The sequence below is a fragment of the Streptomyces sp. MUSC 14 genome, assembly GCF_001866675.1.
GTDB lineage: Bacteria > Actinomycetota > Actinomycetes > Streptomycetales > Streptomycetaceae > Streptomyces.
In genome coordinates, this window is the sequence record NZ_MLYN01000089.1 from 1 (window position 1) to 57,671 (window position 57,671).

45 protein-coding genes and 2 pseudogenes (1 of these 47 running past the window's edge) are annotated in these 57,671 nt (G+C 74.0%); 25 read left to right on the forward strand and 22 right to left on the reverse strand.

The window, feature by feature from the left end:
• Positions 1-162: 162 nt before the first annotated feature.
• Together BIV25_RS42265 and BIV25_RS42270 are read left to right on the forward strand one after the other, a co-directional pair.
• Entirely contained in the window at positions 163-1,746 is a 1,584-nt protein-coding gene (locus tag BIV25_RS42265) for an alkaline phosphatase (protein ID WP_071377900.1), read from the forward strand.
• A gap of 197 nt (positions 1,747-1,943) precedes the next feature.
• The gene (locus BIV25_RS42270; RefSeq protein ID WP_177235624.1) at positions 1,944-3,374 is read left to right on the forward strand and encodes a GNAT family N-acetyltransferase; all 1,431 of its coding nucleotides are present in this window, start codon (positions 1,944-1,946) and stop codon (positions 3,372-3,374) included.
• A 29-nt stretch (positions 3,375-3,403) separates the two neighbouring features.
• Here BIV25_RS42270 and BIV25_RS42275 read toward each other — a convergent pair whose 3' ends face one another.
• Positions 3,404-4,624, reverse strand: coding sequence for a PLP-dependent aspartate aminotransferase family protein (locus BIV25_RS42275; RefSeq protein ID WP_071378010.1), 1,221 nt, complete (start codon positions 4,622-4,624; stop codon positions 3,404-3,406).
• Between the two features lie 60 nt (positions 4,625-4,684).
• Between BIV25_RS42275 and BIV25_RS42280 the strand changes: the two genes are divergently transcribed.
• The 6 genes from BIV25_RS42280 to BIV25_RS42305 all read left to right on the forward strand — a co-directional run bounded on the left by BIV25_RS42280 (position 4,685) and on the right by BIV25_RS42305 (position 10,785).
• A complete protein-coding gene (locus BIV25_RS42280) occupies positions 4,685-5,170 on the forward strand; it encodes an Lrp/AsnC family transcriptional regulator (RefSeq protein ID WP_071377901.1) in 486 nt (161 codons plus the stop codon).
• 52 nt (positions 5,171-5,222) lie between these two features.
• Positions 5,223-6,914, forward strand: coding sequence for a DUF885 domain-containing protein (locus tag BIV25_RS42285; protein ID WP_071377902.1), 1,692 nt, complete (start codon positions 5,223-5,225; stop codon positions 6,912-6,914).
• 213 nt (positions 6,915-7,127) lie between these two features.
• Positions 7,128-7,793, forward strand: coding sequence for a hypothetical protein (locus tag BIV25_RS42290; protein WP_071377903.1), 666 nt, complete (start codon positions 7,128-7,130; stop codon positions 7,791-7,793).
• A gap of 86 nt (positions 7,794-7,879) precedes the next feature.
• Positions 7,880-8,137 (forward strand): ferredoxin, encoded by a 258-nt coding sequence (locus BIV25_RS42295; protein ID WP_071377904.1) that lies wholly within the window; start codon positions 7,880-7,882, stop codon positions 8,135-8,137.
• Positions 8,127-9,518 (forward strand): NAD(P)/FAD-dependent oxidoreductase, encoded by a 1,392-nt coding sequence (locus BIV25_RS42300; protein WP_071377905.1) that lies wholly within the window; start codon positions 8,127-8,129, stop codon positions 9,516-9,518. The genes BIV25_RS42295 and BIV25_RS42300 overlap by 11 nt, the downstream gene beginning before the upstream one ends.
• A 34-nt stretch (positions 9,519-9,552) precedes the next feature.
• Complete coding sequence (locus BIV25_RS42305; RefSeq protein ID WP_071377906.1) at positions 9,553-10,785, forward strand: cytochrome P450; 1,233 nt, start codon at positions 9,553-9,555, stop codon at positions 10,783-10,785.
• A 28-nt stretch (positions 10,786-10,813) separates the two neighbouring features.
• On the opposite strand, the gene BIV25_RS42310 is transcribed toward BIV25_RS42305, so the two are convergent.
• Positions 10,814-11,329: an immunity 21 family protein gene (locus tag BIV25_RS42310; protein ID WP_071377907.1), complete on the reverse strand. Its 516-nt coding sequence runs from the start codon at positions 11,327-11,329 to the stop codon at positions 10,814-10,816.
• A gap of 26 nt (positions 11,330-11,355) precedes the next feature.
• Positions 11,356-11,841, reverse strand: coding sequence for a rhodanese-like domain-containing protein (locus BIV25_RS42315; RefSeq protein ID WP_071377908.1), 486 nt, complete (start codon positions 11,839-11,841; stop codon positions 11,356-11,358).
• Between the two features lie 94 nt (positions 11,842-11,935).
• On the opposite strand from BIV25_RS42315, the gene BIV25_RS42320 reads away from it, so the two are divergent.
• Positions 11,936-12,382 carry an Lrp/AsnC family transcriptional regulator gene (locus tag BIV25_RS42320; protein ID WP_071377909.1) on the forward strand — a complete coding sequence of 149 codons (447 nt, stop codon included), beginning with the start codon at positions 11,936-11,938 and terminating at the stop codon, positions 12,380-12,382.
• Between the two features lie 50 nt (positions 12,383-12,432).
• Here BIV25_RS42320 and BIV25_RS42325 read toward each other — a convergent pair whose 3' ends face one another.
• The 3 genes from BIV25_RS42325 to BIV25_RS42335 are packed head-to-tail and all read right to left on the reverse strand — an operon-like array spanning position 12,433 to position 17,439.
• Complete coding sequence (locus tag BIV25_RS42325; RefSeq protein WP_071377910.1) at positions 12,433-13,239, reverse strand: SAM-dependent methyltransferase; 807 nt, start codon at positions 13,237-13,239, stop codon at positions 12,433-12,435.
• 43 nt (positions 13,240-13,282) lie between these two features.
• Positions 13,283-16,279 (reverse strand): AAA family ATPase, encoded by a 2,997-nt coding sequence (locus tag BIV25_RS42330; protein ID WP_071377911.1) that lies wholly within the window; start codon positions 16,277-16,279, stop codon positions 13,283-13,285.
• Positions 16,276-17,439, reverse strand: a complete 1,164-nt coding sequence (locus tag BIV25_RS42335; protein ID WP_071377912.1) for an exonuclease SbcCD subunit D — start codon at positions 17,437-17,439, stop codon at positions 16,276-16,278. Before BIV25_RS42335 ends, BIV25_RS42330 begins: the two co-directional genes overlap by 4 nt.
• Before the next feature lie 255 nt (positions 17,440-17,694).
• Between BIV25_RS42335 and BIV25_RS42340 the strand changes: the two genes are divergently transcribed.
• From BIV25_RS42340 to BIV25_RS42380, 9 genes are all read left to right on the forward strand, one after another.
• A complete protein-coding gene (locus BIV25_RS42340; protein ID WP_071377913.1) occupies positions 17,695-18,093 on the forward strand; it encodes a hypothetical protein in 399 nt (132 codons plus the stop codon).
• A 181-nt stretch (positions 18,094-18,274) separates the two neighbouring features.
• Positions 18,275-20,617 carry a hypothetical protein gene (locus BIV25_RS42345; protein WP_177235625.1) on the forward strand — a complete coding sequence of 781 codons (2,343 nt, stop codon included), beginning with the start codon at positions 18,275-18,277 and terminating at the stop codon, positions 20,615-20,617.
• 52 nt (positions 20,618-20,669) lie between these two features.
• A complete protein-coding gene (locus tag BIV25_RS51810) occupies positions 20,670-22,148 on the forward strand; it encodes a hypothetical protein (RefSeq protein ID WP_071377914.1) in 1,479 nt (492 codons plus the stop codon).
• The gene (locus BIV25_RS42355; protein ID WP_256257137.1) at positions 22,145-23,377 is read left to right on the forward strand and encodes a PP2C family serine/threonine-protein phosphatase; all 1,233 of its coding nucleotides are present in this window, start codon (positions 22,145-22,147) and stop codon (positions 23,375-23,377) included. Before BIV25_RS51810 ends, BIV25_RS42355 begins: the two co-directional genes overlap by 4 nt.
• A complete protein-coding gene (locus tag BIV25_RS42360; RefSeq protein ID WP_071377915.1) occupies positions 23,374-24,606 on the forward strand; it encodes a lipopolysaccharide kinase InaA family protein in 1,233 nt (410 codons plus the stop codon). The genes BIV25_RS42355 and BIV25_RS42360 overlap by 4 nt, the downstream gene beginning before the upstream one ends.
• Before the next feature lie 54 nt (positions 24,607-24,660).
• Positions 24,661-25,365 (forward strand): vWA domain-containing protein, encoded by a 705-nt coding sequence (locus BIV25_RS42365; RefSeq protein ID WP_071377916.1) that lies wholly within the window; start codon positions 24,661-24,663, stop codon positions 25,363-25,365.
• A 2-nt stretch (positions 25,366-25,367) separates the two neighbouring features.
• Positions 25,368-25,787: a hypothetical protein gene (locus BIV25_RS42370; RefSeq protein ID WP_071377917.1), complete on the forward strand. Its 420-nt coding sequence runs from the start codon at positions 25,368-25,370 to the stop codon at positions 25,785-25,787.
• A 372-nt stretch (positions 25,788-26,159) separates the two neighbouring features.
• Complete coding sequence (locus tag BIV25_RS42375) at positions 26,160-26,456, forward strand: hypothetical protein (RefSeq protein WP_143076801.1); 297 nt, start codon at positions 26,160-26,162, stop codon at positions 26,454-26,456.
• A 160-nt stretch (positions 26,457-26,616) separates the two neighbouring features.
• The gene (locus tag BIV25_RS42380; RefSeq protein ID WP_071377919.1) at positions 26,617-27,006 is read left to right on the forward strand and encodes a hypothetical protein; all 390 of its coding nucleotides are present in this window, start codon (positions 26,617-26,619) and stop codon (positions 27,004-27,006) included.
• Position 27,007: 1 nt separating this feature from the next.
• Here the strand turns inward: BIV25_RS42380 and BIV25_RS42385 are convergent, their stop codons facing one another.
• From BIV25_RS42385 to BIV25_RS42395, 3 genes are all read right to left on the reverse strand, one after another.
• A complete protein-coding gene (locus BIV25_RS42385) occupies positions 27,008-27,634 on the reverse strand; it encodes a YigZ family protein (protein ID WP_071377920.1) in 627 nt (208 codons plus the stop codon).
• Between the two features lie 66 nt (positions 27,635-27,700).
• Positions 27,701-28,249, reverse strand: a complete 549-nt coding sequence (locus BIV25_RS42390; protein WP_071377921.1) for a histidine phosphatase family protein — start codon at positions 28,247-28,249, stop codon at positions 27,701-27,703.
• Positions 28,246-29,031 (reverse strand): hypothetical protein, encoded by a 786-nt coding sequence (locus BIV25_RS42395; protein WP_256257138.1) that lies wholly within the window; start codon positions 29,029-29,031, stop codon positions 28,246-28,248. Before BIV25_RS42395 ends, BIV25_RS42390 begins: the two co-directional genes overlap by 4 nt.
• 104 nt (positions 29,032-29,135) lie before the next feature.
• Here BIV25_RS42395 and BIV25_RS42400 point away from each other — a divergent pair, with 104 nt between their 5' ends.
• The 3 genes from BIV25_RS42400 (at position 29,136) to BIV25_RS42410 (ending at position 32,751) form a co-directional block, all read left to right on the forward strand.
• Entirely contained in the window at positions 29,136-29,594 is a 459-nt protein-coding gene (locus BIV25_RS42400) for a CoA-binding protein (RefSeq protein WP_071377922.1), read from the forward strand.
• Between the two features lie 214 nt (positions 29,595-29,808).
• A complete protein-coding gene (locus BIV25_RS42405) occupies positions 29,809-31,446 on the forward strand; it encodes an APC family permease (RefSeq protein ID WP_071377923.1) in 1,638 nt (545 codons plus the stop codon).
• Between the two features lie 141 nt (positions 31,447-31,587).
• Complete coding sequence (locus tag BIV25_RS42410; RefSeq protein WP_256257144.1) at positions 31,588-32,751, forward strand: 4-hydroxybenzoate 3-monooxygenase; 1,164 nt, start codon at positions 31,588-31,590, stop codon at positions 32,749-32,751.
• Here the strand turns inward: BIV25_RS42410 and BIV25_RS42415 are convergent.
• Positions 32,745-33,098, reverse strand: a complete 354-nt coding sequence (locus BIV25_RS42415; RefSeq protein WP_071377924.1) for a metalloregulator ArsR/SmtB family transcription factor — start codon at positions 33,096-33,098, stop codon at positions 32,745-32,747. The two genes, BIV25_RS42410 and BIV25_RS42415, sit on opposite strands and share 7 nt — an antisense overlap.
• A gap of 62 nt (positions 33,099-33,160) precedes the next feature.
• Here BIV25_RS42415 and BIV25_RS42420 point away from each other — a divergent pair, with 62 nt between their 5' ends.
• Entirely contained in the window at positions 33,161-34,228 is a 1,068-nt protein-coding gene (locus BIV25_RS42420; RefSeq protein WP_071377925.1) for a cation diffusion facilitator family transporter, read from the forward strand.
• Positions 34,229-34,251: 23 nt separating this feature from the next.
• Here BIV25_RS42420 and BIV25_RS42425 read toward each other — a convergent pair whose 3' ends face one another.
• Together BIV25_RS42425 and BIV25_RS42430 are read right to left on the reverse strand one after the other, a co-directional pair.
• Positions 34,252-34,809, reverse strand: coding sequence for a YbaK/EbsC family protein (locus BIV25_RS42425; RefSeq protein WP_071377926.1), 558 nt, complete (start codon positions 34,807-34,809; stop codon positions 34,252-34,254).
• A 34-nt stretch (positions 34,810-34,843) separates the two neighbouring features.
• Entirely contained in the window at positions 34,844-35,416 is a 573-nt protein-coding gene (locus tag BIV25_RS42430) for a helix-turn-helix domain-containing protein (RefSeq protein WP_071377927.1), read from the reverse strand.
• A gap of 109 nt (positions 35,417-35,525) precedes the next feature.
• Here BIV25_RS42430 and BIV25_RS42435 point away from each other — a divergent pair.
• Positions 35,526-36,382: pseudogene (locus BIV25_RS42435) on the forward strand (EamA family transporter).
• Between the two features lie 361 nt (positions 36,383-36,743).
• Here BIV25_RS42435 and BIV25_RS42440 read toward each other — a convergent pair.
• On the reverse strand, positions 36,744-37,508 hold the full coding sequence (locus tag BIV25_RS42440; protein ID WP_071377928.1) for an acyltransferase: 765 nt from the start codon (positions 37,506-37,508) through the stop codon (positions 36,744-36,746).
• A gap of 108 nt (positions 37,509-37,616) precedes the next feature.
• Between BIV25_RS42440 and BIV25_RS42445 the strand changes: the two genes are divergently transcribed.
• Positions 37,617-38,150: a gamma carbonic anhydrase family protein gene (locus tag BIV25_RS42445; RefSeq protein WP_071377929.1), complete on the forward strand. Its 534-nt coding sequence runs from the start codon at positions 37,617-37,619 to the stop codon at positions 38,148-38,150.
• Between the two features lie 31 nt (positions 38,151-38,181).
• Here the strand turns inward: BIV25_RS42445 and BIV25_RS42450 are convergent, their stop codons facing one another.
• Entirely contained in the window at positions 38,182-38,829 is a 648-nt protein-coding gene (locus tag BIV25_RS42450; RefSeq protein WP_071377930.1) for a DedA family protein, read from the reverse strand.
• A gap of 271 nt (positions 38,830-39,100) precedes the next feature.
• Here BIV25_RS42450 and BIV25_RS42455 point away from each other — a divergent pair, with 271 nt between their 5' ends.
• On the forward strand, positions 39,101-40,168 hold the full coding sequence (locus BIV25_RS42455; RefSeq protein WP_071377931.1) for a lysylphosphatidylglycerol synthase transmembrane domain-containing protein: 1,068 nt from the start codon (positions 39,101-39,103) through the stop codon (positions 40,166-40,168).
• A gap of 18 nt (positions 40,169-40,186) precedes the next feature.
• Here the strand turns inward: BIV25_RS42455 and BIV25_RS42460 are convergent, their stop codons facing one another.
• The 8 genes and pseudogenes from BIV25_RS42460 to BIV25_RS42495 form a co-directional block, all read right to left on the reverse strand.
• Positions 40,187-41,224 (reverse strand): class I SAM-dependent methyltransferase, encoded by a 1,038-nt coding sequence (locus BIV25_RS42460; protein WP_071378014.1) that lies wholly within the window; start codon positions 41,222-41,224, stop codon positions 40,187-40,189.
• A 110-nt stretch (positions 41,225-41,334) separates the two neighbouring features.
• Positions 41,335-42,543: a glycosyltransferase gene (locus BIV25_RS42465; protein WP_071377932.1), complete on the reverse strand. Its 1,209-nt coding sequence runs from the start codon at positions 42,541-42,543 to the stop codon at positions 41,335-41,337.
• Complete coding sequence (locus BIV25_RS42470) at positions 42,540-43,340, reverse strand: alpha/beta fold hydrolase (RefSeq protein ID WP_071377933.1); 801 nt, start codon at positions 43,338-43,340, stop codon at positions 42,540-42,542. The genes BIV25_RS42465 and BIV25_RS42470 overlap by 4 nt, the downstream gene beginning before the upstream one ends.
• Positions 43,341-43,343: 3 nt before the next feature.
• Positions 43,344-43,682 (reverse strand): acyl carrier protein, encoded by a 339-nt coding sequence (locus BIV25_RS42475; protein ID WP_071377934.1) that lies wholly within the window; start codon positions 43,680-43,682, stop codon positions 43,344-43,346.
• Positions 43,683-43,688: 6 nt separating this feature from the next.
• Positions 43,689-48,476 (reverse strand): type I polyketide synthase, encoded by a 4,788-nt coding sequence (locus BIV25_RS42480; protein ID WP_071377935.1) that lies wholly within the window; start codon positions 48,474-48,476, stop codon positions 43,689-43,691.
• Position 48,477: 1 nt separating this feature from the next.
• Entirely contained in the window at positions 48,478-54,468 is a 5,991-nt protein-coding gene (locus BIV25_RS42485; RefSeq protein WP_371273139.1) for an SDR family NAD(P)-dependent oxidoreductase, read from the reverse strand.
• A gap of 1,143 nt (positions 54,469-55,611) precedes the next feature.
• Positions 55,612-56,178: pseudogene (locus BIV25_RS52160) on the reverse strand (hypothetical protein); the annotation flags it as partial.
• Positions 56,179-56,677: 499 nt separating this feature from the next.
• Positions 56,678-57,671, reverse strand: partial view of an RICIN domain-containing protein gene (locus tag BIV25_RS42495; RefSeq protein WP_071377937.1) — the 3' portion only. Its footprint extends 947 nt past the window's final position; the window shows 994 of its 1,941 coding nt (coding positions 948-1,941); its start codon lies off the right edge, out of view; the stop codon is at positions 56,678-56,680.

Consider the following 57,671-nt stretch of genomic DNA (forward strand, 5'->3'; position numbering starts at 1 on the left):
CCGCGTCATCCTGGACGGCAGCCACTGACCGGAATCGTGGTGCCGGCGCATCCGAACCCCCGGCCCCCGGCGGGTTGTTCACCTCGGGTTCGCGTGCGTGCCGCGACGACCCCGTAGCTGTGGCTGTGCACACTGGCCGGATCAGCCCCTGGAGGCACAGCCATGCCCCACCGTCCGTTCCCCGGCCGCCGCAGCGTGCTGCGCGGCTCGCTCGCCGCGTCGGCGGCCCTGACCCTGCCCGTCGGCCTCGGCGCGGCCCCGGCGTTCGCCCGTTCCGGCCGCCCGCGGGCGGGCTGGGGCGTGCAGGCGGGCGACGTGATGGCGAACTCCGGCCTGGTGTGGGTGCGTTCGGACCGGTCGGCCCGGATGATCGTGGAGACGGCCGCCACCGAGTCGTTCCGCGATCCGCGCCGCTGGCGGGGCCCGCTGCTGGGCTCCGGCACCGACTTCACCGGCACCACGCGGCTGCACGGCCTGCCCGCGGGTGAGCAGGTCCACTACCGCGTGCTGCTCGCCGACCCCGACGACCCGCGCCGTACCGGCGAGCCGGTGACCGGAACCTTCCGCACGGCGCCCGCCGGGCGCCGCCGCGGCGTGAGGTTCGTCTGGTCGGGCGACCTCGCCGGACAGGGCTGGGGCATCAACGAGTCCATCGGCGGCTACCGCATCTTCGACGCCATGGCCAGGACGGACCCGGACTTCTTCCTGTGCAGCGGCGACAACATCTACGCCGACGGTCCGATCGCGGCCACCGCACCCCTGCCCGACGGCAGCGTGTACCGCAGCCTCACCACCGAGGAGAAGTCGCACGTCGCGACCACCCTGGCCGACTACCGGGGCAACTTCCGCTACAACCTGCTGGACGACGCGCTGCGCCGGTTCAACGCCCAGGTGCCGAACATCGTCCAGTGGGACGACCACGAGGTGCGCAACAACTGGTACCCGGGCGAGGTCATCGGCACCGGCACCCCCTACCCGGCCGGCACCCGGCTCGACGACCTGGCGCGGCGCTCGCGGCAGGCGTTCTCCGAGTACTTCCCGATCTCCACGATCAGCGGCCGCCCCGACGGCCGGATCTACCGCGTCGTCCGCCACGGCCCGCTGCTCGACGTGTTCGTGCTCGACATGCGCACCTACCGCAACGCCAACTCCCCCGACGACCGGACCACGGATCCGGTGGGCATCCTCGGCCGCGAGCAGCTGGAGTGGCTCAAGCGGGAGCTGGCGAAGTCCCGCGCGGTGTGGAAGGTGATCGCCAACGACATGCCGCTCGGGCTGGTCGTGCCGGACCCGGTCGAGGGCCTGCCGAACTTCGAGGCGGTCGCACAGGGCGACCCGGGCGCGCCGCTGGGCCGCGAGCTGCAGATCGCCGAGCTGCTGCGGTTCATCAAGCACCGGCGGATCACCGGCACGGTGTGGCTGACGGCTGACGTGCACCACACCTCCGCCCAGCACTACGACCCCTCGCGGGCCGCGTTCAAGGACTTCGAGCCGTTCTGGGAGTTCGTCTCCGGCCCGCTCAACGCCGGCGCGTTCCCGGCCAACGACCTCGACGGGACGTTCGGCCCGGACCGGGTGTTCGTCAAGGCGCCGCCGACCGCGAACGTGTCACCGGCCGAGGGCTACCAGTTCTTCGGCGAGGTGGACATCGACGGCGGCAGCGGCGAACTGACGGTCCGGCTGCGGGAGTACGACGGCACCGTGCTGTTCACCAGGACGCTCCAGCCGGGCCGGGTCGGCCAGTAGGCAGCGGCGGGTACGCTTCCTCTCACACCGTGCCGCGCTACGGCGTCATCCCCCGGAGCGCGGCAGGGTCCCGCCGCGCCCGGGTCTGGCCGGCGATTCGGGATCGTAGAAATCTGGACAAACGTCGCGGAGCATGCTTTACCCATCGGTCACAAAGCGTTCGTGATCACGCAACACCCTTCCTTCACAGTGGGTGCATGACTCCAGAGATGTCCGATGTGACCCGCACGAAGCACGGACGCCCCGTGCACCACTGGCGCCGCGACGTCGTCGAACTCGCCGCGCTGTTCACCGCCGTCGCGGTCGCCGACGGGGTGGCGAACCTGATCGGGCACGGCCCCGACGGTCCCGCCCTGCTGGTGATCTCGGCGGCGCTCCTCGCCGCGACGGCCGGCTTCCACACCTGGTGGGCACGGCGCCACGGCCACGCACCGCCGGCCGACGATACCGGCACCCGGCCCACCGCCCAGGCGCGGCCGGCCGGGCCCGCCGAGCAGCCCGGCACGGCGACGGACGAGCCGGCCGGCGTCGCCGCGCTGTGGCGGATGCGGACGACCGTGCAGGACGAGCCGGGCTCGCTGGCGGCCCTGTGCACGGCGCTCGCCGGACAGCGCGTCGACATCCTCAGCCTCCAGACGCATCCGCTGGCCGACGGCACCGTGGACGAGTTCCTGCTGCGGGCGCCGGGCGGCCTGGAGGCGGCCGCGATCACCCGGGCCGTCGCGCTGGCCGGGGGCGTGTCCACCTGGATCGAGCGGGCCGACGCCCACGACCTGGTCGACGCCCCCACCCGGGTGCTCGGGCTCGCCGCGCGCACCGCGCTGGACGCCGCCGAACTGCCGCTAGCGCTGCGGCAGTTGCTGGGCCGCTGCACCATCCGTTCGCTGCCCGGCAAGCCGGTCGGCGGGGGGCGTGGGCCGCAGCCGGTGCCGGTCGAGGGCGTACTGGAGGACACCGTGATGCGGCTGCGGGCACCCGAGGGCGGGGTGCTCACCGTCGAGCGGCCGTATCTGCCGTTCACGCCGACCGAGTTCGCGCGGGCCCGGGCACTGGTGGAGCTGGACAACCGGCTCGGCCCGCGCATCCCGCGCGGCGAGGACGTGCTGACGCTGCCCGCGGGCGACGACATCACCGTCCGCCGCGCCGACACCGGTGACCTGGCAGAGGCCAGGGCGATGCACGAGCGGTGCTCGCCGCGCACCCTCGGCCTGCGCTACCACGGCCCGGTCGGCGACGCCGACCGCTATCTGAACCACCTGCTCAGCCCGCGCTTCGGGCGCACCCTGGCCGCGCAGACCGCGTCCGGCCGCATCGTCGGCCTCGGCCATCTGCTGTGGGACGGCGACGAGACCGAGGTCGCGCTGCTGATCGAGGACGACTGGCAGCAGCGCGGCATCGGCGCCGAACTGCTCGGCCGGCTGGTGGCGATGGCCGAGGAGGCCCGCTGCGCGAGCGTGTACGCCGTGACGCAGGCCTCCAACACCGGCATGGTCGCGGCGATGCGCGGCCTCGGGCTCCCCCTGGACTACCAGATCGAGGAGGGCACCCTGGTGATCACCGCGCGGCTGGCCGCGACCCGCGCGGTCTCCTCCCACGACGCCCGTACGGCGCGCACCCGGCTCACCTGAGTCCGCCGCCGAATCCGCCGCGCCGGCGCTCAGCCGCGACGAAGACGTCCGGCGGCGACCGGCTCACCGGCGCCCACCGGGGTTTCCGGCGCGGCCCCGAGGGCCTGGTCCAGGTCCGCCCACAGGTCGTCCACGTCCTCCAGGCCCACCGACAGCCGCAGCAGCCGGTCGCTCACCCCCGCCCCGCGCCGGTCGTCGGCGTCAACGATGCGGTGGCTGATGGACGCGGGGTGCTGGATGAGCGTGTCGACACTGCCGAGGCTGACCGCCGGGGTGACGAGCCGGACCCGGGAGATGACCTCGTGCGGGTCGCCGTACACCTCGAAGGCGATCATGGCGCCGCCGAGGCGCGGGTAGTGGACGCGGGCCACCCGCGGGTCGACGGTGAGCCGGCGGACCAGTTCGGCGGCGTTCGCGGCGGCGGCCCGTACGCGCACCGGGAGCGTGGACAGTCCCCGGAGCAGGAGATATCCCGCGAGGGGATGCAGGACGCCGCCGGTGGCGAACCGTATCTGCCGCAGCCGGCCCGCGAACTCCTCGTCGCAGGCGACCACTCCGGCCAGCACGTCCCCGTGGCCGCCCAGGTACTTGGTGGCGCTGTGCAGCACCAGCCGGGCGCCCTGCTCGGCCGGGCGTTGCAGGACGGGCGTGGCGAAGGTGTTGTCGGCGAGCAGCGGCACCGAGCCGCAGGCGTGGGCGACGGCCCGCAGGTCGAGCTCGGCGAGGGTCGGGTTGGCCGGGGACTCCACCAGCACCAGACCGGTGTCCGGGCGCAGCGCGTCGGTGATCCCGGCCGGGTCGGTCCAGGTGACCTCCGTACCGAGGAGCCCGGCGGTCAGCAGATGGTCGCTGCACCCGTACAGCGGCCGTACGGCGACGACGTGCCGCAGGCCCATGGCTGACCGGGCGAGGAGGACGGCGCTGAGCGCGGCCATGCCGCTGGCGAAGGCGACCGCGGACTCGGTGCCCTCCAGGCGGGCCAGCGCGGTCTCGAAACGGGCGACCGTCGGATTGCCGAGCCGGCCGTAGACGGGCGGCCCGGCCGGGTCGGCGCCGTCGGCCGCGAACGCGTCGATACGGGCGGCCTCGGCACGGCTGTCGTACGACGGGTAGGTGGTGGACAGGTCGATCGGCGGGGCGTGCAGGCCCTGGCGGGCGAGATCGTCGCGGCCGGCGTGCACGGCCTCGGTGGCAAGGGCTCTGGTCGCGGTGCGTACGCCGTCGTAGGCACCGGTGCTCGCTGTGTCCATGGCCGGAAGGGTGAACATCGAACGGTTTCCAGGGATCGGCCACCGTGCTACGTTCGGCCAATGGCCGAATCTGTCGTACTGGATCCGGTGGACCTCCATCTGCTGCGGCTCCTGCAGAACGACGCCCGGACCACCTACCGCGACCTCGCCGAGCAGGTGGGCGTCGCGCCGTCGACCTGCCTGGACCGGGTGACCCGGCTGCGCCGCTCGGGTGTGATCCTCGGGCATCGGCTGCGGCTGGATCCGGCCAAGCTGGGGCGCGGGCTCCAGGCGCTGCTGTCCGTGCAGGTACGACCGCACCGGCGGGAGCTGGTGGGGCCCTTCGTGGAGCGGATCCGGGCGCTGCCGGAGGCCCGGTCGGTGTTCCATCTGACCGGGCCGGACGACTATCTGGTGCATGTGGCCGTCGCGGACATGGCAGATCTTCAGCGGCTGGTGCTCGACGAGTTCACGGCGCATCGGGAAGTGGCCCGGGTGGAGACCCGGTTGATCTTCCAGCAGTGGGAGTGCGGGCCGCTGCTGCCGCCCGGCCATGCCCACAGCTGAATCCCCCGAACCCGGGTGACGCGGAGATCGCCGTCGTACGAGGATGGGCGGCATGTCTGAGACCAAGAGCCCGTTGCCCCGTCAGGTGGCCGACGCGTATGTGGACGACCTCATCGCCCTCGACCCGGTCACCGGTACCTATCTCGGTGTGAAGGAGAGTTCGACCCGGCTGCCCGACTACTCGCCGGCCGGCCAGGAGGCTCTCGCCCGGCTGTCGCGGGCGACCCTCGCCCGGCTCGACGAGGCGGAGCGGCAGCCCGGCGCGGACAGTGACGTGGAGCGCCGCTGCGGGCGGCTGCTGCGAGAACGGCTGACCGCCGAACTCGCGGTCCACGAAGCGGACGAACACCTGCGCGCGGTCGGCAACATGCACACCCCCGGGCACGCGGTACGGGACGTGTTCACGGTGACGCCGCAGCAGACGGAGGAGGACTGGGCGGCGATCGCCGAGCGGCTGCGCGCGGTGCCCGGTGCGCTCGCGGGCTACCGGGAGTCGATCCGGCTGGGCCTGGACCGCAAGCTGTTCGCGGCCCCCCGGCCGACGGCGACGTACATCGGGCAGCTGACCGAGTGGACGGACACCGACGGCTCGGGCCGCGGCTGGTTCGAGGACTTCGCCGCCGCCGGGCCGGACGCGCTGCGCGCCGACCTGGACGAGGCGGCCCGCGCCGCGACCGCCGCCCTGGCGGAGCTGCGGGACTGGCTGCGGGACGTGTACGCCCCGGCGATCGAGGGCGCCCCGGACACCGTGGGCCGCGAGCGCTACGCCCGCTGGTCCCGCTCCTTCAACGGCACCGACCTGGACCTCGACGAAGCGTACGGGTACGGCTGGGCGGAGTTCCACCGGCTGCTCGGCGAGATGAGGCGGGAGGCGGAGAAGATCCTGCCCGGTGCCGAGACACCGTGGGTGGCGCTCGCCCACGTGGACGAGCACGGCCGGCACATCGAGGGTGTCGAGGAGGTCCGGGAGTGGCTCCAGGGCCTCATGGACCAGGCCGTCGCGGACCTGGACGGCACCCACTTCGAACTCGCCGAGCGGGTGCGCCGGGTGGAGTCGCGCATCGCGCCGCCCGGCGGTGCCGCGGCGCCGTACTACACGGCCCCGTCGGAGGACTTCTCACGTCCGGGCCGCACCTGGCTGCCGACCATGGGCCAGACCCGCTTCCCGGTCTACGACCTCGTCTCGACCTGGTACCACGAGGGCGTTCCCGGCCATCACCTCCAGCTCGCGCAGTGGGCGCACGTGGCGGAGAACCTCTCCCGCTACCAGGCCACGGTGGGCATCGTCAGCGCCAACGCGGAGGGCTGGGCGCTGTACGCGGAGCGGCTGATGGACGAACTGGGCTATCTGAAGGGCCCGGAGGAGCGGATCGGCTATCTGGACGCGCAGATGATGCGCGCGGTCCGGGTGATCGTGGACATCGGCATGCACCTGGAGCTGGAGATTCCGGCGGACTCGCCGTTCCACCCCGGTGAGCGCTGGACGCCGGAACTGGCGCAGGAGTTCTTCCGTGCCCACAGCAGCCGGCCGGCGGACTTCGTGGAGAGCGAGGTGACCCGGTATCTCACGATTCCGGGCCAGGCCATCGGCTACAAGCTCGGTGAGCGGGCCTGGCTGCTGGGCCGGGAGAAGGCGCGCGAGCGGCACGGCGACGCCTTCGACCTGAAGGCCTGGCACATGGCGGCGCTGTCGCAGGGTTCGCTCGGCCTGGACGACCTGGTGGACGAACTCGCCCGGCTCTGACGTCCCGCCGCCTCAAGGGAGTTGAACGGGGCGGACCTCCTGGCCGGCGAACGCGTCGGCCGGGGGGGCCGGGTGAGGTGCCCTGCCCGGTGCCGTCGGCTCCCGCGCCGGCACCGCTGTCCGCCGTCCGGCCCTGCCCCGCTGGCGGGCGGGGGCGGCGGGCTGCTGGCTGGTGGCGGAAGCGATGACGCCGGCGGCGAGGAGGCGGGGTGCGTGGCGGGGAGTCATGAAGCGGGGGCGGCGGAGGAGGCGCTGCGGACGCCGCGGGCCGCCGGGCTGGCCGGCGTCGTGTTCGCGCTGCTGCTGGCGGCGGTCATCGTGCTCGTACGCCTGGGCATCCCGGAAGGGGCGCACGTGGTCACCGCCCGGGGGTTCACCGACTCCGGACGGCGTGGCGCGCTGCGGACGGCCCTCACGCTGGTGCCGTTCGCCGGGATCTTCTTCCTGTGGTTCATCGGAGCCGTACGGGCGCACGTCGGCACGGCGGAGGACAAGTTCCTCGCGACCGTCTTCCTGGGCAGCGGGCTGGTCTTCACCGCCGCGCTGTTCGGCGCCGCCGCTGCCGCCCGTGCCGTCCTCGACATCGCGCATCCGGGCGGCACGGCACCGCCGCCGGCCTCCTGGGACTTCGGCCGCCACTTCGCCTATCTCCTGCTGATGGAGTACGCCATGCGGATGGCGGCCGTCTTCGTGTCCTCGCTGTCGGTGCTCGGCCACCGCCTCGGCGTGCTGCCCCGCCCGCTCACGCTGCTGGGCTTCCTCACCGCTGTGACCCTGCTCCTCGCCGCCTCCAACGTGCCCTGGGCGGAGCTGGTGTTCCCCGCGTGGTCGCTGGTGCTCAGCGGCTACATCCTGGTCGTGGGCGGTCGCGGCCGTTGACCCGGACGGTGGTGCCGGCGAGCGGAGTGCGTGCGTGTCTCGCATGCTGGCGAGCGGGACATGACCACGGGAAGAGCGGAGCGTCGATGAGGCTCGTCGTCGATCTCAACAAATGCCAGGGGTACGCCCAGTGCGCGTTCCTCGCGCCGGACGTCTTCGCCATGCACGGCGAGGAGTCGCTGATCTACAACCCGCACGCGCCGGAGGAACAGCGCGAGCGGCTGGCCCGCGCGGTCGCCGCCTGCCCGGTGCAGGCGATCACGGCCGACGGGCTGGAGGACTTCACGGGTGAGCCGGGGGCAGCTCCCCGCCAGGAGACGCCGGAGGCGTCCGATGGCCGGTGACCACCTGGACCGGCTGCGGCGCGAGGGCCGGATCGTCATCGTGGGCGCCTCCCTGGCGGGCCTGCGGGCGGCGGAGACGCTGCGCGCCGAGGGCTTCACCGGCGAACTGACCCTGATCGGCGACGAGCCGTACGAGCCGTACGACCGGCCGCCGCTGTCGAAGTCCGTCCTGCTGGGCATGGCGTCCCCGCGCCGCACCGAGCTGCCGCACCGCCGGGAGATCGACGCCAAGTGGCGGCTCGGTGTCGCGGCGACCGGGCTGGATCTGACGGCGAAGCGGGTCAGGCTGGCCGACGGGGACGAGGTGCCGTACGACCGGCTGCTCATCGCGACCGGGGTGCGTGCCCGACCCTGGCTGAAGGAGGACGAGGCCCGGCTCGGCGGCGTCTGTCTGCTGCGGACCCGGGACGACGCGGCCGATCTGGTCCAGCGGCTGGACGCGGCACCGCGCCGGGTGTTCGTCATCGGTGCCGGGTTCGCCGGTTCGGAGGTCGCCTCGGCGTGCCGGGAGAAGGGCATCCCGGTCACCGTGGCGGAGCGCGCCGGGGCGCCGCTGGTGGGCGCGCTCGGCGGAGTGATCGGCGCGGTCGCCGCCGACCTCCAGACCGAGAACGGCGTGGACCTGCGCACCCATGTCACGGTGACCGGGCTGGAGGGCGACTCGGTCGGCCGGGTGCGGGCCGTCCATCTGTCCGACGAGAGTGTCGTCGAGGCGGACGTGGTCGTGGTCTCGCTGGGCTCGCAGCGCAACACCGAGTGGCTGACCGGGTCGGGGCTGGGCGCGGGTCCCCGGGGCATCGCGTGCGACGCGGGCTGCCGGGCCTTCGACTTCCGGGGCATCGTCACGGACGACGTCTTCGTGGCGGGCGACGTGGCGCGTTCACCGCACGCGCTGTTCGGCTACCAGTTCCTGTCGCTGGAGCACTGGGGCAACGCCGTCGCGCAGGCGGAGACCGCCGCGCACAACATGATCTGCCACGGCGCCGACCGCCGCCCGCACCTGTGGATGCCGGCGTTCTGGTCGTCGATGTTCGGCGTGAACATCAAGTCGGTCGGCGTGCCGCCCATGGGCGACCAGCTCATGATCACGCAGGGTTCGCTGGCCGAGCGCCGGTTCGTCGGCGTGTACGGCTACCAGGGCCGCGTCATCGCCGCCGTGGCCTTCGACAACGCCCGTTGGCTGGAGTTCTACGCCCGGCAGATCGAGCGGGGCGCCCCCTTCCCGGTGGAGTACCCGACGATGGACCGGCGGCCCGAGAACCGGCAGCCGGTGGCGGCCGACTTCCCCGATCCGTCCCTGCCGACCCACGGCCCCACGGTGACGCTCAGCGGCTACTCGCCGGCCGACCAGCAGCTGGTCTTCCACCCCGCCCGCCACTGACGGCCGCCCGGCCCGACGCTCCGAGGAACGAGTCATGCCGAAAGCCCCGCTGTTCCGCCAGATCACCGACTTCGCCAACCGCGCCGACCCGTACCCGCTGTACGAGGAGCTGCGCCGGACACCGGTGCTGCACGAGGAGGACGACGGCCCCTACGTCATCAGCTCGTACTGGGACATCGAGGCCCTGCTGCACGATCCGCGGATCAGCTCCGACGCCGGCAATCTGGCCGCCGCCGGAGCCGACGAGCTGAGTCAGTCGGACGAGACGGGCGGGCTGCCGCCGTCGTTCATCCGGCTCGACCCGCCCGAGCACGACCGGCTGCGGCGCATCGCCAACCGGGGCTTCGGCCCGCCGCACCGGCCGCGCCGGATCGAGGGAATGCGCGGTGAGCTGGAGGAGATCGTCGCCGGTCTGCTCGACGGCTTCGGCGACGCCCGGCAGGTCGACCTGGTGGACCAGTTCGCCTACCCGTTCCCGGTGACGGTGATCTGCCGGCTGCTGGGCGTGCCCCGCGAGGACGAGCCCAGGTTCCGCGCCTGGGTCGACCCGATCGTCGCCGGCCTGGACCCCGACTCCCGCACGAGCGCCGACTCCGCGCGTGCCGCGCAGGAGGCACGGTTGCAGCTCGGCATGTACCTGTCCGGGCTGGTCGAGCAGCGCACCAGGGATCCGCGCGACGACCTGCTGTCCGACCTGGTCAACAGCCGTGGTCCGGACGGCTCCCTGACGATGATGGAGGTGCTGGCCACCGCGGTGCTGCTGCTGATCGCCGGGCATGAGACGACGGTCAACCTCATCACCAACGGCATGCTGACCCTGCTGCGGTACCCGGACGTCCTGCGGCGCCTCGCCCGGGACCCGGGGCTGTCGGTGCGGATCGTGGAGGAACTGCTGCGCTACGAGCCGCCGGTGCAGATCGTGCCGCAGCGCACCTGCATCGCCGACATCGAGGTGCGCGGGGTGATCATCCCGAAGGGCTCGCGCATCTGGCTGGTGCTGGCCGCGGGCAACCGCGACCCCGAGCGGTTCAAGGACCCCGACCGGTTCGACCCGGACCGTGAGGACATCCAGCATCTCGGCTTCGGCAGCGGCATCCACAGCTGCTTCGGCGCCCCGCTGGCGCGTCTGGAGGCCCAGATCGCCCTGGCCGCGCTGGCCCGGCGGCTGGAGAATCCCCGCCTGGTGGCGGACCCGCCGCCGTACCGGCAGAACGCGGTCCTGCGCGGTCCGCGCCATCTGGAGATCGCCTTCGACGGGCTGAACTGACCACCGGGATCCCGTGCGCGGGGCCGGGTCAGCGTCCGAGGCGGCTGAGGCTGACCAGCCCCACCCAGGTCTCCGGGCCCGACTGGGCGCAGGCGGCCCGCACCGCGTACGTGCCCGCCTCCAGCGGCACCCGGAGGTGTTCGATCCGGCCGGCGGCGCGGCCCGGCCAGGCCGAGTCGAACAGCAGCACCGGGCCGGGCACCCGCCAGTGCACCTCGCTGCCCCACACCGCCGAGTCGAGGGCGGCCGGGACACCGGCGAGCAGTTCGTCCTCGGAGTGGGCGGCGGACCACCGTACGAAGGCGGCGTGCTCCGGCAGGAAGGAGGTCGATGCGGGTTCCTCACCGAACACGAGGGCGGCGCTGTCCCCGACGGGCAGCAGGCCGACGTGCCCGTCGACCTCGCACGCCCGGTCGTAGTCCGTGGCCAGGTCCTCGTTGTCGGCGCCCGCCCAGAACGGAAGTACCGTCTCGGGCACGGCTATCAGAGGGCCGCCGGCCGACTCCACCCACTCCAGCACGCCTGGATCCGCGTATCGAGCCATGGCCCCAGAACCTACACGGGCCGGCGTCAGCAGCCGCACTCGCCTTCGACCGGCGCGGTCAGCAGATCGGGATCGCGGCGGGCCGGCCCCCGCCAGGTGTCGTACGCGAAGCCCTCACGCGCCCAGTACTCGAAGCCACCGAGCAACTCCTTCACCCGATAACCGAGTTCGGCGAGGGCGAGGGCGGCGCGGGTGGCACCGTTGCAGCCGGGGCCCCAGCAGTACGTCACCACGGGTACGGACAGGTCGAGGAGTTGCCCGGCCTGTTCGGGGATGAGGGCGGTGGGCAAGTGGACGGCGCCGGGGATGTGGCCCTGGTCCCAGGACTCGGTCGAGCGGGAGTCCACGACGACGAACCCGGGGTCGCCCCCGGCCGCCAGCGCCGCGGCCACGTCGGAGACGTCGGCGTGGAAGGCGAGGCTCGCCCGGAAGTGGGCGGCCGCCTCGGCGGGTGCCGCGGGGGCCACGCGCAGGACGGGGTTCACGGAGGCCGGTGAGGAGTGGGTGATCATGGCTGAGAATTTACGGCCGTACGCCCGGCCGCTGAAGGGGCGATCCACGGCCCCACCCTTGCTGAGCCGGGGATTTCCCTGCTATCCATCCGGGATGACCGTGTATTCCCCGGACGCCACCGACTGGCTCATCCTTGAGGTCCTCCAGCGCGCGGGCCGGGCCAGCTACGCCGAGCTCGCGCGCGCCGTCTCGATGTCGCCGAGCGCCGTCACCGAACGCGTACGGCGGCTGGAGGAGGCCGGCGTGATCCAGGGGTACGCGGCGGTCGTGGACCCCGAGCGGCTGGGGCTGCCGATCCTCGCGTTCGTACGGCTGCGCTATCCGAACGGCCACTACAAGCCGTTCCACGACCTGGTGGCCGTCACGCCCGAGATCCTGGAGGCGCACCATGTGACGGGCGACGACTGCTTCGTGATCAAGGTCGCCGCCCGCTCCATGTCCCATCTGGAGGAGATCTCCGGGAAGATCGGCGCGCTGGGCTCGGTGACCACCAGCGTCGTGTACTCCTCCCCGCTCCCCCGGCGCGCGCTCGGCCGCTGACCCGAACGGGGTGTGCGGGACCGCGGCGTGCGGGACTACGACCTGCGGGACTACGGCTTGCACGCTACGCCGCCGAAGTTGTCGACTTCAGCCGGTACTTCGGCCGGTACTCCGGCGCCGCTCGGCGCGGGACGCCACCGGGACGTCGAGACCAGGCCGGGCTCCAGCATCTCCAGGCCGTCGAAGAAACGGGCGAGCTGGTCGGGGCTGCGGTTGACGCGAGGGTTGTCGCTCGCCTCGTTCCACTGGTCCACCATGGCGCGCTGCTGCTCGGGGTGGACGACCTCGGTGCTGTCGCAGAACACGAGATGGCTGCCGGACGGCAGGGCGTCGAGCAGCCGCTGCACGATGCCGTAGACGGAGTCGTCGGTGACATGCGCGGCGATGCCGAGCAGGATCAGGGCCACCGGCTGGGTGAAGTCCAGCGTCCTGGCGGCCTGTTCGAGGATGCCGTCCGGGTCCCGCAGATCCGCGTCGATGTAGTCCGTCGCGCCCTCGGGCGTGCTGGTGAGCAGCGCCTCGGCGTGCACGAGGACGACCGGGTCGTGGTCGACGTAGACGATCCGCGCCTCGGGCAGCAGGCGCTGCGCGACCTCGTGCGTGTTGTCCGCGGTGGGCAGGCCGGTCCCCACGTCCAGGAACTGGCGGATGCCGGCCTCCCGGACGAGGTACTCCACGGCCCGGACGAGAAACGCCCGCTGCGCCCGCGCGGTGTCGCGGATCCCCGGGTTGGCCGCGGCGATCTGATCACCCACCTGCCGGTCGATCTCGTAGCAGTCCTTGCCGCCCAGCCAGTAGTTCCAGATACGGGCGGAGTGCGGCGCGCTGCTGTTGACAGACGGGCGTTCGACGGACATGTGGGCTCCCCGAGTCGGCTGGTGGTCACGCACAACCTAGCCCTCACACCCCCCGCTGCCGCAGCGTCGACCCCGTTCTCCCCTTCACGAGCTCCAGCTGGGCGTGGATGCGGCGCCGCAGGTCGGGGACGTGGCTGACGATGCCCACGCTCCGGTCCCGCTCCCGGAGTGAGTCCAGGACGTCCAGCACCTCGTCCAGAGTCTGGTCGTCGAGGCTGCCGAAGCCCTCGTCGATGAAGAGGGTGTCGAGCCGTACACCGCCTGCCTCGTCCGTGACGACGTCCGCGAGGCCGAGGGCGAGGGCGAGCGAGGCGAAGAAGGTCTCGCCGCCGGAGAGGGTGGCCGTGTCGCGCTCGCGGCCGGTCCAGGCGTCGACCACGTGCAGCCCGAGCCCGCTGCGCCCGCGGCCGGAGCGGTCGTCGGAGTGGACCAGGGTGTAGCGGCCGGACGACATGCGGTGCAGGCGCGCGGTCGCGGCGGCGGCGACCTGCTCCAGGCGGGCCGCCAGGACGTACGACTCCAGGCGCATCTTGCGCTCGTTGTCGGCGGAGGTGCCCGCGGTGAGGGCGGCGAGGCGGGCGACCCGGTCGTACTCCTCGCGCAGCGGGGCGAGTTGCCGTACGGCCTCGGTGGCGCGGGCGGACAGGCGGTCCAGCTCGGTGCGGCAGTGGGCGGCCGCGTCGCGCGCGGAGGCGGCGGTGCGCAGGCGGCGCTCCGCCTCGGCCGCGGTGCGCTCGGCCGTGGTGAGGTCGGCGGGCGGCCGCTGGGCGGCGGCCGCGGTGTCGCCCTCGGCCAGCACGGCCCGTACGGCCGCCTCCTCCGACTGCCAGGCGTCCAGCCGGTGTTGCAGCTCGCGGTGGGCGGCGGGGTCGAGGAGGGCGGCGGCCGCGGCCTGCGGGGTGTCGAAGCCGGCCCGGTAGGCGGCGTCGGAGAGGCGGGCGTCGGCGTCCTTCAGTCGCTGGGCGGCGTCCTCGGCGATGCGCGTGGCGTCGGCGGCGTCACCGAGCAGGGCGACGCGCCGCTCCAGCTGGGCGGCGCGCGCGGCCACACTGTCCGCGTCACCGCGCGCCCGCGTCAACTCCGTTTCGATCTGGACCTGTTCGCGCTCCAGGGTCTCGCGCCGGGTGAGCCGGGACGCGGTTCGCACGGCGGCCTGCTGACGGTCGGTGAGGCGCTGCTCGCGCTCACGCTCGGCGCGGCGCAGCTCCTCGTGGGCGGTGTGCAGCACGGAGGCCTCACTGCGGGCGCGAGCGTACTCCTCCGCCAACTCGCCTGCTTGCTCTTCCAGTTGGCCGGTCGGTGTGTCGCCGGCCTCGGCGGTGGCGGCGGCCAGGGCCTCGCGGACGACACCGAGGCGCCGTTCGTCCTCGGCGCGGCACTCGTCGGCCTGCTGGAAGGCCCGCTGTGCCCGCTCCTCGGCCGCGCGGTCGACGTGTCCGGTGATCTTGCGGGCCGGTGCGGGGTGTGCGGTGGCTCCGCAGACGGCGCAGGGCTCGCCGTCGGTGAGGTGGGCGGCCAGCTCGGCGGCGATGCCGCTCAGGCGCTGCTCCTTGACGTCGAGCCAGTGGGCGCGGGCGTCGAGGGCCTGCTGCCCGGAGGCGCGCGCCCGGTGCTGCGCGGCTTCCAGATCGGCGGCCAGCGCGTCCCGGGTGCGGGCCGCGGTGAGCCGCCTGGCCATCGGTTCCCGCTGGACGGCGAGCTGTTCGGCGCGGGTGGCGGCCTCCTGGGCGACGTCCGCGCGGGCCTGGAGCGCGGAGCGTCTCGCGTCCCAGCCGTCGAGCCAGGTCTCGGCCTCGCGCAGCACCTCCTCGTCGGCCCCCTCCTGCCGGTCGAGGCCGCGCCGCTCCTCGGCCAGCTGGACGAGCCGCTGCTCCGCGCGCCGGGCCGCGTCCAGGCCGCCCAGCTCCTCGGCGGCCCGGCGGGCGGCGGCGGTCAGTGCGCTCGCCTCGGCGTCGGCGTACGCCTCGGGGAGCGCCCCGCGCGCGTGCGCCTCGGCCGCCGCGGCCCTGCGATGCTCCTGCTCGGCGGCCTCGCGCAGCTCCAGCGCGGGCGCGACCATGTCCGCCTTGCGGCCCCGCTCCATGCGTTCCTGGGCCTCGCGGTACGCGCCGGAGTGCTGCTGGAGGCGCTCGGCGCGCTGCCGGGCCTCGGCGAACCGGCCCTGGAGGCGGGCGAGTTCGCGTACACCGTCCAGGGCGCGGCGGGCCTCGGTGTGCGCGGACTCGGCGGCACCGAGGCCGAGGTGGGCGATGGTGAGGCGCTCGCGGGCGGCGGCGCGGGCCACGGCGGCGGCAGCGAGCACCTCCTCGGCCAGGCCCGGCTCGCCCGGCGCCAGGTCCGGCAGCTCCATGGCGTCCCCGGCCTGCTGCTGCATGCGGTGGGCGTCGGCGAGCAGTGCGGCGTCGCCCTCGCGCACGCGTGCCTCGGTGGCGCGGCGACGGTCGGCGAGGCGTTTTTCGACGTCGGCGAAGCGCCGGGTGTCGAAGAGCCGGCCGAGCAGCCGGCCGCGGGCCTCGGCGTCGGCGCGCAGGAAGCGGGCGAAGTCGCCCTGGGGCAGCAGCACGACCTGGCAGAACTGTTCACGGCTCATGCCGAGCAGCTGGGTGATCTCCTCGCCGATCTCCTGGTGGGAGCGGCTGCGGTCGCGCCAGGTCCCGGCCGTGGCGTCGTACTCGCGCAGCCAGGTCTGGGCCTTGTCGACCGTGGTGCCGCTGCCGCGCAGTTTGCGGCGCTCCCAGGGCGGCTGCCGGGTGATCTCCAGCCGACGGCCGGCGACGGTGAGGTCGAGGCGGACCTCGGTGCGGGTGCCGGGCTCGGCGTGATCGCTGCGCAGGGTCATGCCCTGGCCGCTTCCGCCCTGGCGGGCGCCGGGGACCGAGCCGTACAGGGCGTAGCAGACGGCGTCCAGGACGGAGGTCTTGCCGGCGCCGGTGGGGCCGTGCAGCAGGAAGAGTCCGGCAGCGGACAGGGCGTCGAAGTCGACGCCGAGGGAGCCGCCGAAGGGCCCGAAGGCGGTGATGTCGAGCCGGTGCAGCCTCACCGGGCCACCTCCCGCTCGGTGTCGTCGGCGCGCACGGCGTCGAACGCCTCGCGCAGCACGCCCAGTTCACGGTCGTCCGGCCGGGCGCCGCGCACATGGGCGACGAAGTCCTCGGCGACCTGCTGGTCACTGCGGCCCGCGAGCCGCCGGGCGTACGACACCCCGGGGTCGTCCGGGGCCCGCTCGGGGGCGAAGACCAGGCTGAGGGTGTGCGGGAAGCGCTCGGTGAGCCGCGCCATGGGATCGGCCGGGCGGACCGGGTCGGTGAGGGTGGCCTCGACCCAGGAGTCCTCGTACCGGCTCAGCTCCGGGTCGGCCAGCAGGTCGTCCAGCGTGCCCCTGACGCGGGCCAGCGGGCGCGGCACCGGGCAGTGGAGGCGCTCGGCGGTGACGGAGCCGTCGGCGCCGAGGTCGATCAGCCACATGCTCTTGCGGTGGTCGGCCTCGGAGAAGGAGTAGGCGAGCGGGGAACCGGAGTAGCGCACGCGCTCGGTCAGGGTCTGGCAGCCGTGCAGATGCCCGAGGGCGACGTAGTCGACGCCGTCGAAGACGCCCGCCGGAATCGCGGCCACCCCGCCGACCGTGATGTCCCGCTCGCTGTCGCTCGCCCGGCCGCCGGTGACGAAGGCGTGGGCGAGGACGACGGAGCGGGTGCCCCGCGCGCGCGTGGCGAGGTCGGCGCGGACGCGGTCCATGGCGGCGCCGAGCACGGCCTCGTGTCCGGCCCGCTCCACGGCGAACTCGTCCTTCACCAGGGCCGGTTCGAGATAGGGCAGCCCGTAGAAGGCGACGTCCCCGTGGGCGTCCGCGAGCAGCACCGGGGTGCCGGCGGCGGCCGGGTCGGTCCGCAGATGGATGCCCGCGCGGTCGATGAGACCCGCGCCGACGCCGAGGCGGCGAGCCGAGTCGTGGTTGCCGGAGATCATCACGGTCGGCACACCGAGGTCCGCGAGACGGTGCAGCGCGTCGTCGAACAGCTCGACCGCGGCGAGCGGGGGGACCGCGCGGTCGTACACGTCACCGGACACGACCACCGCGTCCACGGCGTGCTCACGCACGGTGGTGGCGAGGTGACCGATGAACTCGGCCTGGGCCCCGAGCATGTTCACCCGGTGGAAGGCCCGGCCGAGATGCCAGTCGGACGTGTGCAGGAGTCTCATGATCCCCGAGATTAACGGCCGGGTCTGACATCACGGGCGGTTACTCCCGTCTTCGTCGCTTCACCCTTCTCCTCCCGTATCGGCGAACACCTCGGCCCCGGTGGCCGTTTACGGACCGTGTCCGACGAGGGGCCGGATCGCTCGGCGGCGGTTCAGGTTCGGCGGCTTTCGGCCAATGTGAGAAGAAGCACTCACGGGCCGGTCGGTGTCGCCTAGATTGGCTGCCCTGTCCGTGTGGGATTTCGGGGGAACGCGATGGATCCGGTGACGGCCGTGGCAGCGGCGGGGGTGGCGCTCGTGGTCAAGGGAGCGCTGGAGGCGACGGGGCAGGAGGCCGGCCGCTCGGGCTGGGCCGGCGGGACCCGTCTGATCGAGCGGATCCGTGCGCGGTTCCGGGGCAACGCGGATGCGGAGGGCGCCCTGGACCGGCTCACGGACTCCCCCGACGACGAGAGCGCCCAGCAGACCCTTGAGCGGCAGCTCGCCGCGCACATGCTGCTCGACCCGGACTTCGAGGCGGAGATCCGCCGGATCGTCGACGAGGCCGTCGCCGCGCAGGGCAGCTCCGGGGCCCAGATCAGCGCCGCACTCATCAAGAACGCCCAGGTGTTCAACGGCAAGATCGACGTTCAGGGGAACTGGACGACGTCGTAACGCCGCCACCGCCGCCACCGCCGCCGCACGGGCGGCACGCCCGTCGCCCGGCAGGACGTCCGTCTCCCCCACCCGGTTCACAGGGCGCGGGGCTCGGGCGAGCGTGCCCGGTGCAGGCTCCCTCCACGACGGCCACCGCGCTCGACCACACCGCTGATTCGAAGGCCGAAGAAACCAGATCATGAGCGAGGACAGCGTCTCCGCGGGCCCCCGGTCCCCGGGCGACACCGCGGACCGGCCGGGCGAGCCGCCCCGGACCAAGGACAGGGAACCGGCCAAGCGGGGCTCGGGCACGGAGACAGGTGCGGCGGAGCCCGACAAGGACGACACGGCGCGGGACACCGAACCCCCGCGCGCGGACGCCGAGGAGCACGACGGCCCGGTCAGCGAGAAGGACGCGCTGCGCTCCCTGGTCGAAGGCAGCGGGCACGGTGACGCCGAGCGGTCCGAGGCGCTGCGCGCCGGAGCCATCGCCGACGAGATCGCCCGGCGGCTGAGCGCCGACGCCTCCGGGACCCGCATCGGCACGCTCGCGCTGTTCAACGCGGACGTGAGCTTCGGCGGCGGCTTCCACACCGGCGGCGCCCGAACCGGCGCACCGCCGCCGGGGCGGGTGTCCGTGCTCGCCATGGACGCCACCGACATCGCCGATCACACCGAGTTGTTCGTCGCACCCGAGAACTACAGCGAGACGCTGGACGCCCTGCGCGAGCACCGGGTGCTGGTGCTCACCGCCGCGCCGGGCAGCGGCCGGGAGGCCGTCGCCGTGAACCTGCTGGAGGAAGCGCTGGCCATGGACGGGGGCGGCGGGAGCTGCCACCGGCTGCTGAGACCTGCGGCCGTGCTGGACCCGGGGTGGGAACCACCGGTGAAGAACTCCGGCTATCTGGCGGAACTCGACGACGGGCAAGGCGTCGAGGACGCGTTCGCCTCCGCCTTCCGCGGCGGGCACACCCACGGCACGGCCCGGTGGGCCGCGATCATCGCCGCACTGCGCGCCTCCGGCTGTTTCCTGATCCTCACCGGCGGCCACGACCTTGACGTCCTCTCGGCCGCCCCCGGCAGCGACCAGGTGGCCCGGCACCCGCTCGTCCCCGTCGACCCCGTGGCCGTCGTCGAACGGCGGGTGCTCGGCCACGGCGGGACCCCGGATGCGCAGGCCGATCTGCACCGGCTGCTGGAACACACCGGTGCCATGGCCGCGCTCCGGGAGCAGCCCACGGCCCGCAACGCCGCCCGGCTCGCCTCCGTGATCCGCGCGGACGGCGATGTGGCCGCCGAGGTCGCCCACCTGCGCGACCCGAGCGAACAGGTCCGCGCCTGGTTCAACCGGCACCGCGCACCGGATCCGGTGGCCTTCGCGCTGGCGGCCGCCGTGCTGGAGGAGTGCGGCTATCTCACCGTCGCGGACGCGGCGGTGAAGCTGCGGACGGCCCTCGTCGCACCCGAAGTCGCCCCGCCCGACCTGCGGTTCGGGGACCGGCTCGGCCATGAACAGCAGTGGATCCGGCTCGACGCGCCCGGCGAGGGCGGCTTCGCCGCGCCCCGCGTCCGATTCCGCAACGCGCTGTTGGGGCAGGCCATCCTGACCTACGCCTGGAACCTGCTGGACGGACGCCGCGAGGCCGTGCTCGGCTGGCTGCGCGGCCTGTTGAACCACCGTGACCTCGAGGTGCGGGCCCGGGCCGCGGTCGCGGCCGGCGTGCTGGCGCGGACCGATCCGCAGTACGCGGTGCACCGCTTTCTCACGACGTGGGCGGGCAGCACCTCCTGGCCGCTGCGGCAGGCAGCCGCCACCGCCCTCGGTGTGGCGGGCAGCCGCCCGCAGACGGCGGAGGCGGTGTGGGAACTCCTGCACCAGTGGGCACGCGGCGACGCCTCCGCCCACCAGCGCCGGCTGGCCGGCACGGCAGCGAACGCGGTGGGCGGGCTGCTCGGCCGGGCGGCCCCGGACCGGGCCGTGGCCGTCCTGCGCAGCGCACTGGACCGGGAGGACGACTGGGGCACCCTGCCGTCGGTGGCCTGGGGCGGGGTTCACCTCATCCACCAGGGGCAGACCGAGGCGGTCCTGGACGCCTACCTCGACTGGTCCGCACCGCAGGATCTGTCTCCCATGGTGGTCAAGTCGCTGTCGGCGTTCGTGTTCGCCGTGTCCCAGCCCTACGAGAAGCCGGTTGTCGGCACCGCCGACGACCGCGGCCACGCGCGCGTGCCCGGCGTGCCCGTCCTGCTCGGCGAACTGCCCCGGCACCACGACCGGCTCGTCGAGCTGTGGGCGCGCGCCCTGGCCCGTCGCCCGGTGCAGGACTCCGCGCTGGAGGCCCTGCGCGCCTGGATCGACGACTACGCCGGCAAGAGCCCGGGCTCCCTCGACGCCATCGGCGCGCTGCTGCGGTCCGTCGCCCACCGGCCCGGACGGCACGGTGAGCGGCTCACCTGGTGGCTGGAGAAGTGGGCCCACGACCGCGACAGACCATCGGCGGGCGCCGCGCGTCTGCTTCGCACACTCGACCGCGCCCGGTGAGGCGCAGCGCGCCGGCGCCGTCGGCGACAGCACCCGAAGGAGAGGGGGAGACATGCAGGAACAGACCTACGACCCGGTCCTGAGCAGCGACGACGTACCGAAGTGGCGACTGGTGAACCCGCTGCGGCCGCCGGCTCCCGGCCGGGCCCTGGTCCTCGTCCCGGGCAGCGGCCCCGCACTGACGATCCGCAGCGGCGAGGAGATCCCCTCGGCCCGGTTCGGGTCGTACCGCAGCGTGTTCACCGTCGACATGACCGAGCACCGGCTGATCCTGGACATCCCGCTGCTCAGTCGCGACCCGACGTTCTCGTTCCGCAGCCGTGTGGACCTGGTGTGCCGGGTCGCCGACCCCGCCCAGGTGGTCACGCGCGGCATCCGCGACATGAGCGGCGCACTCTACGGCCATCTGCGCAAGCGGTTGCAGTCGGTCGCCCGCGAGCACGACATCGCCGAGTTCCACGAGACGGAGATGGCGCTCAACGCAGCCCTGGCCCCCTTCGGCGGCGACGACGCGATCCGGCTGCGCAACATACAGATCGAACTCCTCGTCGACGAGGAGGAGATCGCCACCAGCGGGCGCGAGTACCGGGACGTCGTGCGCGAGACCCGGCTGGAGAGCATGCGCCGCAGACGGCACCTGGACATGATCCGCGAGGAGGGCGTCGACGGACTGATCGCCGGGATCATGGAGAAGGAGGGCCCGCGCGCCGCCCTCGCCTGGATCGAGAAGGGGGAGGCGGAGAAACGGGAGGTCCGGCGCGAGGTCATGCGCATGGTCCTGGAGCGCGGCGACGCCGATCGGGAGCCCTTCGAACAGGCGGAGCTCGAACGCGCCGTACTGGAGGAGGTCCTGCGCGACGGCGACGGCCTGTTCGACACAGCCACCCGGCGCGGGCGGTTGCGCGGCAGCCTCGCCCGCGCGCTGGAGCCGGGTGCCGACGACCGCGACGAGGACCGGGCCGGGCGCGGCGGGGAGCGCGAGCCGCTCAAGGGGGAGGTGCTGCGGGACCGGTACGGCGACGACGACGGCCGGTCTCCCGGGCGTGCCCGTCCCCGGGAGGAGGGCACGCCCGGCTCACGGCTGTCCGGCACCGGCAGCCGCCGCCCCCGCCCGGAGCGGCCCGCGGGACCGCCCGAGGACGAACCGCTGCCCGGCGGGCCGGCCCGCTGGACAGGCGAACGGGCGGCCGACGACCGTGCTGCGGAAGCGGACCACGGCGTCGACCGCCGCGCCGGCCACGGTACGGGAGCCGGCCCCCGTGACGACCGCCGCGCCGGCCGCGCCGTCGCGGCCGATCACCACGACGAGCGCCGCACCGGCCTCGGCAGGGAAGCCGACCGGGCTACGGCGGACCGTCCCGCTGTCCGCGGCGCCGGTGGCCGGGGTGCGGGTGAGCGGGCCGGTGCCCGCGCGGACGACGGTGCGGCCCAACGCCGTACGGACGACACCGCGCCCAGGGTGAGCCGCGTGCGCGGGACCGCCAAGAGGGATCGCCCAGACACGTCCGACGACAACGGAGAGCGTCGATGACCGGCCGTCAGGAGCACACCGCGCAGCCCCCGGTGCCGGTCGGGGCGCAGACGGGGCAGGGAACACAGGCCCCCGGCGCGCCGCAGCCCCCGTGCGTCGCCGCGCCGCCGTCCGGCCCCCGGCCCGGACCGGACGGCGCACCGGCCGGCCTGCCGCGGATCTGGTGCGTGGACCACGACCGGATGAGGCTGCTGGCGCTGTCCGTGTGGACCGAGCGGGTGCCGCGGCGCGGCGAGGACGCGGAGCCGTTCGTCGCCTATCACCTGGACAGCGAGCAGGGCATGCTCGCGGTGTTCGACGGATCGGGCGGCGCCGGTGCCGCTCCCGTGTGGCAGGCGTCCGACGGGGAGAGCCGTACCGGCGCCTGGGTGGGCGCGCGGGTGGCCCGGCTGGCCACGGACCACTGGTTCCACGACGTCGCGGCGGAGGGCGAACCGGCCACGCCCACGACCCTGCACACGTATCTCCGGTTCTTCCTCGACCGTGCCCCGCAGCGCCGCAGCAAGATCAGCGGCACCATGCGCCGCCAGCTGCCCACCACCCTCGCGGCCCTGCACTACCGCGTGGTGCGCCCGCAGGGCGAACCGGGGCTGGAACTGCAACCGCTGTGGGCCGGTGACTCGCGCGCGTACGTGCTGCGTCCCGGCGCAGGGCTGCAGGTGCTCACCCGCGATCACACCCGGGAGAGCGATGCCCTGGAACTGCTGCGCACGGACCCGCCGATGACCAATCTGGTGTGCGCGGACCGGGAGTTCGCGGTCGACGGCCGGCGATTGCTGCACCCGCTGCCGTGTGTGCTGGTGACGGCGACCGACGGGTTCTTCGGCTATGTGCACACCCCGGCCGACTTCGAGACCGTGCTGCTCAGTACCCTGCACGACGCGCGCACCGTCGACGAGTGGGCCTATCTCATCCGCCAGGCGGTACAGGCGTACACGGCGGACGACGCCTCGCTGGCCCTCGTGGCTCTCGGCTACCACGGCTTCGAGGATCTGCGCCGGCAGTTCACCACGCGGCTGGACGAGCTGACCGACCGCTATGTCCGCACCCGGCCGCGCGGCCTGGACCGTCTCTCTCCCGCCGCCGGGGCCGGGGCTGGTCCCACGGCCGCGCCGGAGGATCTCGCGGACCTGCCGGCCCGGGTCCGTGCGTGGCAGGACAGCAGCTGGCACGCCTACCGCCCGGGCTACGAGACCCATCTGCCTCCGGCACCCGAGGAGCACGCATGAAGCAGGGCGACGTCATCGGGGGCTACCGCATCATCAGCGAGCCCACGAACGCCAACGGCGGCAAATGCATATGGGCGTTCGCCGAGAAGGCGGGCAGCCAGTACTTCGTCAAGCGGTTCCTGGAGCCCAAGCGGCCCCGTGACGACGCGGCGGACTCGCCGAGCGTACGGATCAGGCGCCAGCTGGCCCGCGAGTTCGAGGACCGGCACCGCACCATCATGGAGCGGCTGCGCCCGGACGCACGCGGCGGCGGCAACCTCGTGCTGGCCACCGACTTCTTCCACGAGGGCAGCACGTACTACAAGGTCACCGAGCGGATCGACACCACCAGCCTGGAGAAGCCGCAGGCCCTGGAGCCCCGCAACAAAATGGTGCTGCTCAAGACGCTGGGCAACAGCCTGAAGCAGTTGCACGACATCGACGTCGTGCACGGCGACCTCAAACCGCTGAACGTCCTGGTGCAGAAGCGGGACGGCGCCGCGTTCCACACAGCGAAGCTGATCGACTTCGACGACTCCTACGTCTCGGGGAAGCCGCCGGAGCCCGACGACATCGCGGGCGACTCGGTGTACGGGGCCCCGGAGTGGCGCCGCTACATGCAGCGCGACGACTCGGTGGGCCCCCAGCATCTGACCTGCGCGGTGGACGTGTTCGCGCTCGGGCTGATGACCCATCTCTACCTGACGGGCGAACTGCCGCACCACGACAGCCGCTACGGCTCCCCGGCGGACGCCGTCAGCGCGGGCGATCACCTCGACCTGGACACCCGGCTGCCGGACGACATGCTCGGCCTGCTGCGCGCCATGACCGCCCGTGCCCCGGGCAGCCGGCCACGCATCGCGACGTTCCTCAAGACGCTGTCCGACCCGAAGGTGTGCACCCTGCAGCACCGCCGCCCGGGGACCGCCAAGGGCAGGTCCCCGGCGGGCACGCCCGCTGCGGCGCCGGGATCCGCGAAACCCTCCGCTCCGGGCGCGCGGACGAGCCGGATCAAGGCCAAGAACCTCACCTCGACCCCGCGCCCCGGTACCGCAACACCTCCGCCGGAGCGGCCCCGCACGTCCGCCGGGTCCGCCGGACCCGCGGCCCCGGCGACTCCCACGACACCGGCACCGCCCACACCACCTGCCGCCCCCGCGACCCCGCCGGCCTCCGACGCCCCGGCGGACCGCACCTCCCGCGTGCGCATCAACCTCGGCGACCGGCGCCCGCGCCCCGGCTCGTCCTGACCCGCTTCGCCGACGACCCGACGCACCCCGCCCGTACCACCCAGGAGAGTCCGTATGAGCAACATCGAGCAGTACCAGGGGAATCTGCAGTACGCCGTCGACATCGTGCTGTGCGTCGACGCGACGGGCAGCATGTTCCCCGTTCTCGACAACGTGAAGTCGAGTGCGCTGCAGTTCCACGACCGGCTCAACGACGTGATGGCGAAGAAGGGCAAGGCGATCAGCCAGTTGCGGCTGAAGGTCATCGCCTTCCGTGACTTCGGTGACGACGCCTCGAACGCCATCCAGCAGACCGGGTTCCTCCGTCTGCCCGAACAGGGCCGGGACTTCGAGGAGTTCGTGCGCGGCATCGACGCCTCCGGCGGCGGCGACATCCCCGAGTCGGGCCTGGAGGCGCTCGCGCTGGCGATCAACTCGCCCTGGGAGCAGGGGCTCGACCGCAGGCGTCACGTCATCGTGATGTTCACCGACGCCCCGGCGCACGCACTGGGCACGCACGCCTCCGTGCAGTCGTATCCGGCGGACATCCCGCGCAGCCTGGACGAGTTGTTCGAGCAGTGGGGTTACGCACGCAGCCAGACCGCCGTGATGGAGCAGTCGGCGAAGCGGCTGGTGCTGTTCGCCCCGGACCAGGCGCCCTGGTCCGATCCGATCGCCGAGGAGTGGGACCTCACGCTGCACTTCGCGTCCAAGGCCGGCCAGGGCCTGGAGGAGTTCGAGATGGACGAGATCATCGAGACGATCGCGAACAGCCTGTGAAGATGGACCTGCCCGGTTTCGAGCTGGACTGTGACGAAGCGGGCTACCTGAACTTCTACTGGCACCACTACGGCCGGTTCAAGTCGAATGTGGGCAACTGCTCCCAGCTGCGGCTGCTGCCCCAGGGCTCGGACGGTCGGTCCCAGTGGGTCTTCACTCTGCGCTTCCCCGAAGCGCCGACGCCGGGGCTCGTGGTGGTACGGGTGGACGTCCCCGCGGACCGGCTCAAGGAGGCGGAGGACTACACCGAGCTGCTGCGGCGGCGCTTCGGCATCCCGGAGCAGGTACCTGACACCACCGAGGAGTCCGGGCTGCGGCGGGTGCCGCTCGACACTCCGGAGTGGCTGAACGCACCCGCCTCCCCCGCGTCGGAGGAGCTGTTCGCCGCAGTGACCGCCCGCATCGACGACGACACGGGCTGACGGCTCGCCCGGACGCATACGAGACGAAGGAGGACAGCACGAGGTGGCGGCATCGGCCAACTGGCGTTGCGCGGACTGCGACACGTTCAACGAACCCGCGGAGACGGCCTGCGCGACCTGTGGCGTGCCCCGTCGGGACACCGCGCCGCGTCCGCGCGGGTCGGCGCCGAGGCCGACCGCGAAACCGGGCCCGGGACCGAAGCCGGAGCCGGGCACGAAACCGGCGTCCGGCGCCAAAGCGGCGGCGAGGAAGCCGGGCTCCGGCGGGGGCGCCGCACGCCCCGCCGCCAAGCGGCCCGGCGGTGCCGGCCGCCCGCCGGGCCCCTGGCGCTGCTCCGAGTGCGACACGAACAACGCCCGTACGGACCTCTCGTGCATCGCGTGCGGCACGGCGTGGAAGGCCGCGCGCAAGAGCACCCCGAAGCCGCCGTCCTCCGGGGACCCGGCCGCCAGGAAGTCGGCGCCCCGCACGACACCGCCCGGGAAGAGCACACCTCGCAGCGCACCTCGCAGCACGCCTCCGTCGTCGACGCCCCGGACCACACCACGCAGCACGTCCTCCTCCCCCTCGGCGCCCCGGAGCGCACCGCGGGCGTCGCGTCCGGGCGCGTCCGGTACGGCTGGCGGGTGGGGCGGCGCGACGCCGGGTCCGTACCGGCCGCACACTGATGACGGCGTCTTCTTCCCGTCGTCCCCCACCGTCGGCTACCGGCCGGCCGCGCCGCATGTCCCGGCCGCTCCGCCGCCCCGTCCGGCGCCGGTCCACACCCCGCCCGCCAGGAAATCCAGGACCGGCGGCTGTCTGAGCGGCTGCATCGGGGTCTTCGTCGTGCTCTTCCTGCTCGGCCTGGCGGCCCGGGGCTGCGACAGCGCGAAGGGGTCCGGCGGTGCGAGCGGCGCCGGCCCGGCACCGACGTGCCCGGACCGGATCGCCGCCGAGCTGCCCGACGGGGACGGTGCCGAGCTGGTCAAGGCGTTCCGCACGAAGAACAAGCAGATCACCCTGTGCCGGACGGCGGCGGGATCGCTCTACTACTACGGCGAGTTCAGCGACGGACGGGAGAAGGGGATCGCCATGCGGGCGAACACGACGAGCAGCGGCTACGAGGCCCGCAACGGGGAGTACCGCTATGTCATCCATGACGGGGTCGTGACGGTGTACGAGTCGGGCCGACAGATCGGCGAGGAACAGCTGACCCCGGAGCCGTCACCGTCCTGACTCACGCGTCTCCGTAGGCCTCTCCGCCCAGTGCGAAGCCCGCCGAGCCGGCCGTCGCATCGGCGAGCCACGCCCGGAAGGCGTCCACGTCGGCGTCCGGGAGCCCGATCTCGATGGCGACGGCCTCGCCGTACCGGACGTCCCGCACCTCCCGCCCCGTGGCGCGCAGGTCGTTCTGGACCTTGCCCGCGCGCTGATGGTCGACGGTGACCGTGGCCAGCCGGAAGCGGCGCCGGGTGAGGGTGCCGAGCGCGTCGAGGGTCTCGCCGACGGCGCCGCCGTAGGCGCGGATCAGTCCACCGGCGCCGAGCTTGACGCCACCGTAGTAGCGGGTGACGACCGCGACGACGTAGCGCATCTCGCGCCGCAGGAGCATCTGGAGCATGGGGACGCCTGCGGTGCCACCCGGTTCGCCGTCGTCGCTGGCCTTCTGCACGGAGGCGTCGGCGCCGATGACATACGCCCAGCAGTTGTGCGTGGCGTCGGCGTGCTCCTTGCGGACGGCGGCGATGAAGTCCTGCGCCTCCTGCTCGGTGGCGGCCGGGGCGAGGGCGCACAGAAAGCGGGAGCGGTTGATCTCGGTCTCGTGCACGCCCGCGTGGGCGAGGGTGCGGTACTCGTCCTGCATCCCGCAAGCCTAAGCGGTGGTGCACGGTGCCGGTCCCGGCGGATCCGCCTTCTCGCCGCTGCCCGGCTACTGCTTCCTGCCGCCGCGCGGCACGGTCACCCAGGTCAGCAGGGCGACACCGGGGGCGAGCCCGGACCAGCCGGTGCCGTGCCAGGTCAGGACGGCGATCGCGGACGTCGGGAACTTGGTCCGCACCCGTTCCAGCGTGTCGTCGAGGCCGTCCCCGGCCAGCTCCAGGACGAGCTCCTCCAGACCGGGGTTGTGCCCCACCAGCAGCAGGGTCTCCACCTGGGACGGCACCTCGCGGACCACCTCCACCAGGTCCGCCGCGTCGGCCGCGTAGAGCCGCCGGTCGTAGCGCACCGGCGGCGGGGTGCCCCACTCGGCGGAGGCCAGCTCCCAGGTGCGGCGGGCGCGTGCGGCCGTGGAGCACAGGGCGAGGTCGGGCAGGCAGTCGGCCTCGGCGAGGGTGCGTCCGGCGGCCGGGGCGTCCTTGAGGCCGCGCGGCGCGAGCGGCCTGCGGTGGTCCTCGACCCCCTCGGGCCAGGCGGACTTGGCGTGCCGCAGCACCACCAGCCGGCGCAGCGGACCCGAGGCGCCCGCCCGCGCGCTCACGCGAGGCTCCCGAGGTCGCGGGCGAGGTCGAGGGCCAGCAGCCGGTCCACGTAGGCGAACGTCTCGAACCGGGCGCCGTCGGGCAGATCCGGGTCGCGCGCCACGTCCCGCAGTACGTCCAGGACGCCGGGCAGGTCGAGATCGTCCTCCCACGCGGAGCGCAGCCGTCCCCGCACCGCCTCCGGCACCGGCCTGGACGGCCGCCGGGCCCAGCCGGCGACGGCCCGCCGCCACTGTGCCAGCCGCCCGGCCGCCGCATCCAGTACCGCGGCGTCCAGCCGAACGGGCTCGCCCCGAGGAACGGACAGCAGGGCGAGCCGCACCGCCTCGGGGTCTTCGAGGAGGGCCGGGAGCGCGGGGTGCCCTTGGCCGTCCGTCTGCCAGTGCACCGGCGCCACCCGCATCACCGGGCCTTCACCGACGGTGGCCGTGGGGTCGGCCGTCACGTGGATCGCCTGGGACGCGCCCAGCCCCGAGGCCAGGTCGCGGCCGTCCTCGAAGGGGCGGATGGCGAGGGCGGTGGCGGCTGCGCGCAGTTCGGCGTGCTGGTGGGGAGAGGTGAGGATCGTCCAGACCGGGGTCCCGCCCAGCTCCAGGGCGCGGACCAGGAGGTCGGCGGTGAGGACCACCCGCAGGGCGGTCGGGTCCAGCCCGGAGGCGTAGGCCTCGATGCGGGTCAGGCCGCGGCGGGCAGGCGCGGCGGGGACGGGCTCACCGGTTCGGTCGTCGAGGATGCGCAGCACAGCGCGAGCGTAGGCGGGCAGAGCGTCGTACGCAGGCATCTTGCTCCGATTCCGGACATGGCGGCGGGTACCGGGGCGGGAATCCGTACCCTGCGCTCCGCTGTTGCCCAGGCGAACTGTTCCCGCGAACCGAGGAGGCGGCCATGGCGGTCGTGCACGGCGACGGCAGCTACGACGGTGACGACCACGGCGGCGATCACGGCGACGAAGCGGTGATCCGCAGGATCCTGACCGGGCTGGGCGACACCTGGGCCGTGGTCGGCCTGTCGAACAACCGGAACCGGGCCGCCTACGGGGTGGCGCAGGTGCTCCAGCGGTTCGGCAAGCGCGTCGTGCCGGTGCACCCGAAGGCGGAGACGGTGCACGGCGAGCGGGGTTACGCCTCCCTCGCCGACATCCCCTTCGACGTGGACGTGGTCGACGTCTTCGTCAACAGCGACCTGGCCGGGGCGGTGGCCGACGAGGCGGTGGCCAAGGGTGCGCGCGGGGTGTGGTTCCAGCTCGGGGTCGTGGACGAGGCCGCCCGCGAGCGGACCCGGGCGGCGGGCGTGGAGATGGTGATGAACCGCTGCCCGGCGATCGAAATTCCCCGCCTCGGCTAGCGAATCTCTCCTTCTACCTACAATTCAACGCTGAATATTGACATTCGCACGAGGCATCTGACCTGTGACAAGTCAGTGACCGAGCGTGGGCCCAAGACACCTAAGATCCCGGGTCAAGATTTGGTTAACGCTCTTTTGACAACACGGAACGCGCCCCTAGCCTGTGGCCTCCTCGCCCGTTAACGCTGCGTATAGATCTGAGAGGCCACTCAACATGGCGAATGTCGACCAGGCTGCACCGGTAGCCACAAGCGACACCGGTGGTCTGCGCCGAGACGTCGGACTGATCGGTCTGATGTGGGCCTCGGTGGGTTCCATCATCGGGTCGGGCTGGCTCTTCGGCGCCGAAAAGGCCGTCGTCGCGGCAGGTCCCGCTGCGATCATCTCGTGGGTGATCGGCGCCGTGGCCATCGTGCTCCTCGCCCTCGTGCACGCCGAGCTCGGCGGCATGTTCCCGGTGGCGGGCGGTACCGCGCGCTACCCGCACTACGCCTTCGGCGGCCTGGCCGGCATGTCCTTCGGCTGGTTCTCCTGGCTCCAGGCCGCGACGGTGGCGCCGATCGAGGTCGAGGCCATGATCGGCTATGCCAAGCACTGGCACTTCGCCGACGGCCTGCAGAACGCCAACGGCACGCTCACGACCAGCGGCATCGTCGTCGCCGTCCTGCTCATGGCGGTCTTCGTCGCGGTCAACTTCCTCGGCGTCCGCATCCTGGCGCACACCAACAGCGCCGCCACCTGGTGGAAGATCGCCGTACCGCTCGCCGCGATCTTCATCATCGCCGTCGGCAACTTCCACCCGGGCAACTTCACCTCTCAGGGCTTCGCGCCGTTCGGCGCCAAGGGCGTCCTCACCGCGATCAGCTCCAGCGGCATCATCTTCGCGCTGCTCGGCTTCGAGCAGGCGATCCAGCTGGCCGGCGAGAGCCGCAACCCGAAGCGTGACCTGCCGCGCGCGACGCTCGGCTCGGTCGCGATCGGCTCCGTGATCTACCTGCTGCTCCAGATCGTGTTCATCGCCGCCCTGCCGCACGCCTCCTTCGCGAAGGGCTGGGCGAACCTGGCCTACGCCGGCATCAGCGGCCCCTGGGCGGGTCTCGCCTCGGTCGTCGGCCTGGGCTGGCTGGCCTGGGTGCTGTACGCCGACGCGATCATCTCCCCCGGCGGCACCGGCCTGATCTACACCACCGCCACCTCCCGCATCTCCTACGGCCTGGCCAAGAACGGCTACGCGCCGAAGCTCTTCGCCAAGACCGACGCGCGCGGTGTGCCGTGGTTCGGCCTCGCGATGTCGTTCGTGACCGGTGTGATCTGCTTCCTGCCGTTCCCGAGCTGGCAGACGCTGGTCGGCTTCATCACCTCGGCGAGCGTGCTGATGTACGCGGGTGCCCCGCTGGCCTACGGCGTCTTCAAGGACCGGCTGCCGAACCACGACCGTCCGTACAAGCTGCCCTTCGGCAACATCATCTCGCCGCTGTCGTTCGTGGTCGCCAACCTGATCATCTTCTGGTCCGGCTGGGACACCCTGTGGCGACTGGGCTTCGCGATCCTCATCGGCTACGTGCTGCTCGGCTCGTACGCCGCCTACGCGATCCGCAAGGGCCTGCCCGACGCTCCCCGGCTGGACTTCAAGGCCGCGCAGTGGCTGGTGCCCTACCTGCTGGGCATCGGCGTGATCTCCTACCTGAGCACCTTCGGCGGCACCGGTGACCTGCCGCTGTGGTGGGACATGCTGGTCGTCACGGTGTTCTCGCTCGTCATCTACTACTGGGCGAAGGCCACGGCCTCCGCGCCCGAGGCGATCGAGCGCAGCATCGAAGAGGTCGTCGTCACGGACGCGCCCGCGCACTGAGCCCGACCCGACCCCGGTGTCCCGTCGGCCGATTCCCGGCTGACGGGACACCGTCATAATGCGGGGGTGATCTCCCCCTCCCCCTCCCCCCACCCCGATCCCGCCCACCCCGCGCGCCGCGAAGCCCGTACGGTCGTCGTCGTGGGCGCCGGTCCCGCCGGGCTCACCGTCGCCAACATCCTGCGGGCCGCATCGGTCGACTGCGTCGTCCTGGAGACCGAGAGCAGGCAGTTCATCGAGACCCGGGCGCGGGCCGGCGTCATCGAGGAATGGGCGGTGCGCGAACTCGGCCGCCGCGGCCTCGCCGGACACCTGCCGCAGCGGGCCGAGCTGCACAGCGCCTGCGAGTTCCGCTTCGCCGGCGAGCGGTACCGATTCCCTTACGCAAATCTGACGAACCATCACCATTACGTCTACCCCCAGCCGTTGCTGGTGACGGACCTGGTGCGCGAGTACGCCGACGCGCGCGGCGGCGACATCCGCTTCGGCGTGCGCGACGTCACGCTGCACGACCTGGACACGGACCGGCCGGCGGTCTCGTACCGCTGTCCGGAGACGGGTGAACGGCGGCTGCTGCGCTGCGACTTCGTCGCGGGGTGCGACGGGGCGCGCGGGGTGACGCGCGACGCGATTCCCGAGCGGCACCGGCGGATCGCCCGGCAGGACGACGGCATCGGCTGGCTGGCGCTGCTCGCCGAGGTCCCGCCGTCGACGGACTGCGTCCTGTTCGGCGTCCATCCGCGGGGCTTCGCCGGGCAGATGCCCCGCAGCCCCGAGGTGACCCGGTTCTACCTGCAGTGCCCGCCGGGCGACGATCCGGAGAACTGGCCGCACGAGCGGGTCTGGACCGAGCTGCGCGAACGGCTGGCCGCGACCGGGGCGCCCCCGCTCACCGAGGGCCGGATCGTCGAGAAGCGGGTGCTGGACATGCACCACTACGTCGTCGAACCCCTCGCCCACGGGCGGCTGTTCCTGGCCGGCGACGCCGGTCACCTGGTCGCGCCGATCGCCGCGAAGGGGATGAACCTCGCCCTGCACGACGCCTTCCTGCTCGGTGACGCGCTCGCCTCGTACGTCACGCGGGGCGACGGCGCCGGCCTGGACGGCTACTCGGCCGCCGCGCTGCGCCGGGTGTGGGACTACCAGGAGTTCTCACAGTGGCTGTCGGACATCTACCACGGTGTCGCGTCCGGTGATCCGTTCCGCGCCGGCACCACGCTGGCCCGGCTGCGCCGGCTGTTCTCCTCGCCCGCGGCGGCGGCCGCCTTCGCCGAGCAGTACCTCGGCACGGCCTCGGCCTACTGAGCCCGTTCGCCGAGGTGGTGGTCGGCGGTCTTCAGCGCCTCGTCCACCAGCCGCCGCAGATGCCCGTGCGCGAGCGAGTAGACCACCCGGCGGCCCTCCTTGCGGGTCCGCACCAGACCCGCGAGCCGCAGCCGGGCCAGGTGCTGGCTGACGGCGGGACGGGCCGCGCCGCATGCCCCGGTGAGCGTCGTGACGTCCGCCTCGCCCGCCGTCAGCGCGTGCAGCAGGGTGAGGCGGGTGCGGTCGCCGAGCAGGGCGAGCAGCTCGGCAGCCAGCGTGAACTGCTCCTCGCCCGGGGTGCGCGGATGCGTATGGTGCGCAGGTGATAGGTGCATGCGTGCGCTCATACGCACATAATGGTCCCGTGGCCGCCCCGCGTCCACTCCCGCACACCGCAAAGGGGACCCACATGAGCGACCGGCACCCTCACCAGCACGCGCACGGGCATGAGCACGGTCGTGAGCACGGGCATGAACACGGCCGCCGCGCCGCCGGTCTCCGGCACCGCCTCGCGCATCTGCTCACCCCGCACTCCCACGAGAGCGCCGACAAGCTGGACTCCGCCCTGGAGTCCTCGGCACGCGGGATGCGGGCGCTGTGGGTGTCGCTGGCCGCGCTCGGGGCGACGGCGCTGACACAGGCCGCCGTGGTGGCCGTGTCCGGTTCGGTGGCGCTGCTCGGGGACACCGTGCACAACGCCGCCGACGCGCTGACCGCCGTCCCGCTCGGCATCGCCTTCGTCCTGGGGCGGCGGGCGGCGACGCGCCGGTTCACCTACGGCTACGGCCGGGCCGAGGATCTGGCGGGGCTGGTGATCGTGCTGACGATCGCCGCGTCGGCGGCCTTCGCCGCGTGGGCGGCCGTCGGCCGGCTGCTCGACCCGCGCCCGGTGACCCATCTCCCGGCCGTCGCGGCGGCCGCCCTGGTCGGCTTCGCCGGCAACGAGTGGGTGGCCCGGTACCGGATCCGGGTGGGCCGCGAGATCGGTTCGGCTGCGCTCGTCGCGGACGGGCTGCACGCGCGCACCGACGGGTTCACCTCGCTGGCCGTGCTGGTGGGCGCGGGCGGCTCCGCACTCGGCCTGCAACTGGCCGACCCCGTCGTGGGGTTGGCGATCACGGGCGCGATCGCGCTGGTGCTGCGGGACGCGGGGCGGGAGGTGTTCCGGCGGATCATGGACGCCGTCGACCCGGCACTGGTGGACCGGGCCGAGGGTGCGGTACGGGCGGTGCCGGGGGTGCGCGAGGTGGGCGAGCTGCGGCTGCGCTGGATCGGCCACCGGCTGCGCGCCGAGCTCGCGGTGGTCGTGGACGGCGAGGCGACGGTGCGACAGGCGCACGCGATCGCCGTCGAGGCCGAACACGCCCTGCTGCACGCCGTACCACGGCTGACGGCCGCCCTGGTGCACGCCGATCCGGCGCCTACGCCGGGCGAGCGCGACCCGCACCTGGCGCTGGCCCACCATCTGACCGCCTGACGGCGGCCTCCGGCAGCCGCGCCTCAGGCGGCCCCGAGGCCCTCCAGCACCACGGCGCCGGGCAGTTCGGCGAGAGCCTTGCCGGGGACCAGCAGCTTGCCACGCCGGCGTCCGCTGCCGACGAGGGCGTACGGCAGGTCGGCGACGGCCGAGTCCACGAGCACCGGCCAGCCGGCGGGCAGACCGACCGGGGTGATGCCGCCGTACTCCATGCCGGTCTCGCCGGTCGCCGTGTCCATCGGGGCGAACGAGGCCTTGCGGGCGCCGAGATGGCGGCGCACGACGCCGTTGACGTCGACCCGGGTGGTGGACAGCACGAGGCACGCGGCGAGGGAGGTCTCGCCGCCGCGCCTGCCCGCGACGACCACGCAGTTCGCCGACTGCTCCAGCAGGTCGCGGCCGTAGTGCTCCACGAACACGGCGGTGTCGGCCCAGCGCGGGTCGGTCTCGACGTAGAGGATCCGGTCGGCGGAGACCGCGCCCCGCCACTGCCGTACGGCGTCGGCGACGGGTGCGATCAGGTCGTCCAGGCAGTCCGGGGCCGGGGTGGCGGTGTCGAAGTCTCCGATGGGTGCGCGCATGGCCGCACGCTAACAGCCCGCGCCGCAGGGCCGTTCAGCGCACGGGCGGCACGGAGACGGCCATGACCATCTCCATCGGCACGCCGCCCTCGTTGCCGTACGTGTGCTGGCTGCTCGCCTCGAACGTGGCGCTCGCGCCGGTCGGGACCAGGTGGGCCACGCCGTCGACGGTGAGGGTCAGTTCGCCGGCGGTGACGTGGACGAGTTCCACGGTGCCCGCCGGATGCGGCTCGGAGGTACTGGACTCGCCCGGCATCAGCCGCCAGTCCCACATCTCGACCGGCCCGGGCGCCTCCGTGCCCGCCAGCAGGCGGTTGTAGCTGCCGGCGTCGGTGTGCCACAGGCGTACGGCCTGGCCGGGGGCGACGATACGGACCTTGGGGCCCTGTTCGTAGTCGAGCAGGGTGGTGATGCTGACGCCGAGCGCGTCGCCGATCTTGACGACGGTGCCGAGGCTGGGGTTCGTCCGGGCCTGCTCGATCTGGATGAGCATGCCGCGGCTGACTCCCGCCCGGGCGGAGAGCACGTCCAGGGTGAAGCCGCGCACCGTACGCCAGTGCTTGACGTTGCGCGCCAGTGACTGGGTCAGCAGGTCGAGATCCGACACATCACGTCCATCGAGAGGAGGGTTCACTATATGGGATGACAGAGTTCATTGCACTGAACTACGGTGGAGTGCACCTGATCATTCAGCAAACTGTACTGCGAGGTCGTCCGTGACAGCATTCCTGGCCCTCACCACCAGTGTCCTGTGGGGCTGGCCGACTTCGGCGGCGGCCTGCTGACCCGGCGTATGCCGGCACTGACGGTCGTCGTGGTCTCCCAGTCCATCGCGGCGGCCGTTCTGGGTGCGATCGTCGTCGCGACGGGCGGCTGGGGGGAGGCCGGACCCCGGCTGTGGTTCGCGTGCGCGGCGGGGCTGGTCGGCCCGGTCGCCCTGCTCTCCTTCTACGAGGCCCTGGCGCTCGGCCCCATGGGAGTCGTCTCGCCGCTCGCCACCCTCAGCGTGGCCGTCCCGGTCGGTGTCGGCCTCGTCCTCGGCGAGCGCCCGGGGCTGCTCCAGGTCGCCGGCATCGCGGTCGCCGTCACCGGCGTCGTCCTCGCGGGCGGGCCCCAGCTGCGCGGTGCGCCGGTCCAGCGGCGGGCGATCCTGCTCACCCTGGTCGCGGCGCTCGGCTTCGGCACGGTCTTCGCCCTGATCACCGAGGCCTCGACCGATGTGACCGGACTCTTCCTCGCCCTGTTCGTGCAGCGGCTGACCAATGTCGCGGTCGGCGGGACCGTGCTCGCGGCCTCCGTCCGCCGGGGCGGCCGCGGGCTGCCGGACGGCCGCTTCCCGTGGGCCTCACTGCCCGCGCTGGCCTTCGTCGGGCTCGCGGACGTGGCGGCCAACGGCACCTACGCGCTCGCCGCCCGCCACGGCCCGGTCACCGTCGCGGCGGTACTGGCCTCGCTGTACCCGGTGGTGACCACACTGGCCGCACGCGGCTTCCTCAGCGAACGGCTCCGCACGATCCAGACAGCGGGCGCGACCCTCGCCCTGCTCGGCACACTCCTGCTGGCAACCGGCTGACCAGCCCGCCCCCCGATCCCGGCCACCGTCTCGCCCCCGCCCTGGGAACACACCCGCCCCTCCACCCCGACGCGGCTCCGACCCCGGCTCGACTCAGCCCTGGATCCCGCCCCTGTCCCCGGCCTCGCCTCTGACCTCACCTCAGCCCCGGCTTCGAATCCCCCCGGCCTCAACTCGCTTCCGGCCGACCTCGGTCCCGCCCCCAGCCGCAACCCGCCCCCGATCCCGACTCCGCCCCGGACCCAGCCCAACTCCCAGCCCCACCCCCGACCTCGCCTCAGGCCCGGCTTCGCCCCGTCGGCCTCGGGCCGGCCCCCGGCCGTAAAGCGCCCCCGGCCCCCGGCGCGGTCCCGGTCGCGCGTCACCCCTCCGTTTCGAGTTCCGCGAGGCGACTCATCGTTTCCTCGTCCAGTTCCGCCAGGGCCCGCAGCTGATCCGGGGTCGTGCCGGCCGGGATCGGGACCGGGGGTGGGGTGCGCAGCGGGGGTTGCCAGCCGTCGGTGGGGGTCCAGCGGCGGACGACGCGGGCCGGGGCTCCGGCCACCACGGCGTGGTCGGGCACCGCGCCGCGCACCACCGCGCCGGCCGCGACGACCACGTTCCGGCCGATCCGCGCGCCCGGCAGGATCACCGCGCCGGTGCCGATCCAGCAGCCCGGGCCGATCTCCACCGGCTCCATCCGCGGCCACTGCCTGCCGATGGGCTCGTGCGGGTCATCGTAGGAGTGGTTGGTGGAGGTGACGTAGACGTACGGGCCGAAGTAGCAGTCGCGGCCGATGGTGACCGTCGTGTCCGCGATGACGTGACTGCCGCGGCCGAGGACGACGCCGTCGCCGATGCGCAGGATCGGGTCGGGGCCGAGGTCCAGGTCCGGCATCAGGCCGGCGGTCAGCGTGACCTGCTCGGCGATGATGCAGTGGGAGCCGAGGTGGATCCAGGGTTCGCCGAAGACGGTGCCGAGCGGGAAGGCGAGGCGGGTCGCTTCGCCGATCGAGCCGAAGCGGAAACCCGCCGGGTGGTCGGCCGTGACGGAACCCGCGCGCTGGATCCAGGCCCAGGCCTGGTGGACGACACGTTGCGCTGCGCGGCGTCGCCGGAATGAGAACGTGTTCTTCCGCTGGGGCACGGGGTTACGTTACTAAGCGGACGCTTTCGGGAAGAGGGCCGCCTGCTGTGATCTTTGCCCCAACCCGTGCCGTACGGTGCGGGGGACGACGACACGAGGAGAACCGTCATGACACAGCAGGCGCTGATCGTGGGCATCGGCGGCCGGGAGCCCCAGGTCGATGCCGAGGCGTTCGTGGCCCCCACGGCCTCCGTGATCGGGGACGTCACGCTGCATGCCGGGGCCAGTGTCTGGTACGGGGCGGTCGTGCGCGGTGACGTCGAGAAGATCACCGTGGGGGCGAGTGCGAACGTGCAGGACAACGTGACGCTGCACGCCGATCCCGGGTTTCCCGTCAGCGTGGGTGAGCGGGTCTCCATCGGGCACAACGCGGTGGTGCACGGGGCGACCGTCGAGGACGACTGTCTCATCGGCATGGGGGCGACCGTGCTCAACGGTGCGGTGATCGGGGCAGGATCACTGGTCGCCGCGCAGGCTCTGGTCCCGCAGGGAATGGTGGTGCCGGCCGGCTCACTGGTGGCAGGGGTGCCGGCCAAGGTGCGGCGGCCGCTCTCCGAGGAGGAGCGGCAGGGCGTGACCCTCAACGGCACGATGTACGCGGACCTGGCGAAGGCCCACAAGGACGTGCATCGCCAGGCCTGACCGGGCATGGCTGGGCACGGTCGGGGCGGTGTCACTCACCGGCGCCGACCGGCTCCGCCTCCTGGCCGTGCTCCTGCTGGGCCTTCTTCGCCTTGCGCTTGACCAGCAGCATCGAGGCCAGGCCGACGAGGACCGCCGCCGCGAGGCCCACGTAGGAGAACTTCTTCAGCCAGCCCTCGGCGACCACGCCCACGTAGTAGATGACGGCGGTCGTGCCGCCCGCCCAGATGATCCCGCCGAGGACGTTGGCGATCAGGAACTTCCAGTACGGCATCTGCAGGACGCCCGCGAGGGGGCCGGCGAAGATGCGCAGCAGGGCGATGAAGCGGCCGACGAAGACGGCCCACATGCCCCACTTCTCGAAGGACCGCTCGGCGGTGGCCACATGGCCCGCGCTGAAGTGTCTCGGGAACTTGCCGCCCAGCCAGGCCAGCAGCGGGCGGCCGCCCTTGCGGCCGATCGCGTAGCCGATGGAGTCGCCGATCACCGCACCGGCGGTCGCGCACGCGCCGAGGACGACGGGGTTGATGCCGGAGTGCTGGGAGGACAGCAGCGCCGCGGAGACCAGGACGATCTCGCCCGGCAGCGGGATGCCCAGGCTCTCGACGCCGATCACCAGGGCCACCATGGCGTAGACGGCGACCGCGGGCACCGAATCGAGCCATTCCTGCACGTGCACCGCGGGTTCCTCCCCTGTCGCCGACCTTTGGCTGCCGGACACCGCATGTAAAGAGCGTCCCAAGGGCAGGTTACCTGGTCGGCGGTGAGCGGTGGTTAAGCACAGAACTTCCCGGCCGTTCCCGGCGCCCCCCGCCGGCACCCTCCCGCCCTCGGCCCTTGGGCTCTCGGACACCCAGGTGTCACACGGGCGGGGAAAGCTCCCGCGGTATCGCCCGACCCGCCTCCCCCAGGTCCCCGCCCGGGACCCGCCGCGGAAGGACGACGTCCCCGTGCCCTCACCGTCCCCGTCCCCGATCCCGCTCTCCCTCCCGCTCCCGCCGCCCCCCGCCCCGGCCGCCCCGCCCGCCGGAGAACTCCCCGATCACCTCGCGGAGGCAGCGCCCGCTCCCCGGCCGCCGTCCTTCCTGGCGGGCCGCTCGGTACGGCTCGCCCTGTGCCTCGCACCGCTGCTGCTGGTGGGCGGCTGGGCAGTGGCCAACCGGCCCGTGGTGTACGAGGGAGTCCGGCGGCTCGTCGCGGCCGATCCCTGGTGGCTGCTGGCCGGGGGCGGTTTCACCTGCCTGAACTGGGTGGCCGCCACGTGTGTCCGGCAGGGCGCGCTGCCCGACCGGGTCCCGGCGTGGCAGTTGCTGGCCTCGCAGTTCGCCGCCGGTGCCGCCAACCACGCGCTGCCCGCCGGGCTCGGCGCCCACGCCGTCACCGTGCGTTTCCTGCGGGCGCGCGGGGTGCCGCTGGAGCGGGCGACCGCCTCGATCGGGCTGTACTCGCTGGCGAAGTCCTCCGCCAAGACGGTCGTGCTGGTGGTCCTGCTCGCGGTGTCGCCGGCCTGGCGGCGCCTCGGCGAACTGGTCCCGGACGGGCGGCTGCTGGTGCCGCTCGCCGCGGTCGCGGGCGGTCTCCTCGCGGTCGCCGGGGTGCTGCTGACCGTCGTACGGCCGTTGCGGCGGCCCGTGACCGGGCTGCTGCGCTCCACCCTCGCCGATGCGCGGGAGGTGCACACGCGGCCCTGCCGGGTGGCCGCACTGTGGGGCGGGGCGGTCGCGATGCCGCTGTTGCAGGGGGCCACCCTCGTCTGTGTCGGGGCCTCGCTCGGGCTGCACATGCCGTGGGAGCAGGTGGTGCTCGCCTACCTCGCGGCCGGTACGGCCGTCGGGGCGGTCCCGGCACCCGGCGGGTTCGCGGTCGACGCGGCGCTGGCCTGGACGCTGATCGCCTTCGGCGCGGCACCGGCCATGGCCACCGCGACCGTCATCGGCTACCGGGTGCTGACCGACTGGGTGCCGCTGGTGCCGGGCGCCCTGATGTTCTCGGCGTTGATCCGCGCCAGGATCCTGTGAGCGTGCGCCGCGTGCCGGTCAGTCGCGGCGGGCCACCAGACGGTAGGCGTTCGCGACGCCAAGACGGTGGGCGAGGGGGCGTACCGCGAAACGGTCGAGGAGCGTGGCGGTGACGAGCGCGGGCACACCCGCGAGCAGCAGGGCGGTGCGCGCGGCGCGGCGCAGGCCGCCGGGCGGTTCGGGCAGCCAGGGTGCGTCCTCGCGGGGCGCCGCGTGGTCGAGGGCCAGCCAGACGGCGGCGAGCAGGTCGACCGGATCGTGCGGTTCGGCGTGCTGCTCCGCGACCACCGTGAAGCCCAGCTCCGCCAGTCGCCGCCGGAGGCCAGCGACGGGTATGAAGTGCAGGTGCTGCGGCTGGAGCCAGGGGAGCCACCAGCGGCCGAGCAGCCGGGCGTAGCGGCTCTCGGGGTCCGGTACCTCGATGAGGAGGTGGCCGCCGGGACGTACGGCCTCGTGGGCGGCGCGCAGTTCGCGGTCGGGGTCGGTGCTGTGCTCCAGGTAGTGGAACATGCTCACGACGTCGTAGCGGGCGGCGAGTTCGGGGGCGAGGGCGGGGAAGGCGCCGCGGTAGGCGTGGTCCACGCGGCCCTCGCGGGCGGCGAGTTCGACGCCCTCGGTGAAGTCGAGTCCGTCGAAGGAGGTGCCGGGCAGGACGGTGCGGGCGGCGGCGCAGAAGTGGCCGTGGCCGGTGCCGACGTCCAGCCAGGTCTTCGGGGCCGGGTCGTACGGCAGCATGGACTCGGCGCGGCCGCGGTACATGGCGGTGCGGCCGCCGAAGGTGCCGCTCATGCGCTGCTCGCCGAGGCCGTCGTAGAAGTCCCGGTAGTAGAACTCCAGTCCCTCCTCGGTCAGTTGGGGGTTCTGGAAGATGTGGCCGCAGTCGGCGCAGCGGTCGAGGGTGAAGCCGCCGGGCTTGTGCTGGAGCAGGTCGGTGGTGTGCAGGCGGGGGGCGAGCCGGACCGAACCGCACCAGGGGCAGTCGGGGCGCGGGGGCGCGAAGAAGCGGTCCGGACCGGCGGTCAGGTCCCGCCGGTAGCCGGGGCGCAGGGCGGCGATGCGCGCCCTCTTCTCACCCTTCTCACCCTTCTCACCCTTCTCGCCCCTCTCGCCCTTCCCGCTCTTGTCACCCTTCCCGCTCTTGTCGCCCTTGTCGCTCTTGTCGTCGGTCATCGGCTCTCCGCTTCGAAGTCTGCGCGGGATGCGCGGTCTGCGAGGTGTTCGAGGTGGGCCGCGGCGGTCCGGGCGCCGCCCGCCGCCCGGAAGGCGGCGCGGATGCGGGTGGCGGAGGTCCGGTGGGCCGGGTCGGTGAGGACGGTGTCGAGGGCCGCGCCCAGCCGGTCCGCGCGGACCCGGCCGAAGCGGACCCGGACGCCGGCCCCCGCGTCCACGACCTGCCCGGCGATCACGGGCTGGTCGTCGCGGATGGGGGCGACGACGAGCGGGACGCCGTGCCACAGCGCCTCGCACACGGTGTTGTGTCCCCCATGGCAGACGACCGCGTCCATCCGTTCCAGCAGCGGGAGTTGGGGCACGGACGAGAAGGCCAGGACGTCCTTGTCGCCGGGCGGCACGGGCAGCACACCGCCGGGATCGGCGATCACCGCCTGCACCCGGTCGGCACGCTCGCGCAGCGCGGTCAGACACTCGGTGAGGAACCGGTCGCCCGCGTCGGCGTTCGCCGTGCCCAGGGTCACCAGAACCTTCGACCGGCCCGGGTCGAGCCGCTGCCAGGGGAAGTCGGGCCCGGCCGGGCGCCCGCCGATCGAGGGGCCGACGTAGTGGATGTGCCGGGCCAACGGCGCCTGGGGGCCGATGAGTTCTGGGGTGCTGAAGATCAGCAGGAGGTGGGGCGAGAAGCGCGGGTCGGCGGTTTTGGCCTGGTCGCCGATCCGGGTCCGCAGCTCGGCCAGGCTCCGGTGCAGCCACTCGGCGACCTTGGGCAGGCCGTCGTACGCGCCGCTGAACTCGGCCGACGTGGTGGCGGAGGTGGCCCACGGCAGCCCGCACCGCTCGGCGACCAGAGCGCCGGCGAAGGCCTGCTGGTCGGCCACGACGACATCCGGGCGGAACTCCCGGACCGCCGCCCCGACACCCGGCGCCATGGCCTCGGCGAGCGGGAGCAGATACCGCTCCCACAGGAACTTCAGCGCCTCCGCGCCCCGCAGCTCCGGCGGTCGTACGACCCCGTCGGCCCCCGGCACCGGACCCGCGCACCCGTGCACCTCGGCGTCCGGGCCCGCGAGCCGCCGCACCAGTGCCGGGGCGGCGCACGCCCAGGCGACCCGGTGCCCACGCGCGGCCAGTCGGGCGGCGACGCCGACGGCCGGGTTGATGTGGCCGGTCAGCGGCGGTACAGCGAAGAGGAAGGCGCTCACCGGACCCCCGCTCCCGCGTGGATCAGGTCCAGGATGTGCGCGCCGACCGCCGTCGGCGCCTCGACCAGCACCGAGTGCTCGTGTCCGGGCAGGACGACCGCGCGGAAGTCGGTCAGCAGCGCCCGCTTCAGCGGGACGAGGTCGACGAGGTCCGACTCGCCGCCGTACAGCCCGAGAACCGGGCAGTGTACGGCCCTGATCTCGTCCTCCGTGAGCACCCGGCTGACCGGGATGTCCCGGCCGAGGGTGGTCTCGCGGGCGAGCCGGGCCGCGCCCTTGGCCAGGCGGGCGGTGTTGTGGCCCCGGTTCGCGGTGATCCAGGCGATCGCGTCGGGCTCGTTGTGCGCGAGGTGGGTGACGACCCGGTCCAGGATGGCGCCGAGTTTCGACGCCCAGGCGGAGGTCGCCGGCTCGGACTCGATCAGCGTCAGGCTGAGCACGCGCTCGGGGTGGCGGGCCGCGTAGCCGAAGGCGATGGTGCCGCCGTAGGAGTTGCCGACGAGGTGGACGGGACCGGTGACGGCCAGCCCGCCGAGCAGGGCCTCCAGGTCGTCGATGTTGTGGTCGAGGGTGTAGCCCGCGGGCGGGCGCTCGCTGCGGCCGTGTCCGCGCAGGTCGTACATGACCACGTCGAGTCCGGCCGCCGCGAAGCCGGGGGCGACGGTGAAGTAGTAGCTGGCCAGGCTGTCGGTGAGCAGCCCGTGCACCAGGACCACCGTGGGGCGCGGGGACCGGTCGTCCGCCGACCTCATGCGCTGGACGTGCAGCCGGATCCCGCCGGCGTCGACGATCGCCACGGCTCAGCCCGCCTGCGTGGTCTTCAGACTCCACACCACGTACTCCACCAGCCGGCCCACGGTCAGCTCGATGATCTCGTCGAACTCCATGCCGGCCAGGAACTCGGCCAGGTTGACCCGCTGCCCGTACCGCTCCTCCAACAGGCCGGCCAGGGTGACCAGGTCGATGCTCTCCAGCTCCAGGTCGCGGTTGAAGGTGGTGGACATCGCGATCTCGGCGTCGTCGTCGCCGTACTCCGCGAGCACCGTACGGAGCATGTCGCCGACCTCGGCGAGGACGGCGTCGGCCGTGGGCGCGGTGTCGGTCGCGGGCTGCGCCGGGGCCGGCTGGGTGGGGTTCATCGGGGGTCACTCCTCGGCTGCGTCGTCATCGTGGGGTGGTGTGTCGTCGGTGCCGGGGCCGGTCGTCCAGGCCGCCACGTAGGACCGGGCGGGCAGCGCCGGCGGATTGCCCACCGGTGCACAGTGCACGGTGTAGGAGCGCTCCAGGCGGCCGGAGACGACCAGTCGGCTGCCGTCCGGAGTGGTCTCCAGCACCGCGAAGTCCCGTGGCCGGCCGCCGAATCCGACGCCCTCGGCCTTGGCGACCGCCTCCTTGGCGGCCCAGAAGCGGGTGAACCACAGGTCCTGCGGGTCGGGGCCGTCGGCCGTGAGGCCTTCCAGGAGCCGCAGTTCGGCCGGGGTGAGCGCGGTGGCCAGGGTCGCGGGGTCGCGTGCGGTGACCTCTTCGATGTCGATGCCGGGTCCGGGCCCCGGCCTGTGCGGCCGTACGATCGCCACGCCCGCCTCGCCCCGGTGCGCGAGCGAGACGTCCAGCGGGGGCAGGGTGCGCCCGTGCACCCCGGTGACGTACGGCCGCCCCGACTCGTCGTTGCGGACGTGGAGTTCGGCGGGGAAGACAGGGCCCTCGCCGTGCCGCCAGAGCCACTGCCGTACGGCGTCCTTGGCCGCGATCCGGCCGAGCAGCCACTGCCGGCGGCCGCGGGGCGGGCGGGCGGCGTACGCGGCGCGCTCGGCCGCGCCCAGCACGTTGCGCATGATCAGCTCACGGGAGGCGAGGTCGGGCCAGCGCTCGTGCACCAGCGCCCAGCCGCCGGGGCGGGCCGTGGACAGCGTGTGACGCTCGGGGAAGCGTTCGACGGGCCGGGTCGTGGGGTCGTTGTCGAAGCGGCGGTCCTGCCAGCCGGTGATCACGGCCCACACCCGGCCGTCGGCCGTCAGCTCGGCGTCCGCCTCCAGGAGGGTGTCCGTGAGGGTCGTGATCCGCATGCGGCAGCCGACCTCGGCGCCGGGGGCCGGGTGCGGTCCGTGGAACCTCAACTCCCCTATCTGCACGGGGAATACGACGGTCCGTTCGCTGCGGGTGGCCATGATCCAGTAGCCGAGGAGCTGGCCCACGTTGTCCAGCAGGGCGCCGGGGGCGGCGGGTGTGGTGATCACTCCGCGGATGTGCCGGTCGCCGATCGCGGTGAGGTCGGTGAGGCCCTGGAAGCCGGGGCCGTGGAACATCCAGCGCTCCCGGTACACCTGGGCGGCGGTGTGCTCGGGGCGGCGCTCCGCGGCGTCCGGGAGCGGGCCCGGCGGGGGCGGTGCGGGATGGTCCGGGGCGAGTTCGACGACCGCGCGGGCCGTGGGGCCGAAGGCGACGGTGACCCGGTCCGGGCGGTCGGCCGACGGGGTGACGGAGACCTGGACGTCGACCGGGGGTGTCGCGGTGAGCCAGCGGTCGAAGCGGGCCCCGTGCACGGCGACGGCCCGCAGTCCGGGGGCGGCGGCCTCCGCCGCGTCCATCATGTGCCGCACGATCGTGGTGGCCGGCACCACCGGCCAACGGTCCTCCGCGTCCGGCCAGTCGGCGCGCTGCGGGAAGAAGCAGTGGTCCAGGAGGTGGGGCATGGTCCGGGGCGAGACATGGAGCGTGGTGGTCGTCGCGGCCGGCCTGGCGAGGGTGGGTACGGCGGCGGGCGCGGGACGGCGGCGGCCCGCGGCGATCAGCTCGGCCGCCGTGTCCGCGGTGTCCCGGAGCAGGGCGGTCAGCTCGGCGGCGGCCGGGATGCGGGTGGCCAGGGTGTCCAGCTCGCCGAAGCCGGGGCGGGCGGGGGCCGGGCGGGCGGCGGGGCGCAGTGCGGTGCGCAGTGCGTCGAGCTCCGGTCCCTCCAGCGAGACGAGGGAGCCGGAGAGGTCCAGGCGGACGGGTGGACGGCGCCGCGCGGTCACCGCTGCCGTGTCGCGGGCCGCGAGCGCGGGCACCACGGACGCGCCGGCCGTCCACAACGACGTGGCCACGCGCCGGAGTTGGGCCATACCGCTGTGCTGGGGCGCGTTGGCGGCGACGGCCAGGTGGTCGCGGTCGCCGAGGGTGTCGTCGATGAGGGAGGTGAGCCGGCCGGGTCCGGTCTGAACGAAGACGCGGTGCCCGGCGGCGTACAGGGCCTCGGTCAGCTCACGGAAGCGCACGGGTTCCAGCAGATGCCGGACGAAGAGCGCGCGCACGTCCGCCGCGTCCTGCGGGAAGGGCGCCGCGGTCGTACCGGACCACACCGGTACGGTCGGCGGATGGAGCCGGAAGCGGTCGGCGGCCTCTTTGATGGGGGCGAGGTAGGGCTCCAGCATCGGGGTGTGGAAGCCGGAGCGGAACGGCAGCACCTGGCAGATCACGCCCTGGGCGCGCAGGGACTTCACGAACGCGTCGACGGCCGCGCCGGGGCCGCAGACCATGGACTGACGGGGCGCGTTGTCGTGGGAGAGCACGATCCCGGAGTCCGGCCAGTCGTCGGCGAGCGCGCTGCGCACGTGCTCGGCGGAGGTGCCGAGGGCGGCGAAGACGAGGCCGGGAACGGTGAGCGAACCGGGGTCGAACCCGGCCATGAACGCGTCGACCTCGTCGGCCGAGTAGAGCCCGGCCGCCGCCATGGCCGTCCACTCGCCGACGCTGTGTCCGGCGACCGCGTCCGGTACGACGCCGATGCGGCGCAGCGCCCGGTCCAGCAGGCGGCCCACGCCGACGACACCGAAGCCGTGCCGGCCGACGTCGCCGACCTCCACGTCCGTGGCGGGCAGCGGGGGCAGGCCGAAGTGGGCCGCGACGTCGTCGGTGCGCGGCGTGAAGTCCCCTTCCAGGCCGGGGAAGACGAACGCGAGCCCGCCACCGGCCGCGCCGAGCAGCGGGCCCGGCCGGAACCACACGTCCCCGCGACCCTGCCAGGCGCGCCCCTTGGCCACCGCCCGTCGGGCCAGGCCGAGCCGCTTGGCGTTCGGCCCCACGATCCCGAGCCGCACGGGCCCGGCCCCGGGGTGCGACCGCGCAGGGTCGTGCCCGGCGGCGAGCACGACGGAGTCGTCGGCGTCCAGGAGAGCGGCGAGGTCCGCCACGCTGCCGGCGGCCAGGAGCAGCACCGGCTCGGGTTCGGTTACGTGGGCGGCGGGCGCGGTCGGGGTGGGCGCGGCGGCACGGGCGGTGGTCGGGCCGGAGGGGGGCGCGGGGAGGTGGGCGGCCGGGGCGGGAGTGGGAGTGGCAGTGGCCGCCGGGGCCGGGGCGTCGGGCTGGGCGGCGGTGGCGGTTGCGGCCGGGGCGGCCGTAGCAGGAGCGGCGGTTCCGCTCACCTGGGCGGCAGCCCCGACGGGCGTCATTCCCGGTGCTGGGACGGAAGTTGATGCCGGGGTTCGGTCGGTGGTCCGGAGGGTCGGGGCGGTCCGGTGCGGCGTCGGGGTGGCGGCGGGCTCCTCCAGGACCACATGGGCGTTGATGCCGCCGAATCCGAAGGCGTTGACGGCGGCCCGGCGCACCGGCCGGCGGACGTCGGTCTCCCAGGGCCGGGACCGCTCCAGGGTGCGGAAGCGGGTGGCGGCAAGGGCGGGATGCGGGTCCTCGCAGTGGAGGGTGGGCAGCAGGGTGCGGTGGTGCAGCGCGAGCGCCGCTTTGACCAGTCCCGCGACTCCTGCGGCCGGCATGGTGTGGCCGATCATCGACTTCACCGAGCCGAGGACCGGGCGGAGGCCGTCGTGTCCGGCCGCCGGCGCTCCGAACACCTCTGCGAGCGTGGTGAGTTCGGCGGCGTCACCGGCGGGGGTGGCGGTGCCGTGTGCCTCCAGCAGGCCGAGGGAGTCCGGTGCGGCGGGGTCGAGTCCGGCGGTCCGCCAGGCCTGCCGTACAGCGCGGGCCTGTCCGCCCGGGTCGGGGTTGACGAGGCCCGCCGTACGGCCGTCGCTGGCCACGCCGGTGCCCCGGATGACCGCGTACACACGGTCGCCCGCGCGCTCGGCGTCCGTGAGTCGTTTCAGTACGACGACGCCGGTGCCCTCCCCGATGAGGATGCCGTCCGCGTGGCGGTGGAAGGGGCGGATGCGCTCGGTCGGGGACAGGGCGCGCAGCTGGGAGAAGACGCTCCAGAGGGTGATGTCGTGGCAGTGGTGCACTCCCCCGGCCAGCATCATGTCGCAGCGTCCGGTGGCGAGTTCGGTGACCGCCTGGTCCACGGCGACCAGCGAGGAGGCGCAGGCGGCGTCCACGGTGTAGGCGGGGCCGCGCAGGTCGAGCCGGTTGGCGATGCGGGAGGCGGCGAGGTTGGGGACGAGGCCGATCGCCGACTCGGGGCTGTCGGGGCCGAGCCGCTCGGTGAACGCGGTGCGGATCCGGTCGAGTTGGCCGGAGTCGAGGTAGGGCAGCAACTCACCCAGGGTGCGGACGAGCTGACCGGCCGTACGGACCCGCTGGTCGAGCCGGACCAGCCCCGGGGTGAGGTAGCCGCCGCGGCCCAGCGCGACCCCGATCCGGTGCCGTTCGGGGAGCCGGTCCGTGCCGCCCGCGTCGGCGAGCGCGGCGGCGGCCACGTCGAGCGCGATCAGCTGGTCGGGCTCGGTGCCGGAGACCGAGGCGGGCATGATGCCGTGGCGCGTGACCTCGACCTCGGCCAGGCCGTCCACGAATCCGCCGCGCCGGCAGTACACCTGGTCGGCGACGGCGGGGCCGGCGGCCGTACCGGGCCGGTAGTAGTCGGCGTCCCAGCGCTCCGCGGGGACCTCGCTGATCGCGTCGACGCCGTCGCGCAGATTGCGCCAGTAGGCGTCCAGGCCGCGGGCGCCGGGCAGCAGCACCGCCATCCCGACGATGGCAACGGGAGTGTGACGCACCGTCATGTCACCAGCCCGACGCGGTGTGGACGACGGCGCGGGTCGCCGGGTCGCCCCAGGCGAGTTCCCGGAGCAGGGCCGCGGTGCCCTCGTCCGGGTCGATCAGCTCGACCCCGCGCCGGGCGTACTCCCGGCCGAGTTCCGCCCCGACCATCCCGGTGTGCGTGCCGGACGGCGCCCAGGGTCCCCAGTGGACGGTCAGCGCGCGGTTGCCGGTGCGGGCGGCCCAGTCCGAACCGAGCGACTCCAGCGCGTCGTTGGCGGCGGCGTAGTCGGCCTGGCCGCGGTTGCCGAGCACGGCGGCGATGCTGCCGAACAGCACCGTGAACGCCGGTCCGGCGGGCAGGTCGTCCAGCGCGGCGAACAGCGCGGCGGCCCCGGCCGTCTTCGTGCCGTAGACCCGTTGGAAGGACTCGGGGGTCTTCTCGGCGATCAGCCGGTCCTCGATGATCCCGGCGGCGAAGACGACGCCGTCGAGTCTGCCGTGTTCGGCGTGGATCTCCTTGACCGCCTGGAGGACGGCGTCCCGCTCCCGGAAGTCGACCGCGCGGTAGCGCGCCTCGCTGCCGAGCGCGCCGAGTTCGGTGAGGGTGGCGGCGATCTCCCGCTGGGCGAGGAGCAGTTCGGCGGCCTTGTTGATCTCGGCGGGCCTCGGTGCCCCGGGCCCGGCGGCGAGCGCGGCCCGCAGCTCGACCGGGGTACGGGCGGCGGCGGTGCGCGGGTCCTCGGGCCCGGTGGGCGCGGGGGTGCGGCCCAGCAGTTCGAGGCGGCAGCGGCAGGCGCGGGCGAGTGTGGCTGCGAACCGGGCGGTGATGCCCCGGGCGCCTCCGGCCAGCAGGACGACGGAGTTCCGGTCGAGCCCGAGCGCGGCCGCCTCGGCGGCGCCGTCGGCGGCGGGCCCCGCGCCGGTGGTGCCGAGCAGCCCGAGGGGCGCGGGCAGCAGTTCCAGACCCTGCCGGGCGCCGGCCGCCGTGCGCAGGACGACGGGGGCCGTGGCCGCCGGGGCCCGCAGTTCGGCGAGCACGGCGTCGGCGACGGCCGCCGGTACGGTGTCCGGTACGGCCACGACCCTGGTGAGCAGGTCGGGGTACTCGCGGCCGATGGTGCGGAACAGCCCGTCCAGCCCGGCCGCCCGTGCCGCCGCCCGCTCGGCGGACCGTACGGCGAGCAGCGCGCGCGGGCCGCACGCCAGCGCCGCCCGGAGCACCGGGAAGGCGTCCGGCAGCGCGGGGAGCTCGGGACCGGGCAGCGCGCCCAGGTACACGACACCGTCGACGGGACCGTCGGCGGCGGCGAGGAGGTGCCCGCCGTCGAGCGCCACCGCCTCGGCTCCGGCCCCGGCGAACCGCGCCGCGACCTCGGACGTCACCGCTTCGTCGCCGCCGAGCAGGACGAACCGCCGGCCGGCCGGGTCGAGGCCCGCCGGTCCGGCCTCCGGGAGGGGCACGGGCCGCAGCTCACAGCGCCGCGGCGGCACACCGGGGGCCAGGGGGGGCTCCGGGGCAGGCCCGGCCGAAGCCGACGTGTGCTCCGCGCGCAGGCTGTGCGGGGCCGGCGCGCCGGAGTACGACGTGTCCGGCCGCTCGTCGACCGGCTCGTCCCCGCCCCCGGCATCGTCCCCAGGGCCCGCTGCGACCCTCTCCGTCAGCCACCCCGTCACGGCCGCCGCCGTCCGGGCCTTGGCGAGTTCCTCCAGCTCGGCGTCGTCCAGGACGGTGGCGCCGCCCGCGATGCCGAGGCGCTTGGCGAGTTCGCCCGCTATCTCGGCCCGCTTGATGGAGTCGATGCTCAGGTCCGCCTCCAGATCGAGGTCGGGCTCGATCATGTCGACGGGATAGCCGGTACGTTCACTGATGATCTCCAGTACGATCCGCTCCACGTCGTCCGCCGGAGCTTCACCGACCTGGTTCTGCGCCAACTGCGGCTCTGGTGACGGAAGTTCGCGGCTCTCGTGCGGGACCTGCAGGGCGGGCGCCGACAGGACGGGCGTCGGCGGAGCGGGCGCCGGCGCGGTGGCGCCCGGCGTGGCTCCGAAGTAGGTGAGCAGCACATCGCGCTGGGCGGCGATCATCTCCCGGCTGGTGCGCAGGAACTCCGAGATCAACGCGTCCCGGTCGGCCGGGGTGCCGTGCGGCTGGTCGGTGGTCACGGGCGTCTCCACGACTCGTCGGGCCGGTGCGAGGGCACCGGGCAGGAGGGCCCCGTCGGCGGTGCGGACAAGGTGTCCGTCGACCGTCCAGCCGGGCCGTTTCGGCGCCGGGGCGCGCAGCGCGTCGACGGCGTCGCGACCCCGCAGCAGCCAGGCCGTGCGCACCGGCCGCCCGGCGACGGCGAGCCGCGCCAGCGCGTCGAGCCAGCCGCGCAGACCGCTGTCGGCCGTCGGCTCGCAGGCGACCGTGCGGTGCGGACGGTCGCCCAGGATCTTGCCGACGAGCCGGGTGAGCACGGTGCCGGGACCGGCCTCGACGAAGAGGCGCGCGCCCGCCGCGTACATCGCCTCGATCTGGGCGGCGAAGTCGACCGGGGAGCCGATCTGGGCGGCGAGTTCGGCGCGCACCGCGTCGGGGTCGGCGGGGTAGGGCGCGGCGGTGCGGTTGGCCCAGACGGGGAACTCGGGCGCCCGTACCGGCTTGCCCGCGAGGACCTTCGCGAAGCGCTCGCCCGCCGTGGCCACGAGTGGGCTGTGGAAGGCGCAGGCCACGGGGATGCGCCGGGCCCCGAGCCCGGCCTCGCGCAGCAGTCGCACGGCGGTCTCGACATCCGCCGTCGGCCCCGAGATCACCGTCTGCTCGGGCGAGTTGACGTTGGCCACGACGACCGAGGGGGGCGCCCCCGAGGTACGCAGGGCGGCACCGACGGCCTCGGCCCCGGCGCCGACGGCGGCCATGGTGCCGGGGTCGTCGCCGGCCGCCGCCAGAATCGCGTCGGCGCGTTCACCGCTCAGTTCCAGCAGGGTCTCGGGGTCGAGGGCGCCGGCCGCGGCGAGGGCGGCCAGTTCGCCGTAGCTGTGGCCGGCGGCCTGATCGGGGTGGACGTTCGCGCGGCTGAGGAAGGCGTGGGCGGCGAGACCCGCGATGCCGAGGGCGGGCTGCGCGGACCGGGTGTCGGTGAGGGCGGCCCGGTGCCGTTCCCGGACGGTGTCGTCGAAGGCGGCCGGCGGGTGGACGGTGTCGGCGTGGGCGCGGCCGAGGTGCAGGAAGTGGCGCAACTCGGGGAGGGCGACGAGGAGTTCGGACAGCATGCCGGTGCGCTGGCTGCCCTGCCCGGGGAAGAGGAAGGCGACCTGGCCGTCCTGCGGACCGGTGTCCTGCGTCGGAAGCGCCACGTGGATCCCGGCGGCCGGATCGTGCTCGCCGGCGAGGACCCGCCGCAGCTGCCCGGTCAGGTCGTCGACGTCCCGGGCCACGACCGCGGCCCGTACCGGTTCGTGCGTGGTGTCGGCGTGGCGGGCGGCGGCGAGGGCGAGGTCCCGCAGCCGCCAGGGGCGGCCGTCGGCCTCGGCGGCGCGCAGGATCTCGGCCGCCGTCCGATGGGCCGCCGCCGTGTCCCGGCCGCGGAAGAGGAACAGCTCGCACGGCCAGGCGTCCAGGCTCTGCGCGGGCGCCGCGGTGCCCGTGTGCGCGGTCAGCACGGCGTGGAAGTTTGTGCCGCCGAACCCGAACGCGCTGACCCCGGCGACGCGTCGCGCGGCCGGCTGCGCCCAGGGGCGGGCCCGGGTGTGGAAGACGAAGGGGCTGTCGTCCTGCGCCCAGGCCGGGTTGGGCCGCTCCAGGTGCAGGGTCGGCGGGGTGACCCCGGTGTAGAGGGCGAGGCCGGCCTTGATCAGCCCGGCGAGTCCGGCGGCGCACTTGGTGTGCCCGATCTGGGACTTGACCGAGCCGAGCGCACAACTGCCCGTGCCGGCCCCGGCTTCGGCGAACACCTCGCTCAGCACGGTGAGTTCGGTGCGGTCGCCCACGACGGTCCCCGTGCCGTGCGCCTCGACGAGGCCGACGTCCGCCGGCGACACACCCGCGTTGCGGTAGGCCCGCTCCAGCGCGGCCCGCTGGCCTTCGGGCCGGGGTGCGGTCAGGCCGAGGGAGCGGCCGTCGCTGGCGGAGCCGAGGCCCTTGACGACGCCGTAGATCCGGTCGCCGGCGCGTTCGGCGTCCGCGAGCCGCTTGAGGACCAGGCAGGCCGCGCCCTCGCCGAGGGCGATGCCGTCGGCGGAGGCGTCGAAGGCGCGGGAGCGGCCGGTCGGGGAGAGCGCGTGGACGGAGGAGAACAGGACGTAGTCGTTGATGCCGTTGTGCAGGTCCGCGCCGCCGCAGAGCACCAGGTCGCTGGTGCCGGAGACGAGTTCCTTGCAGGCGACGTCGAGGGCGGCCAGCGAGGAGGCGCAGGCGGCGTCGACGGTGAAGTTGGCGCCGCCGAGGTCGAGGCGGTTGGCGATCCGGCCGGAGATGACGTTGGCCAGCATGCCGGGGAAGGAGTCCTCGGTCAGCCGGGGCAGCTGCTCCTCGATGCCGTCGGGGACGCGGCCGTAGTACGCGGGCAGGACGGCGCGCAGGGTGACGGCGTTGGACAGGTCGCTGCCCGCCTCGGCGCCGAAGACGACCGAGGTCCGCGCGCGGTCGAACGCCCGCCCCCGCTCGCCGTACCCGGCGTCCTCCAGCGCCCGGCGGGCCGCCTCCAGGGACAGCAGCTGGACGGGTTCGATGCTGCCGAGGGAGGCGGGCGGGATGCCGTAGCGCAGCGGGTCGAAGGGGATGCGGGGCAGGAAGCCGCCCCACTTCGACGCCGTGTTGCCGGCCGCGTGGTGCACGGCGGGGTCCCAGCGGTCGGGCGGGACCTCGGTGACGGCGTCGCGTCCGGCGACGATGTTCGCCCAGAAGGCGGCGAGGTCGGGGGCCTGCGGGAACATGCAGGCCATGCCGACGATCGCGATGTCGAGCGGAGCGGGCGGCGCCGGTTCCTTCGTGGCCTGCGGATCCGGGTGCCCGGCGCGCCGGGTCAGGAAGTCGGCGGCGCCGTCGGTCACCGAGCGGTGCAGCTCGGCGACGGTGGTGGTCGCCGAGCGCAGCACGGCGACCTCGCCCGCCATGAACATCCCGTCGGTCAGCTGCCGTTGCTCGCCGACGTCCGCCAACTGCCCGTCGGTGCCCCGCTCGACGCCCTTGCTGGCGATGCGCAGCCGGCCGACGTTGAGACGTTCCAGTCCCTCCCAGACCTCGCGGTCGGTCAGCCCCTGGGCCCGCAGGGCGGCCTCCCGGCCCGGGTAATCGCCGGTGAAGGGGCTCGGCACACAGCGGGTCGCGTGGCCGGGCGCGGTCCGCAGCAGAGCGGTCGTGGTGGCGGAGAGCACCTGCCGCTGGAAGAGGGGCCGGATCGCGCCGTGTGCCACCGCCTCTTCCGTGAACAGGTAGGCGGTCCCCATGAGGACGCCGACGGCGGCACCCCGGGCGGTGAGCGGCGCGGCCAGGGCGGCGACCATCGCGGCCGACCGCTCGTCGTGGATCCCGCCCGCGAAGAACACCTCCAGCTGCCGGGCGACGTCGTCGTCAGCGCTCGCCAAGTACTCTTCCAGTACGGCGACTTGGGCCTCCCACAGCGGGAAGGAGGCCCGGGGCCCCACATGTCCGCCGCACTCAGCGCCCTCGAACACGAACCTACGGGCCCCCGCCTCCAGGAACTGCCGCAGCAGCCCCGGCGAGGGCACATGCAGGAAGGTCCGGATCCCGGCCCGCTCCAGCACCTCGGCCTGGGCCGGCCGGCCGCCCGCGATGACCGCGTGCGTGGGCCGCAGCTCCCGTACGGCGTCCAGCTGGGCGTTCCTGATCTCCTCCGGCGCGAAGCCGAGGACACCCACACCCCAGGGCCTGCCGTCCAGCACGGCCCGCGCCTCGGTCAGCATCGCCCGGGTCCGCGCCCCGTCCGCGAGCGCCAGCGCCAGGAACGGCAACGCACCGCCCTCGGCCACGGCAGCCGCGAAACCGGCCTGATCACTGACCCGGGTCATCGGCCCCTGCGCCAACGGCAACCGGGTCCCGAGCGCCCGACTCATGGCGGACCCGGGACGGAGAGCTGACGCGGGGGCGGGGACGGATGGGGGGTGAGGTGCCGTGTCGGACGGGGAGTGGGGTCGCGTGGCGGGCGGGGTGAGGGCTCGCGTAGTGGCCGGGGCGGAGGATCGCACGCCGGCGGATACGTGGGGTCCCGTACTGGCGAAGGCAGAGGGTCGCGTAGCGGTCGGGGCGGAGGATCGCACGCCGGTGACGGCCAGGGCATCGGGTGGCGTATCGGCCGGGGCGGAGGTTCGCGTGGCGGCCACGGCGTGGGGTGCCGGGACGAGCGGGGCATCGGGTGCCGTATCCGCCGAGGCGGAGGATCGCACGTCGGCCGGAGCGTGAGGTCCCACGGCAACCGGGGCGTCGGATGCCGTGTCGGCCGGGGCGGAGGATCCCGTGACGGCTGAGCCATCAGACCCCGAGACGGCCAAGGCATCACGTGCCCCACCGGCCGAGGCAGAGGAACCCCTGACGGCTGAGCCATCAGACCCCGAGACGGCCAGGACATCAGACGCCCCACCGGCCGGGACGGAGGAACCCGCGACGGCTGAGCCATCAGACCCCGAGACGGCCAAGGCATCACGTGCCCCACCGGCCGACGCAGAGCAACCCATGACAGCTGAGCCATCAGACCCCGAGACGGCCAGGACATCAGACGCCCCACCGGCCGACGCAGAGGAACCCGTGACAGCTGAGCCAAGAGACCCCGAGTGAGCCAAGGCGTCACGTGCCCCGTCGGCCGCGGCATGGAAGCCCGTGTCGGCCGGAGCATCAGGTCTCGTGACGACCGGGGTGTCCGGCGCCGTGCGCGCCACCTCGTCGATCGCCGTCGACAGTTCCCGCACCACCCGGCGTACGTCACCCCACTGATCGGCGAACCGGGCGGCGAGGAAGCCGTCCTGGCCGACCGGCAGCAGCTGGCCGCGCGTATCGTCCACGCCCAGCAGGGCCGCGATCACCTCCGGGTCGTCGGCCGGTGGCTGCGGGGCGGCGGGGCCGCGTCGCCGCAGTACCCGGTGGCCGCCCAGCAGCACGGTCTCCGAGCCGTCCAGGTTCCGCAGCGCGGCCCGGACCGTCTCGGGCAGGCTCGACTCGGGCAGCAGGGCCAGTTGGCTGTCGAGGACGACACCGGCCGCCCCGCCGGCCACGGCGGCCGCCGCCGTTCGCGGTCCGACACCGCCGCAGGCCCAGACCGGGACTCCACCCAACTCACTGTCGGACAGGAGCTGTTGCAGCAGGACGAAGGTGCTCAGCTCACCGACCCGGCCGCCGCTCTCGCCACCCCGGGCTATCAGCCCCCGGGCACCGGCACGGACGGCGGCGCGGGCCTGCCCGATGTCGGTGACCTCCGCCAACACCCGGTACGACGGCGGGATTTCGGCCATGTCCCATGGCGCGTCCGGGGTGCGGACGACCACCTCCGGGCCGTCCCCGACGTCGGCCGGAGCCAGCACGCAGCGCCCGCTCACGCGTATTCCGAAGGCCCCCGGGGACGCTCGTTTCAGCCGGGACAGTTCCTCTCGTGATCTTCGATCGCCGGAGCCGAGGTCGAGGATGCCGAGCCCGCCGGCGGCACTGGCGGCCGCGGCGAGCCCGGCGTCGGGCTCGCCGAACGGGGTGAGGCACAGGATCAGGTCGTGGGCGCGCACAGGGGAGGTCATGTTGCTCCGGCACGGTCGGCGAGACAGCACGGTGGGGGGTGTGCGGCGGAACTCTCTGGTGCGAGGGCTCCGGAACCTAGCGAGGTGTTACTGAGGGGTCAATAACGTCGCGCCCATTTCGCGGCCCGTGACGCCGATTCGGCCATGCGCTCGAATTCGCCGCAAGGGCCGAAAACGCGGCGAATTCCGTCATGGGCGTGGGCCCGGAACCGCCCCGGCCCACGCGCCACACCACCTCAACCCCGGCAAACCGCCCGCCCACTTCACCGCACACTCACCCGGGCGCAACACGCAGGGACAGTCTCGCGAAGTCTGTAAATTCTGCATGACTTCACGCCGGTGACTCGATCACGATCCACTGTCTGCCGGGATCGGCCCCGGCGGCGACGCCCCTGCCGGCCTCCCGGCCGACCTCGCCCCGGCACACCGCCCGACCAGCGGCGCAACCGCACCCCCACCGCCTCGGCCGACCGCCGGCCCACCGCCTCGTTCCGGCATCTCAGCCGAGCAGTTCCCGCACCGTCGCCGGTACCGCCGCGACCGGGCCGGGGGCCTGGCGCAGGACACCGCCCACCGCGCGGAGCACGTCACCCGCGGACCCCGGTCCAGGACGGCGCCGATGCTCACCGACCCGGACCTGGACGATCCTGGTCTCGTTCTCGCTCTCGCTCTCGCTCGCGATCCCGTTCTCGGCCCCGGGCCCTCCCCCGGACGACCGCAACTGCCCGGACCCTCCGGGAACTTCGAGATCCCCCGGCGGCGGCTCGGGCTGCCCGGCGGCGTCCGGCGCACCCGGCACCCCCGCCGGTCCCGCCCCGTCCGGCACCCCGCGACCGCCGGGCGCCGCCTCGCTCGCCCCCGGCCCGCCTCCATCGGGCCCCAGCGCCCACCGCTGCCCGGACGAGCCGTCCCGCCGCGCCACCCCGACACCGTCGGCCGAGCCACCCGCTCCCGGAGCCAGCGCGAGTCCCCCGCTCCCGCGGAGCAGGATCTCGCCGCGCACGGTGAAGTCGTAGACCACCTCTCCCGCGTGGACGACGCACCCGGCCAGCACCACGCCCTTCGTCCCGGGGTCGGCGGCCAGGCACAGAGCCGGGTCGGCGCTACTGCGCAGCAGGCCGTCGTCCTGGTACGACCACTGCTGCGAGGCAGCGGCCGAGCACGGTGCGAGCCGGACCCCGGCGCCCGGCTCGACCCGGCCCGCGCCCACGTCGCCCCCGCGCACGTCCAGGCAGCGCCCGGAGCCGCGGGCGCGCAGATTTCCGTGGGCGACCTCGACCGGGGCACCCGAGCCGCCGACGGAGCCGGTGGACGCGGCGGACGCGGCGGACCCTGCGGACGCTGGGGAGGGCGCGTCCCCGGGGCGGCCGTCGCGCGGAGGGCCGGTGTGACCGACGGGTGCACCCCAGGTGGCGCCCGGAGTCGGGACACCGTTGTCATCGGACCAGCTCCTGACCGCGAGGACGGTGGCGAGCAGGGCGAGCGAGGCCAGT

Excerpts from the sequence above, each read along its gene's own strand:
- BIV25_RS42265 (WP_071377900.1), top strand. The coding sequence starts at position 163 with ATGCCCCACCGTCCGTTCCCCGGCCGCCGCAGCGTGCTGCGCGGCTCG.
- BIV25_RS42270 (WP_177235624.1), top strand. The coding sequence starts at position 1,944 with ATGACTCCAGAGATGTCCGATGTGACCCGCACGAAGCACGGACGCCCC.
- BIV25_RS42275 (WP_071378010.1), bottom strand. The coding sequence starts at position 4,624 with ATGGACACAGCGAGCACCGGTGCCTACGACGGCGTACGCACCGCGACC.
- BIV25_RS42280 (WP_071377901.1), top strand. The coding sequence starts at position 4,685 with ATGGCCGAATCTGTCGTACTGGATCCGGTGGACCTCCATCTGCTGCGG.
- BIV25_RS42285 (WP_071377902.1), top strand. The coding sequence starts at position 5,223 with ATGTCTGAGACCAAGAGCCCGTTGCCCCGTCAGGTGGCCGACGCGTAT.
- BIV25_RS42295 (WP_071377904.1), top strand. The coding sequence starts at position 7,880 with ATGAGGCTCGTCGTCGATCTCAACAAATGCCAGGGGTACGCCCAGTGC.
- BIV25_RS42300 (WP_071377905.1), top strand. The coding sequence starts at position 8,127 with ATGGCCGGTGACCACCTGGACCGGCTGCGGCGCGAGGGCCGGATCGTC.
- BIV25_RS42305 (WP_071377906.1), top strand. The coding sequence starts at position 9,553 with ATGCCGAAAGCCCCGCTGTTCCGCCAGATCACCGACTTCGCCAACCGC.
- BIV25_RS42310 (WP_071377907.1), bottom strand. The coding sequence starts at position 11,329 with ATGGCTCGATACGCGGATCCAGGCGTGCTGGAGTGGGTGGAGTCGGCC.
- BIV25_RS42315 (WP_071377908.1), bottom strand. The coding sequence starts at position 11,841 with ATGATCACCCACTCCTCACCGGCCTCCGTGAACCCCGTCCTGCGCGTG.
- BIV25_RS42320 (WP_071377909.1), top strand. The coding sequence starts at position 11,936 with ATGACCGTGTATTCCCCGGACGCCACCGACTGGCTCATCCTTGAGGTC.
- BIV25_RS42325 (WP_071377910.1), bottom strand. The coding sequence starts at position 13,239 with ATGTCCGTCGAACGCCCGTCTGTCAACAGCAGCGCGCCGCACTCCGCC.
- BIV25_RS42335 (WP_071377912.1), bottom strand. The coding sequence starts at position 17,439 with ATGAGACTCCTGCACACGTCCGACTGGCATCTCGGCCGGGCCTTCCAC.
- BIV25_RS42340 (WP_071377913.1), top strand. The coding sequence starts at position 17,695 with ATGGATCCGGTGACGGCCGTGGCAGCGGCGGGGGTGGCGCTCGTGGTC.
- BIV25_RS42345 (WP_177235625.1), top strand. The coding sequence starts at position 18,275 with ATGAGCGAGGACAGCGTCTCCGCGGGCCCCCGGTCCCCGGGCGACACC.
- BIV25_RS51810 (WP_071377914.1), top strand. The coding sequence starts at position 20,670 with ATGCAGGAACAGACCTACGACCCGGTCCTGAGCAGCGACGACGTACCG.
- BIV25_RS42355 (WP_256257137.1), top strand. The coding sequence starts at position 22,145 with ATGACCGGCCGTCAGGAGCACACCGCGCAGCCCCCGGTGCCGGTCGGG.
- BIV25_RS42360 (WP_071377915.1), top strand. The coding sequence starts at position 23,374 with ATGAAGCAGGGCGACGTCATCGGGGGCTACCGCATCATCAGCGAGCCC.
- BIV25_RS42365 (WP_071377916.1), top strand. The coding sequence starts at position 24,661 with ATGAGCAACATCGAGCAGTACCAGGGGAATCTGCAGTACGCCGTCGAC.
- BIV25_RS42370 (WP_071377917.1), top strand. The coding sequence starts at position 25,368 with ATGGACCTGCCCGGTTTCGAGCTGGACTGTGACGAAGCGGGCTACCTG.
- BIV25_RS42385 (WP_071377920.1), bottom strand. The coding sequence starts at position 27,634 with ATGCAGGACGAGTACCGCACCCTCGCCCACGCGGGCGTGCACGAGACC.
- BIV25_RS42395 (WP_256257138.1), bottom strand. The coding sequence starts at position 29,031 with ATGCCTGCGTACGACGCTCTGCCCGCCTACGCTCGCGCTGTGCTGCGC.
- BIV25_RS42400 (WP_071377922.1), top strand. The coding sequence starts at position 29,136 with ATGGCGGTCGTGCACGGCGACGGCAGCTACGACGGTGACGACCACGGC.
- BIV25_RS42405 (WP_071377923.1), top strand. The coding sequence starts at position 29,809 with ATGGCGAATGTCGACCAGGCTGCACCGGTAGCCACAAGCGACACCGGT.
- BIV25_RS42415 (WP_071377924.1), bottom strand. The coding sequence starts at position 33,098 with ATGAGCGCACGCATGCACCTATCACCTGCGCACCATACGCATCCGCGC.
- BIV25_RS42420 (WP_071377925.1), top strand. The coding sequence starts at position 33,161 with ATGAGCGACCGGCACCCTCACCAGCACGCGCACGGGCATGAGCACGGT.
- BIV25_RS42425 (WP_071377926.1), bottom strand. The coding sequence starts at position 34,809 with ATGCGCGCACCCATCGGAGACTTCGACACCGCCACCCCGGCCCCGGAC.
- BIV25_RS42445 (WP_071377929.1), top strand. The coding sequence starts at position 37,617 with ATGACACAGCAGGCGCTGATCGTGGGCATCGGCGGCCGGGAGCCCCAG.
- BIV25_RS42475 (WP_071377934.1), bottom strand. The coding sequence starts at position 43,682 with ATGAACCCCACCCAGCCGGCCCCGGCGCAGCCCGCGACCGACACCGCG.
- BIV25_RS42480 (WP_071377935.1), bottom strand. The coding sequence starts at position 48,476 with ATGACGGTGCGTCACACTCCCGTTGCCATCGTCGGGATGGCGGTGCTG.
- BIV25_RS42485 (WP_371273139.1), bottom strand. The coding sequence starts at position 54,468 with ATGACCCGGGTCAGTGATCAGGCCGGTTTCGCGGCTGCCGTGGCCGAG.